Annotated in this window: 48 protein-coding genes, 1 tRNA gene and 1 pseudogene (1 of these 50 cut by a window edge); 24 read left to right on the top strand and 26 right to left on the bottom strand. The window is 70.7% G+C overall.

The features are described 5' to 3' along the window. The coding region (locus BLU79_RS28515; RefSeq protein ID WP_093908779.1) for a hypothetical protein at positions 1 to 380 on the bottom strand (380 nt) is incomplete at its 3' end. Between the two features lie 343 nt (positions 381 to 723). Between BLU79_RS28515 and BLU79_RS28510 the strand changes: the two genes are divergently transcribed. Continuing rightward, positions 724 to 1,401, top strand: coding sequence for a response regulator (locus BLU79_RS28510; protein WP_177001219.1), 678 nt, complete (start codon positions 724 to 726; stop codon positions 1,399 to 1,401). After that, the gene (locus BLU79_RS28505) at positions 1,401 to 2,543 is read left to right on the top strand and encodes a sensor histidine kinase (RefSeq protein WP_093908777.1); all 1,143 of its coding nucleotides are present in this window, start codon (positions 1,401 to 1,403) and stop codon (positions 2,541 to 2,543) included. The genes BLU79_RS28510 and BLU79_RS28505 overlap by 1 nt, the downstream gene beginning before the upstream one ends. 466 nt (positions 2,544 to 3,009) lie before the next feature. Here the strand turns inward: BLU79_RS28505 and BLU79_RS28500 are convergent, their stop codons facing one another. Together BLU79_RS28500 and BLU79_RS28495 are read right to left on the bottom strand one after the other, a co-directional pair. Continuing rightward, positions 3,010 to 3,894, bottom strand: coding sequence for a pirin family protein (locus tag BLU79_RS28500; protein WP_093908776.1), 885 nt, complete (start codon positions 3,892 to 3,894; stop codon positions 3,010 to 3,012). Positions 3,895 to 3,922: 28 nt separating this feature from the next. Continuing rightward, positions 3,923 to 4,855: an NADP-dependent oxidoreductase gene (locus BLU79_RS28495; RefSeq protein ID WP_177001214.1), complete on the bottom strand. Its 933-nt coding sequence runs from the start codon at positions 4,853 to 4,855 to the stop codon at positions 3,923 to 3,925. Between the two features lie 94 nt (positions 4,856 to 4,949). Between BLU79_RS28495 and BLU79_RS28490 the strand changes: the two genes are divergently transcribed. Next, a complete protein-coding gene (locus BLU79_RS28490) occupies positions 4,950 to 5,435 on the top strand; it encodes a MarR family winged helix-turn-helix transcriptional regulator (protein WP_093908774.1) in 486 nt (161 codons plus the stop codon). 179 nt (positions 5,436 to 5,614) lie between these two features. Here the strand turns inward: BLU79_RS28490 and BLU79_RS28485 are convergent, their stop codons facing one another. The 5 genes from BLU79_RS28485 to BLU79_RS28465 all read right to left on the bottom strand — a co-directional run bounded on the left by BLU79_RS28485 (position 5,615) and on the right by BLU79_RS28465 (position 9,422). Then, the gene (locus tag BLU79_RS28485) at positions 5,615 to 5,923 is read right to left on the bottom strand and encodes an SbtR family transcriptional regulator (RefSeq protein WP_371131955.1); all 309 of its coding nucleotides are present in this window, start codon (positions 5,921 to 5,923) and stop codon (positions 5,615 to 5,617) included. A gap of 239 nt (positions 5,924 to 6,162) precedes the next feature. Continuing rightward, positions 6,163 to 6,714 (bottom strand): OsmC family protein, encoded by a 552-nt coding sequence (locus tag BLU79_RS28480; RefSeq protein ID WP_093908773.1) that lies wholly within the window; start codon positions 6,712 to 6,714, stop codon positions 6,163 to 6,165. A 267-nt stretch (positions 6,715 to 6,981) separates the two neighbouring features. Further along, entirely contained in the window at positions 6,982 to 7,764 is a 783-nt protein-coding gene (locus BLU79_RS28475; protein WP_093908772.1) for an SDR family NAD(P)-dependent oxidoreductase, read from the bottom strand. Positions 7,765 to 8,062: 298 nt separating this feature from the next. Beyond that, positions 8,063 to 8,344: a hypothetical protein gene (locus BLU79_RS28470; protein ID WP_093908771.1), complete on the bottom strand. Its 282-nt coding sequence runs from the start codon at positions 8,342 to 8,344 to the stop codon at positions 8,063 to 8,065. A gap of 127 nt (positions 8,345 to 8,471) precedes the next feature. Beyond that, positions 8,472 to 9,422 carry a LysR family transcriptional regulator gene (locus BLU79_RS28465; RefSeq protein WP_093908770.1) on the bottom strand — a complete coding sequence of 317 codons (951 nt, stop codon included), beginning with the start codon at positions 9,420 to 9,422 and terminating at the stop codon, positions 8,472 to 8,474. Between the two features lie 199 nt (positions 9,423 to 9,621). On the opposite strand from BLU79_RS28465, the gene BLU79_RS28460 reads away from it, so the two are divergent. The 4 genes from BLU79_RS28460 to BLU79_RS28445 are packed head-to-tail and all read left to right on the top strand — an operon-like array spanning position 9,622 to position 13,557. Next, complete coding sequence (locus tag BLU79_RS28460; RefSeq protein WP_218137796.1) at positions 9,622 to 10,656, top strand: alcohol dehydrogenase catalytic domain-containing protein; 1,035 nt, start codon at positions 9,622 to 9,624, stop codon at positions 10,654 to 10,656. A gap of 32 nt (positions 10,657 to 10,688) precedes the next feature. Next, positions 10,689 to 11,783 carry a flavin monoamine oxidase family protein gene (locus BLU79_RS28455; protein ID WP_093908768.1) on the top strand — a complete coding sequence of 365 codons (1,095 nt, stop codon included), beginning with the start codon at positions 10,689 to 10,691 and terminating at the stop codon, positions 11,781 to 11,783. Beyond that, complete coding sequence (locus BLU79_RS28450) at positions 11,771 to 12,301, top strand: DinB family protein (protein WP_093908767.1); 531 nt, start codon at positions 11,771 to 11,773, stop codon at positions 12,299 to 12,301. Before BLU79_RS28455 ends, BLU79_RS28450 begins: the two co-directional genes overlap by 13 nt. A gap of 20 nt (positions 12,302 to 12,321) precedes the next feature. After that, a complete protein-coding gene (locus BLU79_RS28445) occupies positions 12,322 to 13,557 on the top strand; it encodes an MFS transporter (protein ID WP_093908766.1) in 1,236 nt (411 codons plus the stop codon). Between the two features lie 168 nt (positions 13,558 to 13,725). Here the strand turns inward: BLU79_RS28445 and BLU79_RS49275 are convergent. Both BLU79_RS49275 and BLU79_RS28435 read right to left on the bottom strand, forming a co-directional pair. After that, positions 13,726 to 14,014, bottom strand: a pseudogene (locus BLU79_RS49275) (mobilization protein); the annotation flags it as partial. Between the two features lie 84 nt (positions 14,015 to 14,098). Beyond that, positions 14,099 to 14,172 (bottom strand) — tRNA-Gly (locus tag BLU79_RS28435). A gap of 567 nt (positions 14,173 to 14,739) precedes the next feature. Between BLU79_RS28435 and dcd the strand changes: the two genes are divergently transcribed. Both dcd and BLU79_RS28425 read left to right on the top strand, forming a co-directional pair. Then, positions 14,740 to 15,315, top strand: coding sequence for a dCTP deaminase (gene dcd, locus BLU79_RS28430; protein WP_093908765.1), 576 nt, complete (start codon positions 14,740 to 14,742; stop codon positions 15,313 to 15,315). Between the two features lie 44 nt (positions 15,316 to 15,359). Next, positions 15,360 to 15,863 (top strand): phosphoribosyltransferase, encoded by a 504-nt coding sequence (locus tag BLU79_RS28425; protein WP_093908764.1) that lies wholly within the window; start codon positions 15,360 to 15,362, stop codon positions 15,861 to 15,863. 101 nt (positions 15,864 to 15,964) lie between these two features. Here BLU79_RS28425 and BLU79_RS28420 read toward each other — a convergent pair whose 3' ends face one another. The 9 genes from BLU79_RS28420 to BLU79_RS28380 all read right to left on the bottom strand — a co-directional run bounded on the left by BLU79_RS28420 (position 15,965) and on the right by BLU79_RS28380 (position 28,683). After that, positions 15,965 to 16,993 carry a Yip1 family protein gene (locus BLU79_RS28420; RefSeq protein WP_093908763.1) on the bottom strand — a complete coding sequence of 343 codons (1,029 nt, stop codon included), beginning with the start codon at positions 16,991 to 16,993 and terminating at the stop codon, positions 15,965 to 15,967. Positions 16,994 to 17,078: 85 nt separating this feature from the next. Further along, on the bottom strand, positions 17,079 to 18,512 hold the full coding sequence (locus BLU79_RS28415) for an FG-GAP and VCBS repeat-containing protein (RefSeq protein WP_093908762.1): 1,434 nt from the start codon (positions 18,510 to 18,512) through the stop codon (positions 17,079 to 17,081). Positions 18,513 to 18,548: 36 nt separating this feature from the next. Continuing rightward, positions 18,549 to 19,979 carry an integrin alpha gene (locus BLU79_RS28410; protein ID WP_093908761.1) on the bottom strand — a complete coding sequence of 477 codons (1,431 nt, stop codon included), beginning with the start codon at positions 19,977 to 19,979 and terminating at the stop codon, positions 18,549 to 18,551. A gap of 35 nt (positions 19,980 to 20,014) precedes the next feature. After that, complete coding sequence (locus BLU79_RS28405; RefSeq protein ID WP_093908760.1) at positions 20,015 to 21,427, bottom strand: FG-GAP-like repeat-containing protein; 1,413 nt, start codon at positions 21,425 to 21,427, stop codon at positions 20,015 to 20,017. Positions 21,428 to 21,511: 84 nt separating this feature from the next. After that, a complete protein-coding gene (locus tag BLU79_RS28400) occupies positions 21,512 to 22,996 on the bottom strand; it encodes an FG-GAP-like repeat-containing protein (RefSeq protein WP_093908759.1) in 1,485 nt (494 codons plus the stop codon). Between the two features lie 266 nt (positions 22,997 to 23,262). Further along, the gene (locus BLU79_RS28395) at positions 23,263 to 24,612 is read right to left on the bottom strand and encodes an FG-GAP and VCBS repeat-containing protein (protein ID WP_093908758.1); all 1,350 of its coding nucleotides are present in this window, start codon (positions 24,610 to 24,612) and stop codon (positions 23,263 to 23,265) included. A gap of 22 nt (positions 24,613 to 24,634) precedes the next feature. Further along, positions 24,635 to 26,023, bottom strand: coding sequence for an FG-GAP-like repeat-containing protein (locus tag BLU79_RS28390; protein ID WP_093908757.1), 1,389 nt, complete (start codon positions 26,021 to 26,023; stop codon positions 24,635 to 24,637). A gap of 198 nt (positions 26,024 to 26,221) precedes the next feature. After that, complete coding sequence (locus BLU79_RS48380; protein ID WP_177001212.1) at positions 26,222 to 27,283, bottom strand: hypothetical protein; 1,062 nt, start codon at positions 27,281 to 27,283, stop codon at positions 26,222 to 26,224. Between the two features lie 131 nt (positions 27,284 to 27,414). After that, complete coding sequence (locus BLU79_RS28380) at positions 27,415 to 28,683, bottom strand: FG-GAP repeat domain-containing protein (RefSeq protein WP_256333501.1); 1,269 nt, start codon at positions 28,681 to 28,683, stop codon at positions 27,415 to 27,417. A 183-nt stretch (positions 28,684 to 28,866) separates the two neighbouring features. Here BLU79_RS28380 and BLU79_RS28375 point away from each other — a divergent pair, with 183 nt between their 5' ends. Next, positions 28,867 to 29,661, top strand: coding sequence for an SAM-dependent methyltransferase (locus BLU79_RS28375; protein ID WP_093908754.1), 795 nt, complete (start codon positions 28,867 to 28,869; stop codon positions 29,659 to 29,661). Between the two features lie 15 nt (positions 29,662 to 29,676). On the opposite strand, the gene BLU79_RS28370 is transcribed toward BLU79_RS28375, so the two are convergent. Continuing rightward, positions 29,677 to 30,144 carry a GNAT family N-acetyltransferase gene (locus BLU79_RS28370; protein WP_093908806.1) on the bottom strand — a complete coding sequence of 156 codons (468 nt, stop codon included), beginning with the start codon at positions 30,142 to 30,144 and terminating at the stop codon, positions 29,677 to 29,679. A gap of 47 nt (positions 30,145 to 30,191) precedes the next feature. Between BLU79_RS28370 and BLU79_RS28365 the strand changes: the two genes are divergently transcribed. The 3 genes from BLU79_RS28365 to BLU79_RS28355 all read left to right on the top strand — a co-directional run bounded on the left by BLU79_RS28365 (position 30,192) and on the right by BLU79_RS28355 (position 33,125). Continuing rightward, the gene (locus BLU79_RS28365; protein WP_093908753.1) at positions 30,192 to 30,743 is read left to right on the top strand and encodes a YciI family protein; all 552 of its coding nucleotides are present in this window, start codon (positions 30,192 to 30,194) and stop codon (positions 30,741 to 30,743) included. Between the two features lie 93 nt (positions 30,744 to 30,836). Then, the gene (locus BLU79_RS28360) at positions 30,837 to 32,030 is read left to right on the top strand and encodes an MFS transporter (RefSeq protein ID WP_177001211.1); all 1,194 of its coding nucleotides are present in this window, start codon (positions 30,837 to 30,839) and stop codon (positions 32,028 to 32,030) included. Between the two features lie 330 nt (positions 32,031 to 32,360). Beyond that, the gene (locus BLU79_RS28355; protein ID WP_093908752.1) at positions 32,361 to 33,125 is read left to right on the top strand and encodes a DUF2637 domain-containing protein; all 765 of its coding nucleotides are present in this window, start codon (positions 32,361 to 32,363) and stop codon (positions 33,123 to 33,125) included. A 9-nt stretch (positions 33,126 to 33,134) separates the two neighbouring features. Here BLU79_RS28355 and BLU79_RS28350 read toward each other — a convergent pair whose 3' ends face one another. After that, positions 33,135 to 33,428 (bottom strand): zinc-ribbon domain-containing protein, encoded by a 294-nt coding sequence (locus BLU79_RS28350; RefSeq protein ID WP_093908751.1) that lies wholly within the window; start codon positions 33,426 to 33,428, stop codon positions 33,135 to 33,137. 88 nt (positions 33,429 to 33,516) lie between these two features. Continuing rightward, the gene (locus BLU79_RS28345) at positions 33,517 to 35,799 is read right to left on the bottom strand and encodes a (Fe-S)-binding protein (RefSeq protein ID WP_093908750.1); all 2,283 of its coding nucleotides are present in this window, start codon (positions 35,797 to 35,799) and stop codon (positions 33,517 to 33,519) included. 189 nt (positions 35,800 to 35,988) lie between these two features. Between BLU79_RS28345 and BLU79_RS28340 the strand changes: the two genes are divergently transcribed. From BLU79_RS28340 to BLU79_RS28320, 5 genes are all read left to right on the top strand, one after another. Continuing rightward, positions 35,989 to 37,053 carry an MraY family glycosyltransferase gene (locus BLU79_RS28340; protein ID WP_093908749.1) on the top strand — a complete coding sequence of 355 codons (1,065 nt, stop codon included), beginning with the start codon at positions 35,989 to 35,991 and terminating at the stop codon, positions 37,051 to 37,053. 94 nt (positions 37,054 to 37,147) lie between these two features. Further along, a complete protein-coding gene (gene dnaK, locus BLU79_RS28335) occupies positions 37,148 to 38,995 on the top strand; it encodes a molecular chaperone DnaK (RefSeq protein WP_093908748.1) in 1,848 nt (615 codons plus the stop codon). After that, positions 38,995 to 39,654 carry a nucleotide exchange factor GrpE gene (gene grpE, locus BLU79_RS28330; RefSeq protein WP_093908747.1) on the top strand — a complete coding sequence of 220 codons (660 nt, stop codon included), beginning with the start codon at positions 38,995 to 38,997 and terminating at the stop codon, positions 39,652 to 39,654. Before dnaK ends, grpE begins: the two co-directional genes overlap by 1 nt. Positions 39,655 to 39,699: 45 nt before the next feature. After that, positions 39,700 to 40,881 carry a molecular chaperone DnaJ gene (gene dnaJ, locus BLU79_RS28325; RefSeq protein WP_093908746.1) on the top strand — a complete coding sequence of 394 codons (1,182 nt, stop codon included), beginning with the start codon at positions 39,700 to 39,702 and terminating at the stop codon, positions 40,879 to 40,881. Between the two features lie 5 nt (positions 40,882 to 40,886). Continuing rightward, on the top strand, positions 40,887 to 41,339 hold the full coding sequence (locus tag BLU79_RS28320; RefSeq protein ID WP_093908745.1) for a heat shock protein transcriptional repressor HspR: 453 nt from the start codon (positions 40,887 to 40,889) through the stop codon (positions 41,337 to 41,339). 97 nt (positions 41,340 to 41,436) lie between these two features. Here BLU79_RS28320 and BLU79_RS28315 read toward each other — a convergent pair whose 3' ends face one another. Next, positions 41,437 to 43,191, bottom strand: coding sequence for a PA14 domain-containing protein (locus BLU79_RS28315; RefSeq protein WP_093908744.1), 1,755 nt, complete (start codon positions 43,189 to 43,191; stop codon positions 41,437 to 41,439). 254 nt (positions 43,192 to 43,445) lie between these two features. Between BLU79_RS28315 and BLU79_RS48375 the strand changes: the two genes are divergently transcribed. Continuing rightward, positions 43,446 to 43,589 carry a hypothetical protein gene (locus BLU79_RS48375; protein WP_177001210.1) on the top strand — a complete coding sequence of 48 codons (144 nt, stop codon included), beginning with the start codon at positions 43,446 to 43,448 and terminating at the stop codon, positions 43,587 to 43,589. 419 nt (positions 43,590 to 44,008) lie between these two features. Here the strand turns inward: BLU79_RS48375 and BLU79_RS28300 are convergent, their stop codons facing one another. Next, on the bottom strand, positions 44,009 to 45,025 hold the full coding sequence (locus BLU79_RS28300) for a helix-turn-helix transcriptional regulator (RefSeq protein ID WP_093908741.1): 1,017 nt from the start codon (positions 45,023 to 45,025) through the stop codon (positions 44,009 to 44,011). Positions 45,026 to 45,307: 282 nt separating this feature from the next. Between BLU79_RS28300 and BLU79_RS28295 the strand changes: the two genes are divergently transcribed. Beyond that, positions 45,308 to 45,571 (top strand): helix-turn-helix domain-containing protein, encoded by a 264-nt coding sequence (locus BLU79_RS28295; protein WP_093908740.1) that lies wholly within the window; start codon positions 45,308 to 45,310, stop codon positions 45,569 to 45,571. 95 nt (positions 45,572 to 45,666) lie between these two features. Here BLU79_RS28295 and BLU79_RS28290 read toward each other — a convergent pair whose 3' ends face one another. Together BLU79_RS28290 and BLU79_RS28285 are read right to left on the bottom strand one after the other, a co-directional pair. Beyond that, a complete protein-coding gene (locus BLU79_RS28290; RefSeq protein ID WP_371131952.1) occupies positions 45,667 to 46,305 on the bottom strand; it encodes a hypothetical protein in 639 nt (212 codons plus the stop codon). A 92-nt stretch (positions 46,306 to 46,397) separates the two neighbouring features. Beyond that, positions 46,398 to 48,281, bottom strand: a complete 1,884-nt coding sequence (locus tag BLU79_RS28285; RefSeq protein WP_256333500.1) for an ABC transporter ATP-binding protein — start codon at positions 48,279 to 48,281, stop codon at positions 46,398 to 46,400. Positions 48,282 to 48,442: 161 nt separating this feature from the next. On the opposite strand from BLU79_RS28285, the gene lxmA reads away from it, so the two are divergent. The 4 genes from lxmA to lxmK form a co-directional block, all read left to right on the top strand. Beyond that, positions 48,443 to 48,661 carry a lexapeptide family class V lantibiotic gene (gene lxmA / locus BLU79_RS28280; RefSeq protein ID WP_093908739.1) on the top strand — a complete coding sequence of 73 codons (219 nt, stop codon included), beginning with the start codon at positions 48,443 to 48,445 and terminating at the stop codon, positions 48,659 to 48,661. A gap of 100 nt (positions 48,662 to 48,761) precedes the next feature. Then, complete coding sequence (gene lxmD / locus BLU79_RS28275) at positions 48,762 to 49,370, top strand: peptide terminal cysteine decarboxylase LxmD (protein WP_093908738.1); 609 nt, start codon at positions 48,762 to 48,764, stop codon at positions 49,368 to 49,370. After that, positions 49,367 to 50,281, top strand: coding sequence for a hypothetical protein (locus BLU79_RS28270; protein WP_093908737.1), 915 nt, complete (start codon positions 49,367 to 49,369; stop codon positions 50,279 to 50,281). Before lxmD ends, BLU79_RS28270 begins: the two co-directional genes overlap by 4 nt. Next, positions 50,278 to 50,497, top strand: the 5' portion of a protein-coding gene (gene lxmK / locus BLU79_RS28265; RefSeq protein ID WP_177001209.1) for a class V lanthionine synthetase subunit LxmK. It continues 1,022 nt past the right edge of the window; only the first 220 of its 1,242 coding nucleotides appear in the window; its start codon is at positions 50,278 to 50,280; the stop codon falls past the right edge of the window. The genes BLU79_RS28270 and lxmK overlap by 4 nt, the downstream gene beginning before the upstream one ends.

Raw genomic sequence — 50,497 nt, 5'->3', positions numbered from 1 at the left:
GCCACGTACTCGATGCCCGCCGAGGGCCACCACCCCCAGCCCGCGCCGAGCAGCAGGACCACCGTCGGCACCGTCGCCACCACCAACGGCCACTCGGACAGCAACAGCCGCACCACGGCGCGCACACCGTGATGGGTCCGGTCGCCGCGCAGGGCGATCAGATGTGCGTAACCGTGCGCCAAGGCCGATGCGGCGGCCGTGATCAGGAGCCACTGGGCGCTGCTGAACCGGTCGGCGGGCGCCGTCTCACCCTGCTCCGTCAGGGCGGCCACCATGGAGCTGGCCAGTACCGCCCCGTACACGCCCCCGAACAGCACATGGGGCTGCGCCGCACAGCGGCGCAGAGCACGGACAGGCTGACGAAGGTACAACTCGGGCATGGCTGGGTGATCCTCGAACGGTTCGGAAATCGACTGCGGCCGGCAGACCCGGTCGGGCCCACGGACCGATCCCACCGGACGAGAACCGCCGACACCATCCGCCGGACCTCGCCCACCCGCCCGCCGACGGGCCGGAGCGCTCCCCCCCCCCCGACCGGCTGGAACCAGCCTGCCGGGTGGCGGGAGTCTCCAGCGGCCGCACCGTCGCGCACCTGGCCGGACGTACTGTCGACAGCGAGCGATCACCGTACGGGAACGTGGACGCCCCGATGGGGGGTGTACTGGTCGCCGAGAAGCTGGACAGAGCAGACGAGTGTGAGGCGGAACGCCGGTGATCCGGGTAGTGGTGGTGGACGACGAGGCGCTGGTGCGGTCCGGGTTCGAGCTGATCCTGAACGCCTCCGACGGCATCCAGGTCGTGGCGACCGCGGAAGGAGCGCAGGCCGCCGACGCGATCCGGCGCGAGCATCCGGACGTCGTGCTCCTCGACATCCGCATGCCGGACGTGGACGGCCTGACCGTCCTGAGGGAGATACAGACGCTGCCCGAGCCGCCGACGGTGGCCATGCTGACCACCTTCGACACCGACGAGTACATCCTGACCGCGCTGCGTTCGGGAGCCGCGGGCTTCCTGCTCAAGGACACCGAGCCCGAACAACTCGCCCACCTCGTACGCACCCTGGCCGCGGGCGGGGTGGTGATGTCCCCGAAAGCCTCGCGTGCTCTGCTGCGCGGCCATCCTGGGGCGGACGCGCCCCAGGTCGCGGAGGACGTGGCGCGCGTGAACCTGCTCACCGACCGCGAACGTGACGTCCTCGTCCTGATCGCGGAAGGACTGTCCAACGCCGACATCGGCACCCGCATCCACCTGAGCGCGGGCACCGTCAAGGACCACGTCAGCTCGATCCTGACCAAGCTCCGGGTCTCCAGCCGCGTCCAGGCGGCACTGCTCGCCGAGCGGGCCGGACTGCTCGGCGACAACGGCGACGTCGGCGCCGGCACGGCACGGGGCAACGAGTGATGAGCACGGGGCAGGCACAGGCACTGTTGCGGCGGGTGCCGCCCTGGGCCGTCGACGCGGGCCTCGTCGTGCTCGCCGCCCTCGACGCCTGGATCAACCTCTACGACGAGGCGACACCGTTCATGTGGGCCTGCGCCGCCCTCGGCTGCGCCGGACTGCTCCTGCGCAGGCGCTTTCCACTGACCGTCTTCCTGCTGACACTGCCCATGACCCTGTTCATGGACGTGGCAGTCGCCCCGTTCTCCGCCCTGTACACACTGGCCACGCGCACCCGCAACCGCCCGCTGCTGGCCGGCTGCGCCCTGCTGAACGCGGCGGCGACCACCCTCGCCTGGCCCCTGTCCGACACGTTTTCCGGCGACCCGTTTTCCGGCGACCGGACCTGGACGCTCATCGAGTTCGTCTACACGCTGGCCATGGCCTTCGCTCCGATCCTGTGCGGCCAGCTCGTGCAGGCCAGACGCGACGTGGCCCGCCAGCTTGTCGAGGTCCAAGTGGCCCGCGAACACGAACGCGCCCTTTACGCCCAGACCGTCCTCGCCCGCGAACGCGCCCAACTGGCCCGCGAGATGCACGACGTCGTCTCCCACCAGGTCAGCCTCATCGCCGTACAGGCCGGAGCCCTGCAGGTCGCCGCCAAGGATCCCGATGCCCGCGACGCCGCCCGCACCATCCGCACCCTGAGCGTGAACACCCTCGACGAACTCCGCCACATGGTCACCCTGCTGCGCGCCTCCGGCGGCAAGGAAACCGAACTCACCCCCCAGCCCACCCTCGCCGACCTCCAGCAGCTGATCGCCAACAGCGGCATCGAGACCACCCTGACCGGGGAGCTCCCGCCCGGCATCAGCACCACCGCCCAACGCACCGTCTACCGCACGGTCCAAGAAGCCCTCACGAACGTCCGCAAGCACGCCCCGGGCGCCCGCGCAGAGGTGCGCCTGTGGCATGACGCGCAGCACTTCGGCCTCACCGTCACCAACACCGCCCCCACCCGCCCGTCCGTCGCCCTGCCCAGCGCCCGGCACGGCCTGATCGGCCTGAGAGAACGCGCCGAACTGCTCAACGGCACCCTCACCGCGGAACCCACCCCACAGGGCGGATACGAGATCGAACTACGGGCCTCCACCCGGCCAGCCTGAGCACAACCCGCCCGACGCGGATCGGCGTGCCCAGACACGACAAACCTCAGGCCGCTGACCTGGGGTTTCGTATGGAGCGGATGACGAGAATCGAACTCGCGCTCTCGGCTTGGGAAGCGACGGCGCCTTGGTGGGCCTTACGGCTCTGACCTGCGTGGATGACTGCCTGCTGGGGTGTTCGTGCCGGTCGGATCGCACCGCTGTCGACCGCTGTTGTCCGTTCTTATGGGCACGCGGTGGGCACGGCGCCGTGATGCCGGGGCCGACGGTGGCTGGGGAAGCGCCTTCGAGGCGCGGGATGACTCGGCTCGCAGACCGACTGACGGTGTCATCGCGACTGCGCGCACAGAGCGAGGCAGCCTTCGCACCGGGTAGGCGAACTCTCGCAGCCGGCGCTGTCACGACCTCGATCAGGTCGTGGCGTGCGGTGCACCGCTCTCCCTTCGGACGGCCGAGGGTCACGGGTTCATCGGTCGTAGGCGAGACGGGCCAGGCGCGGCACCGGTCCGAAGGCTCCGGCGTGGAAGTCGGTGAACGCCTTGGTGATCTCGGCCTTGGTGTTCATCACGAACGGACCGCCCAGGGTCACCGGTTCACGCAACGGCGTGCCGCTGTAGACCATCACGCGGGCCTGCTGCTCGGGCTCGACGGCCGCCAGGTGCAGCGTCGTGGGTGCCGCACCGGTGACGGGGTCGGACCAGCCGGTCTGGCCGGCGTGCAGTTCCCGGCCGCCGATCAGCAGGCGTCCGCTCATGACGTGTGCGAAAAGGCGGTGTTCGGCGGGGACCTGGAGGTCGTAGGAGGAGCCGGGGTCGAGCGTGACGACCAGGCCCTGGACCGGGTGGTGGGTCCGGGCCGCACCCGTGACGCCGCCGACGGTGCCGGCGTGGACGTCGATGCTGATGCCCGGCGTGTGCACGCGGGGCATCGTCGCGTTCGTGAGGTCCTGGTAGCGCGACGGCGTCAGCTTCTTTTCCTTGGGCAGGTTGAGCCACATCTGAAGGGTGTGGGCGCGTTCGTCGCGGTAGGCGAGTTCACGGTGGACGATGCCGTGCCCGGCGGTCATCCACTGCACCTCGCCGGCCTCCAGGCTGCCGGCGTTGCCGAGGTTGTCGCCGTGTTCGAGGACGCCGTCGATGACGGTGGTGACGGTCTCCAGGCCGCGGTGGGGGTGCCACTCGAATCCCGGGGTGGAGAACCAGTCCTCGACCAGGGCGAGGAACGGGTCGGTCAGCGCCGGGTCGGTCGGCACGAAGACCAGGGCCTTGTCGTCGACCTGGGCGTCGGGGCCCAGTTGCTGCTTGGTGGTGATGCGGGTCAGCGTCCGCCGGCCCGTCAACTGTGAGGTCACAACTGCTCCTTGAAGGGTGGCGGTGGGGTCAGGCGACGCGTACGGCGATCTTGCCGCGCGTGTGGTGGGCGGTCAGGGCCTGGAGGGCCTTGGCCGCGTCCCCCAGGTCGTAGCTGCCCTGGAGGGCAATCGTGAACGTGCCGTCGGCGAGGTGGCGCGCCACGCGGTCGAGGATCTCGGTGCACGGGCCGTGCGTGATGTTGGTGCAACCGGGGCCGTAGCCGGCGGCGTCGGTCGGCGAGGCGATCCGGCCTCCGTCCCGGACGACGTCCGCGAACGGGGTGATCTCGTACGCGGTCACCGCGTCGAGCAACGCGTCCACCCCGCCCGGGTGGGGCTTGCGTACGGCGGCGATGACTTCGGCCGCGTCTCCCCGCGGAAGGACCTCGCTCACGCCGAGGCCGCGCAGATACTCCTCGTCCTCGGGCAGTCCTGGCGCGAGGACGATCGCACCGGCCGCGCGGGCCAGTTGCACCGCGACACCGCCGACGCCGCCGGTCGCGCCGATCACCAGGACGGTTTCGCCGGGTGCCAGGTTCAGCGCGTCGACGCTCATGACCGCGACAGTGCCGGCCAGAGCGGCGACCCCGGCGGTCGCGGTGTCGACGGCGGCGGGCTTGCGGGTGAGCGTGCACTCGCCGGTCGCGACGAGCTCGGCCCAGGCCCCCTCACGGACCGGCCCTGCCACCGAGATCGTCCCGAAGACCTCGTCGCCGACCTCGACGGTACGGACGCCCGCGCCCACCGCCGCCACGGTCCCGGCGAAGTCGTGCCCCAGAGTGATCGGCGGCTCGTGCGGTGCCGTCTGCGGGAACATCCCGTGGGCGATGTCCGCGTCGACCCAGTTCACCGACGACGCCTGCACGCGGACAATCACCTGCCCGGGCCCCGCGAGCGGCTCGGGAACGTCGTGGCACAGCACGGGCGAAGCGCCGAACTCGCTCATGGTGACGGCTCTCATGGCTGCTCCTCGCGCTCCTCGGGCCGAGCGACGCCGTTGCATGACACATCATGGAACTTACATGATGTGTCATGCATTCCGCTAGGCTGCCCTCATGGCGAGATGGCTGACGACCGAGGAACAACAGGCATGGCGCGGGCTGATCAACCTGACGGCCCAGCTCCAGTCAGTACTGGGCCGTCAACTCCAGGACGAGCACGGCATCTCGCTGGCCGACTACGAAGTGCTCGGCCGTCTCCATGACGCCCCCGGCAACCGGCTGCGCGTCCGCGATCTCGGCGCCTCCCTCGCCTGGGAACAGAGCCGCCTGTCCCACCAGCTCGCCCGGATGCAGCGACGAGGGCTGGTCGAGCGGGAGGAGTGCGAGACCGACCGGCGCGGCTCTACGTTCCGCCTCACTCCCGCCGGCCGAACGGCCATCGTGAAGGCCGCACCCAGCCACGTCGAAGCAGTCCGCAGACTCGTCTTCGACGCTCTCTCGGCCGAGCAGGTCACCCAGCTCGCCGCTGTGACCGACGGCCTCCTCACCCACCTGCACGACACCTTCCAGGCGGCCGAAGAGAGCGTCACAGCCGACTGAGCGCGATTTCTGAACCGTGAGCGACCGTGAGGTTCTCGTAGCCATCCGGACGTTCGTGGAGCGGGCAGCGAAGTCGGCGTGGGTCTGTTGGGCGGCGGGGCAGCGCGGCGCGGGGGTGAGCGGGAACGGCTCGATGCACCCCGGCGCCGCATGTGACGCTCCGGCGATTGCGGGCCGGTTCAGCCTTCCACGGTACGGGCGCGGGTGGTCAGGCCGGGCAGGACCAGGGGGAGCCAGCGGGCGCGGGCAGCGGGTGGCTGGTCGGCGGGGGCCGTGGCGTACAGCAGGTAGATGTCCTGGACGGTGACGTCGGGGTGTAGATCTCCGCTGGCCTGCCCGGCCTGCCCGGCCTGGATGACAGCGGTGAAGGCGGTACTGGCGCGGTCTTCCTCGGTCTTGTCGGCCGAGTCGGTTCCGAGGGCGTGGGCGGCGGCCTTCACCGCGTGATCGCCGGCGAGCGCCTCGACGACCCGGCCGAGGAACGCGATGACCTCCTCCAGAGCGCGGCCTCCGCGTCGTCCGCCAGGCGTGACATGGCCCCGCTCGTCATCGTGCTGTGCCTTTCTCGGACTGTGTCGTAGATCCTGATCTCCGGATCTGCGCGCAGCAAGGGCGACGGGCTGCCGGGCCGTCGCGGTCCGGCAACCGCTTCCTCGTTCTCCTGCGTGGCGGACCGCGTCGGCCGTACCTGCGTGGCAGCCGGCGTGATCACAGCCAGCCGGTTCGATCAGGCAAGCGTGGTGACGACGCCGACCGGGTTGACGAGGGTGTCGCGGATGGGCGAACGGTTCTCGACGAGGGCGATGAGTTCCTCCAACTGCTCACGGGTGGCGCCGGGTGCCTCGGCGTGAACGCGAACGCGCACCTGGCCCAGGCCCGGGCGGATCGCAGGGGCGATGCCGAGGAATCCGCGCAGGTCGACGTCGCCTTCGAGTTCCAGGCGCACGCTCCCCAGCTCGATGCCCTGCGAGGCCGCCAGGGTGGCGATCGTGACGGTGTAGCAGCCGGCGAGCGCCTGCAGCAGATACTCGGCGGGCGAGACGGCGGTGTCCGTGCCGAGCAACGCGGCCGGTTCGTCACTGCTCATCGTGTACTTCGCGACGCGCTTCTCGTCCTGCTCGCCTCCCTGCGTCAGGGTGCCGGTCCGCGCGTCGAGCCTGCAGCCGCCCTGCCAGGAACCGTCGACCGCGAAGGTGACTTGGCCGAGTGCGGGGGTGGCCTGGACGGCGTCGATGGTGTTGTGCAGAGCGTTGACGTCGATCTCATTGACTACGGGCATGGTGCGGATTCCTTTGCAGGGCAGGGGTGTTGAACGAAAGGCGAAGACTCCCGGGCACGCTGGGCGCGGACCTGTAGGGTCGAGGCCGCCTCTGGCGATGCGTTGCACATCGACCGGCGTGGGTCTTTCGGGATCGGGGCGCGTGCTGGAGGGGTGCGAGGTTCGGTTGAAGGGCCGCCACCCCTGGGCCGGTGGCCGTGGCCCGCCGCCCGGCACCGAGGTGACGCGTGCTGGGCGGCGATGCCTTGAAAAGCTGTGCAGAGCTGGTCAGTTGCGTCCGGCCATGACGCCGCCGTCGACGTCCCAGACCGCGCCGGTGACCCAGTCCGTCTGGTCCGACAGAAGGAAGGCGACGGTGGCGGCGACGTCGTCGGGGGTTCCGGTACGGCCGAGGGGGTGGAAGCCGTTGAACCCGTCCAGGGCGGAGTCGACGTCCGCCTTGGGGATGAACTCCTCGTAAATGGGCGTGCGGACGACGGCGGGAGCGACCGCGTTGACCCGGATGCCCTGCGGAGCGAGTTCCATGGCCAGGTGCTGGGTGAGGGAGTGCAGGGCCGCCTTGGCCATCGAGTACGCCGACGACGGCGTCGCGGCGATGGCCTGGTGGGCCCACATGGACCCGACGTTGACGATGGAGCCCTTGGTGCCGCGGGCGATCATGTTGCCGACGACGGTCTGGGTGAGGAAGAAGAAGGCCCGGTTGAGAGCCTGGTAGCGGTCGTAGTCGTCGTATGTGTGGTCCACGAAGGGCTTCGGGGCGAACACACCGGCCGCGTTGACGAGGAGGGCGGCGTCGGCGTGGTCCTTGGCCAGGTCGGCGCGCAGTCGCTCGACGGCGTCGGCGTCGCCCAGGTCGGCGGCCAGCGCGGCGACGTTGCCGGAGTCCGCCAGAGCGGCGGCGGCTTCCTCCGCGCTGGCGGGGGTCCGGCCGGTGACGACGACGCTGCCGCCGGCGTCGAGGACGTGCCGGGCGATGGCCAGACCCATACCGCTGGTGCCGCCGATGACGATGGCCTTCTTGCCGGTGAGGTCGAGGGTGGTGCGGGACATGCTGTGCTCCTGGTGAGAGGGCGTTCAGGGAAAATGCGGCGCCACGTCCGGCCGGTACGTTCAGCGGACGACCTACGGCCGGCGGCGCCCTGTGAGACGGCATCCGCAGGACGAACCCGGGATACGGGAAGCGGAGGCGAAAGGGGCGGGTACGGCTCCGCCGTGGGGAACCGTACGGCGCTGTGGAAGAACCACGTGGGGAGCTGCTTCGCCGCAGGCAGCGCACGGAGGTACCGGGGAAGGATTCCGCCGGGACGAGGGTTCTGGCGGGTCGGACGGTGACGAGGGTTCCGGCAGGTCAGACGGTCTCGTAGAGCCGGACCTCGGGGTCGGCGGACAGCAGCGGTGACAGGCCGCCGACGACGTGCTTGGTGAACAGGTCGCTGTCGAGGTAGGCGCGGGCCTGGTCGACGGTGGAGAAGCCGTGCAGCACCTGGACGTCCTCGTCGCGCACGAGCAGTTCCTTGGAGACGGCGCAGGGGACCGTGTCGAGGAACGGCTGCTTGTACCGCTGGTAGACACCGGCCGCCTCGACGCGCCGCGCCCTTTCCACGGTGAGGGTGATTTCCAGATAAGCCATGGTGCATCCTTTGCCGTCTCGTCGCCTGCGCGAGAAATCCGCAGGCGCTTGGTGCACGCCCCACCGTAGGTTTCCCGGAATCCCTCCGGTAGAGGCTCATCTGTAATGTGGCTATAGCCGAAGCTAATTACTCGCTTTCGCTCTCACTCTCGCCGGTGGGCGCGGAAGCACTCTCGTGGGCGTCCGCGCCGACCTGCTCCAGGGGTGCGGCGGCCTCGGCGAGGGCGTCCACGAACTCCTCGAGGTCGGCGGCCAGGGGGTTCTCGCGCGCCCAGACCGCCTCGTAGGAGATCTCGACCGGGGCGCCGGAGCGCACCAATGGTCGGCAGTTGGCGTGCTGGTGGGTCACCTTGGAGCGGGGCAGGAGCGCGGCGCCCACTCCCATGCCGGCCCACTCGTCCAGCACGCGGTAGCTGGCCGCCTCGCCGGGATAGGTGCGCAGGGCCAGGTCGTTGCTGTGGAAGAGCTGGGTGGTGAACGTGGTCAGTCCGCAGGTGTCGGGGACGAGGATGTAGGCGGCTCCGGCGGCGGCTCCGAGCTCCACCGGACCTTCGGCGGGGTCCGCGGCCGGATCGATCACGACCACGGGCTCGCTGAGGATGACCCGGTGGCGGTAGGCCGGCATGGCCTCCACCGCGGGCACTAGCAGGACATCCAGCTCGCCTGCCTTCAGCGAGGCGCGCTGTAGGTCCAGATCGGCCTCCCGCAGCACCAGGTCACGCGGCTGGGACAGGCTGCGGGCGGCGTCGAAGGCGCAGGCCACCAGGTCGGCCCCGATCAGGGGCGAGACGCCCATGCGGATCGCGCCGGTCGCCGGGCGGGCCAGTCGCCGCGCTTCGGCGGTGATGGAGTCCAGTGCCCCGAGGGCCTGGTCGATCATGGGGAGGATGCGGGCGCCGTGGGCAGTGGGCTTGACGCCGCGTGGGGAGCGGTCGAAGAGTTTGACGCCGAGTTCCTCCTCCAGCCGTGCCACGCCGTTGGAGAGGGCGGGCTGGGTGACGCCGTAGTCGCGCGCCGCGGCGCTGAAGGACTTCGTCTGGGACACGGCCTGCGCGTACCGCAGCCCTTCGATGTTCATCCTGAACTCCTCTCAGTCATAACGCCAGGCTATACCGATATTCACCAGTGTCCTCTACCGCCCGGCATTTGGTCGCTCTATGGTGGGGAACCCTGCTCCGCTGAATCCGCGAGGCAGTCGGCGTATTCCCGTCCGGCATTTCGGAACGCCGGGAAATTCCGTGTCGTATCCGAACCCGTCTCGTCAGGAGTGATGTGCCGTGTCCCAGGACGGTCGTCGAGTCCACCGTGCCGCGCAGGTGGCCGAGCCCGGCGGGCCCGTGCTCTTGGGGCCGGTGGAAGCACGTCGGCCCGGGCCTGGCGAGGTGCGTCTGGACGTCATGGCGTCGGGGATCTGCGGGGCCGACGCCGGCACGGTCGCCGATCCCTCCCCGGCCAACGGATTTCCCGTCACCCCGGGCCACGAGGTGGCCGGAGTGGTCGCGGATCTGGGCCCGGGCGTGCGTGACTGGGAGATCGGCGACCGGGTCGCCGTCGGCTGGTTCGGCGGCAGCTGCGGGCACTGCTCCGCCTGCCGTGTCGGCGATGTCGTGCACTGTCCGGAACGGAAGGTCCCGGGCCTGTCGTATCCCGGCGGGTGGTCGAGCACCCTCACGGTTCCCGCCCCCACTCTCGCCCGGATCCCCGAGGAACTGTCCGCGGCGGAGGCCGCCCCCTTCGGCTGCGCCGGCGTCACCACGTTCAACGCCCTGCGGCACTCCGGCGCAGGGCCCGGCGACCGGGTCGCCGTCCTCGGCATCGGCGGCCTGGGGCATCTGGCGGTGCAGTTCGCCGCGGCCATGGGGTTCGACACGGTGGCGATCGGCCGGGGTGAACACAAGCGCCGGCTCGCCGGGGAACTGGGCGCGCGGCACTACATCGACACCGAGCGGCAGGAACCCGGAGGGGCGCTGCGGGAGCTGGGCGGGGCGCGGCTGATCCTGTCCACGGCCTCCAGCAGCAAGCCGCTCGCGGAGCTGGTGGACGGGCTCGCCCCGCACGGGAGGCTCACCGTCGTCGGCCTCGACGGAACTCCACTCCAACTGCCCCTGGCCAAAGTCGTCATGGGGGCGCGCAGCATCACCGGTCATCTGACCGGCAGCCCCGCCGACACCGAACAGGCCATGCGCTTCGCGGTCGCCACCGGTGTCCGCCCCCGGGTGCGAACGGTCCCGCTGGAGGAAGCACAGCAGGCGCTCGACACTCAGCGAGAGGGCAAGGCCCGGTTCCGGATGGTCCTCATTCCCGGCGCCTGACCGCCGCTGACGAAGGTGAAAGGGAGCCGTACATGCTCCAGCGTGACAGTCACGACGTCGTCGTGGTCGGTGCCGGGATCGCCGGCCTAGCCGCGACCGACGCCCTGGTCGCCGCCGGACGCGACACCGTGTGCCTGGAGGCCCGCGAGCGCGTCGGCGGACGCCTGCTCGGCACGGCCGCCCCGCCCGGGGCCCTCGACCTGGGGGCCACCTGGTTCTGGGACGGAGAGAGAAGGGTCGCGGATCTTGCCGCGCGGCTCGGCGTCGACACCTTCGAGCAGCATCTCGCGGGGGACACGCTCGTGCAGGACGCCACCGGCGTACGTCGGCTGCCCGGCAACCTGCTCGACGCCCCCGCCCGCCGCTTCGCGCTCGGGGCCGACACCCTCGCCCGCGGTCTCGCGGCCGAACTGCCCGCGGACGCCGTACGACTGGACACTCCCGTCACCACGATCCACCGCCGCGCCACCGGCCGCCTCGAAGTCCGTACCCCGGACTCGGTGCTGCACGCCAAGCACGTCGTCGTCGCCGTACCTCCCGCGCTCGCCCTCGCGCACATCGACTTCGGCTCGGAACTGTCGCCGGAACTGGTCCGCCACGCCAGGTCGACCCCCGTGTGGATGGGGGCGGTCGCCAAGGTCGTCGCACGCTACCCCTCCGCCTTCTGGCGCGACGAAGGGCTCGCCGGGACGGCGGTCAGCAGAACCGGCCCGCTGCAGGAGCTGCACGACATGTCCGGCCCCGACGGGCGGCCCGCCGCGCTGTTCGGCTTCGCCGCGGCCCAGGCCATCGGACCCGATGCCGAGCAAGCGGTGCTCGCCCAGCTGACACAGCTCTTCGGCCCCGCCGCCGCCGAGCCCGAGGTACTTCACATCCAGGACTGGAGCGGGGAGCGGTGGACCGCTCCGCCCGCCGTGCACCGCCTGGCCGACTACTCCCTGTTCGGCCACCCCCTCTACCAGCAACCCGCACTGGACGGCAGGCTGCACTGGGCCTCGACCGAGACGGCCGCCCAGTACGCCGGGCACATCGAGGGCGCCCTCGCCGCCGCCGAGCGAGCGGTGACGGCAACCCTGACCACCCGGACCACCCCGACCGCAGAAGAGGCGAACTCATGCTCCCGATAGACGCGTTGCTGCGCGAGTACGACCGCGCCCGCGCCTACACCGACGACCTGTGGCGCGACCTCACCCCGGACGAGGTGACCTGGCGCCCGCACGAGAACTCCAGCGCCATCGGCTGGCACCTGGGCCATCAGGCCCATGTCGCCCACTTCATGATCCGCAACCTCACCGCGGCCGAGCCCAGCCCGGACCCGGAACTGGACGGGCTCATGGACTCGGCCAATCCGGAGAAGTTCCGCGGCACGCTGCCCACGGTGAAACGGCTCACCGAGTTCCGCACGACCGTCGCGGAACGCGTCCACGCCCGCATCGGTGACATCGCCGCCGGCCGGGTCGGCGCCCCCACCCAACTCACGGTCGTGGCCACCCACCTGCTCACCGCGCTCATCAACCACGAGTACCAGCACGACCAGTGGATCAGCGAGGTCCGCGCGGGCGACCTCGGGCACGTGCTCCCACCCGACCCCGACAGCGAGCACGTACGCCGCATCGACGGCTATCTCGTCGTAGACGTCCTGTAGCGGGAGGGAGGAAACCGTCCGTGACCGACACCGCCTCAGCCGACACCGCCGCTATATCGCTCGGGCCGGAGGCGCAGCGCCGCGTCCTCACCGTCCTGGTCGGCAGCCAGATCCTGAGCGGGGCGGGGCTCGCGGCCGGCATCACTGTCGGAGCCCTGCTCGCGCAGGACATGCTCGGCTCCACCGACCTCGCGGGTCTGCCCAGCGCCCTGTTCACCGCAGGCTCGGCGCTGGCCGCCGTCACCATCGGCCGCATCTCCCAGGCCCGCGGCCGCCGGCCCGGCCTGGCCGTGGGGTACCTGACCGGCGCCGTCGGCAGCGCGGGCGTCATCGCCGCCGCCGTCGCCGACAACCCTGTACTGCTCTTCATCGCCCTGTTCGTCTACGGCGCCGGCACGGCGACGAACCTCCAGGCCCGGTACGCCGGAGCCGACCTCGCCGCCCCCGCCCACCGCGCCCGCGCCGTGTCCACCGTCCTGGTCGCCACCACCCTCGGCGGTGTGGTCGGCCCCAACCTCGCCGCACCCACCGGCCGTTTCGCCGACAGCCTGGGCATCCCCACCCTGGCCGGGCCGTTCCTGCTCTCCGGTACTGCCTACGCGCTGGCTGCCCTCGTCCTCGCAGCCTGGCTGCGCCCGGACCCGCTGCTGCTCGCCCGCAGCCTCGACCTTCGGCAGGGGACGGGCGCCACCGAGGTGAAGACCCGAGGGCCGGGGCTGATACCGGGCGCGCTGACGATGATCCTCACCCAGCTCGTCATGGTCGCGATCATGACGATGACCCCCGTGCACATGCACGACCACGGGCACGGCACGGCGGCCTCCGGCCTGGTCATCGCCATCCACGTCGGCGCCATGTACCTGCCCTCCCCACTGACCGGCTGGCTCGTCGACCGCCATGGCCGTACGGCGACCGCCGCCGCCTCCGGCCTCACCCTCCTGGCCGCCGGAATCACCGCCGCCGCGGCGCCCGCGGACTCCATCGCCCCGCTCGCCCTGGCCCTCGCCCTCCTGGGGCTGGGCTGGAACCTCGGTCTCGTCTCAGGCACCGCGATGATCACCGACGCCGTCCCGCTGGCCACCCGCGCCAAGACCCAGGGCGTGGTCGACGTCTCCATCGCCATCGCCGGCGCCACCGGCGGCCTCTCGTCCGGCCTCGTCGTCTCCGCCGCCGGCTACCCCGTCCTCGCCCTCACCGGTGGCATCCTTGCCCTCGCCGTACTCCCTGTCATCGCCGCCACCGCGAGCAGCCGGTGACCCGGCCTGCCCCGCCGGTGGAAGCGGACACCACCAGCGCCTACGTGCTGGTGACGACCGCGGCACTGGAGTGGCTCCCGCTGGTTGGACGGGAGCAGCCGGGCGTTGTGTGACCCTACGAGCCCTGGCTGCCTCGGCTCGTGGGCCGGGTGCGTGGCGTTCGCCGAGGCGGCGGACCCGCAGGCGCAGGACATCGTGGGAGGTGGCGTCTTGGCCCAGGCGCTTGGCCTTGAAGTGTTCCTCGCTGGTGGGGCGTTTGGCGGCGGTGCCGTCGCCCGGCTTCAACCGCCTCAGCCCGTAGTCGACTTCGATCTGGCGGGCTTCGCGCTGGACGGCGCGCTGGGGGCGACGGCCGTCCTGGCGTACGAGGGTGGCGTCGATATGGATGTGGTCGTCGGCGTGGCGGACGGCGGCCCAAGCGGCAGGCTTCCTCGTCGCCTTCGGGTGCGATGCCGGCGACTTAGCGCACACGGAGGGCGCGGAACCCGGAAATGGTCTAGACAACAAACAAACCCCAGGCCGCTGACCTGGGGTTTCAATATGGAGCGGGTGACGAGAATCGAACTCGCGCTCTCAGCTTGGGAAGCTGATGTTCTACCATTAAACTACACCCGCGTAAGACGCCCGCCGCGATGAAGATCCGGAGGCGGTGTCCGATCGCCTCGTCACCATACCTCATCTCCGGCCCCGGGCGCTGAAGCCCTGGGGTCGGAGTGCGTTTCGGGGAGTGGGATCCGGGTGCGGGGGACCGGAGTTGGGGCGTACGGTGGAGGGGTCGGAGAGGGTCCGGGTGGGGTCGGAGTGCCGCCTGGAGGGCCGTCCCTTTGATCCCGTAATGTGGCCTCTCGTCGTCAGGCAGGCAGCAGCCAGACGCGGCTCTTGGGGAAGGGACTCTAGGACTTGATGGAGCGCACCGTCGTCCGTTGTGCCGATGGGCACGTGTTCAGCACCGCTTCGTTCCCGATGCAGCAGGCCGAGCGCCTCGGTCCCGGCCGGCTCGTTCGATGTCCTCGCTGTGCCCGGCTCCGCAGTGTGGTGCCGGTGCAGTTGGAGAAGCGGTAGCAGCAGTAGCAGCAGTAGCAGCGGCAAGCAGCAGTAGCCGTAGAGAAGGATCCCAGGTAGCGCCAGGCGCGCGGACGGCACGATTGTGGTCGTTCCGCGCGCCTTGCGTATCCTCGGGGCGTGCTTCTCTCTGACAAAGACATCCGGGCCGAGATCGACGCCGGGCGGGTACGGATCGATCCCTATGACGAATCCATGGTGCAGCCGTCGAGCGTCGATGTGCGGCTGGACCGGTATTTCCGGGTGTTCGAGAACCACCGGTACCCGCACATCGACCCTTCCGTCGAGCAGGCGGATCTGACGCGGCTCGTCGAGCCCGAGGGTGATGAGCCGTTCATCCTGCACCCCGGGGAGTTCGTGCTCGCCTCGACGTACGAGGTCATCTCCCTGCCCGACGATCTTGCTTCCCGGCTTGAGGGGAAGTCCTCCCTCGGGCGGCTCGGGCTCGTCACCCACTCCACCGCCGGGTTCATCGACCCCGGCTTCAGCGGGCACGTCACCCTTGAGCTGTCCAACCTCGCCACGCTCCCCATCAAGCTCTGGCCCGGCATGAAGATCGGCCAGCTGTGCATGTTCCGGCTCAGCTCGCCCGCCGAGTTCCCGTACGGGAGCGAGCGGTACGGATCCCGGTATCAGGGGCAGCGCGGGCCCACGGCCTCCCGGTCCTTCCAGAACTTCCATCGGACTCAGGTGTGAGTGGAGGGGTGAGCAGCGGGATGAGTGACGGGACGAGCGGTGCCATGAGTGATCAGCCTGTGCGGGAGAACCTCACCTACGAGCTGTTCGGCACCGCCGTCCGCGAGCTCGCGCAGACCATCGCCGACGACGGGTACGAGCCGGACATCGTGCTCAGCATCGCCCGCGGCGGGGTCTTCGTCGCGGGTGGGCTGGCCTACGCCCTCGACTGCAAGAACCTGCATCTGGTGAACGTCGAGTTCTATACGGGTGTGGGGACCACGCTTGAGATGCCCGTCATGCTCGCCCCCGTCCCCAACGCGATCGACTTCACCGACAAGAAGGTGCTGATCGCCGACGACGTCGCCGACACCGGCAAGACGCTGAAGCTCGTGCACGACTTCTGCCTCGATCATGTCGCCGAGGTGCGGTCCGCCGTCATCTATGAGAAGTCCCACTCCCTCGTGAAGTGCGAGTACGTGTGGAAGCGCACCGATGACTGGATCAACTTCCCGTGGAGTGTCGAGCCCCCCGTCGTCCGGCGGGACGGGCAGGTGCTCGACGCCTGAGTCGAGCAGTCGAGCAGGTAAGGGAAAGGGCCCCCGGCCGTGTGCCGGGGGCCCTTTCCTACGTCATCCCGCATCCCGCATCCCGCATCCCGCAGAGGCTGCTAGAACGTGCCCAGCTTCACGATCGACAGCAACGCGACCAGCTGGATCGCGCTCGCGCCCAGCGCCTTCGGCCACGGCAGGTCGTGGGACTTGTGCACCATCAGGGTCAGGAGGGCGCCCGCTGCCACCCACGTCGCCCAGCCGAGGGCCTGGACGAACGTCGCGTCGCCGCCGGCGAACATCGCGAAGATCAGGCGGGGGGCGTCCGTGAGGGACATGATCAGCATGGAGAGGCCGACCGTGGGCTGCCAGGCGCCGTCGCCGCCGAGCTGGCGGGCCAGGGTGTGGGTGACCACGCCCAGGACGAAGGACGACAGGACCATGGCGACCGCGGTCGTCAGGACGATGGGGACCGCGTTGGAGAGGGTCGCGTTGATCGCGTCCTCGCGTGCGGTGTCGAAGCCGAAGACGGCCAGGAGGCCGTAGAGGAAGGTCACGACGAGGGCGGGGCCCCACATCGTGTAGTCCCGCATCTGGAGGAAGGTCTGCGTGGGGGAGAGGACGATGCCGCGGAGCAGCTGCTTCCAGTGCAGGCGGGGGCCGATCGGGCCGGCCGGGGCCGCGCCCGCCTGGTAGGTCTCGCCCTGGTTGTAGGGGTCGTCGCCGACCGAGAAGGCCTGGGTGTGGCCCGGGTTGTTCGCCGCGTACGGGTCCGGGGCGCCGCCCGGGCCCTGCGGGTAGCCGCCGTCGCCGAAGTACTCCGGCTCGCCGTGACTGCCGCCGTGCCCACCGTGACCGCCTGCGCCGTAACCGCCGTGGCCGCCACCGCCGTTGGCCTGCGGCCAGCCGCCACCGCCGCCGCCCGAGCCGCCGTACGGCTGCTGCGACGGCGGAGGATAGCCGTACGACGGTCCCTGGGGCGCCTGCTGCCCGTACGGAGGTTGTTGGGGGCGCGTCTGCGGGGTGCCGTTGTTCCGGCTGCCCCGTCCGATCCTGAATCCAGCCACGTCTTCGAACGTACCTGGTCCTGGAGATCCGCGTGCCGGGCCCTGCGGTTCGGGCCCGGCTTTGCGGCCGAGCTGTGACATCCCCTAGGGGAGGGACGGTGCTGTTCTCCGTGGTCGTTCAGGGTTTGGACGTACGGGAGACGCTCACCGCGGCAGGACGTGCGGGTCAGCCCGCCAGTACGTCGCCGAAGTAGGTGAGGCCCGACGGCCCGCCCACCGTCGTGCTGCCGAAGGACTTCGCGCCGGTGGTCGTGATGCCGGAGGCGCTGCCGCGCAGGGTCCAGGCGGAGCCCGCGCCGTCGTTCTCGCCGCGGGCGCCGGTGACCAGCTCGGCGCGGCCGTCGTTGCCGGCGTCGGTGAGCAGGACGGAGTGGCCGAAGTAGTCGTACGACTCGGCGGTGCCCGGCACCCCGCTGGTGTCCTGCGAGAAGGCCTGGGAGCCGGTGCCGGTCAGGCCGGACGCGGCGCCGCGCAGGATCACGACCGAGCCGGCGTCCTTCTTCGCGCCCAGGTCCTCGTTGGCGACGCCGACCGCGATGTCGGTGTAGCCGTCGCCGTTGGTGTCACCGGCGTCGAGGCTCCAGCCGAAGGCGTCGTTCTTCTCGGACGCGCCGGGCACGCCCGCGGTGTCCTGGGTGATCCGGACCGGGGTGCGGGTGCTCAGGCCGCCCGCGGCGCCGTAGGTGACGGTGACCGCGCCGCCCAGGCCGCCGTTGGGCTCGTCGGTCGACTTCTCCATGAAGTTGCCGGTGACGATGTCGCCGAAGCCGTCCTTGTTCACGTCCGCGATGACCGCCGCGTAGCCGCCCGCGACCTTGCTGCCGGGGGTGAGGCCGGCCGCCGATCCCTTGTAGAGGACGCTGCGGGTGCGGTAGCCGTCGGTGATCTCCTCCTGGCCCATGACCAGCAGGTCCGACGTGCCGTCGCCGGTGACGTCACCCGCGACGATCTGGTCGGTGTTGATGCCGGTCTGCTCGTAGGTGTCGATGCCGACGAGCTCCGTGGCCTGGCCGGTGCGGGAGATCGGGCCCTTGAAGACGTTCAGCTCCGGGTAGGCGATGTTCGCCGCCGCGAGGTCGGTGTCGCCGTCGCCGTCGAAGTCGCCGGTCGCCACGGACCAGCCCAGCTCGTTCCGGTTCTCGGGGAGCGGGGAGGAGATGTCGGTGCCGGACTTGATCCCGCTCGCGCCGCCCCACAGCACCGTCAGGACGCCGGAGTCGCCGGTCGAGCCGATCTGCTCGGCGTGCACGCCGACGACGATGTCGGTGTAGCCGTCGCCGTCCAGGTCGCCGGTGGTGACGCGGTCGCCGAAGTAGTCGCCGCTCTCCGGGACGCCGGGGATCCCGGCGGTGTCCTGGCTGATGATCTGCCGCGTGCTGGTGTTCAGGCCGCTCGCGCTGCCGTAGACGACGGCGACGTAGCCGGCGTTGCTCTTGCCGGCGATCTTGGCGAGGGGCGCCGTGATGACGGCGTCGCGGTAGCCGTCGCCGTTGATGTCGCCGGCCAGGCCCGAGGGGGCGGCGGAGGCGCTGGTGGCGGGCAGGGCGGACAGCAGGCCCGTGGTGAGCGTGGCCGCCAGCAGCAGGGTGCGCTTGCGCATGGTGAAGTCCCTTTCAGGATAGGGGAGTTCAGGAGCTCAGGAGTTGAGGGCCGCGCCGTATGCCGGGCCGCCCGCGGTGGACACGCCCGTCGTTCCGGGGCCGAAGCTGATCGCGCCGCCGGTCGTCACCCCGGTCGTCGCGCCGCGCAGGGACCAGATCGCGCCGTCGCCGTTCTCGCCGGTCGCGGAGACGGTGAGTTCGGCGCGGCCGTCGCCGGAGTGGTCGGCGAGCAGGACGCGGGCGCCGAAGCGGTCGTTCGACTCGGAGGTGCCGGGGACGCCGGCGGTGTTCTGCGTGAGGGACTGGACGCCGGAGGTCTTGAGCCCCGATGCCGAGCCGTACAGGACGGTCACCGCGCCGGCCCCGGAGTTCTCGCCGGACGCGCCGACGGCCAGGTCGGCGTAGCCGTCGCCGTTGAGGTCCCCGAGCCAGACGCCGCTGCCGAAGCGGTCGCCGGACTCGGAGGCGCCGGGGACACCGGCGGTGTCCTGGGTGAGGACGAGCGGGGTGCGGGACGGGTCGACGCCGGCCGGACCGCCGTAGACCACCGTCACCTTGCCGCCCTTGGCGCCCGCCGGGTCGGCGGAGGTCTCGCGCTCGTTGCCGATCGCGATGTCCGCGTGCCCGTCCTTGTCGATGTCGCCGAGGGCGGAGACGTATCCGGAGGGCAGTTCCTGCCACCAGTCGGTGTAGTTGCCGATGGACGGGTCGGTCACCAGGTGGGTGACCGCGTCGTCGGTGCCCAGCTTGCGGCCGTGCACGACGAGGTTGGTCTCCCAGGAGGCCGAGACGTGCCCGAGGGACAGGGACGTGATGCCGTACGACGTGGAGTGGGTGTCGTAGAAGCCCGAGCCCGAACCGCCCTGGAAGGAACTGGTCCTGGTGAACGGGCCGTTGATGAAGGTCAGCCCGACCGGGCCGGTGGAGCCGATGACGATGTCCAGGTCGCCGTCGTACTCGACGTCGCCGACCGTCAGCGACTGGCCGTAGCGGTCGAGGTCCTCGTCGAGCGGGTTGGGCACCGAACGGGCCCCGGACAGCCCCGACTTGGAGCCCCAGATCGCGACGACCGTGCCGTCGTTGGTGTCCCCGTTGACGTCCTCGCCGGGCGCGCCGATCAGCAGATCCGCGTACCCGTCGGTGTTGAGGTCGGCGGAGGCGACGGCGGTTCCGAAGGCGTCGTCGGCCTCGGCGGTGCCCGGGACGCCGGCCGTGTTCTGGGTGATGAGGGTCCGCGTCGAGGTCTTCAGCCCGCTGGAGCCGCCGTAGACGACGGACACGGCGCCCGCCTTGGCCTTCCCGCCCACGGTGGCGCCCGGCGCGCCGATCGCGAGGTCGACGCGGCCGTCGCCGTTGAAGTCGTACGGCTTGGCGGCCGTGGCGGCGTGCGCGGCGGGGGCGGAGAGGGTGAACGCGAGCGGGGTCAGGGCCGCAGCGAGGAGGGCGACGGAGATGCGGTTCCGCATGGAAGTACGTGCCTCACCAGGAAGTTGACGGTACGTCACTGGGCGATCACCGAGCCGAAGCCGTTGCCGTACTTGAGGGAGATGTCGGCGGCGACCAGGCCCTTGGCGCCGGTCGTGGTCGGGCCGCCGGAGGCGCCGCGCAGGGTCCACACGCCCCCGGCGCCGTTCTCCCCGTCGACGCCGATGACGAGTTCCGCCTTGCCGTCCTTGGTGAGGTCGGTCAGGTCGACCGCGGAGCCGAAGCGGTCCCAGGCCTCGGCGGTGCCGGGCACGCCGGCGGTGTTCTGGGTGTACGACTTGGCGTCGCTGCTCTTCAGCCCGGAGGCCGAGCCGAACAGGACGGTCACCGACCCCGCCTCCTGAGCCGAGCCGATGTCCTCGCCGGGGGCCGCGACCGCCACGTCGGCGAACCCGTCGCCGTTGATGTCGCCGGTGCTCAGAGCCGCGCCGAAGGCGTCGTCGGCCTCGCCGGAGCCGGGCACGCCGGTGCTGTCCTGGTGGACGACGGTCGGCTGCTGCGCGGGGTCGGGGCCGTTCGGGCCGCCGTACCAGACGGTGATCTGGCCGCCCTTGTGACCGCCGGGCTTGTAGCTGTACGGGTCGGTGTGGTCGCCGAGGACGAGGTCGCCGTAGCCGTCGCCGTTGATGTCGGCGACGGAGCCCGGGAAGCCGTCGGCGTTCGGCAGTTCGGTCAGCTCGTAGCCCGAGGCGGTGTGGCGGTAGTAGAGGATCTGGCCGCCGGAGTCGCCGTCCACGCCGAACGGGTAGACGCGCTCGGCCGCGCCGTCGCCGGTCAGGTCGCCCGCGATCACCTCGTACGTGGAGCCGAGTTCGCCGACGCCGTAGTGGCTCGACGGGCCGCCGGTACGCGTGAACGGGCCCAGGTACAGGCGGGTGTGGCTCTGTCCGGTGAGCGTGACGTCCGTGTCGCCGTCGCCGTCGAAGTCCCCGGTCGCGACGCCGTGCGAGAAGCCGCCCCACTCCGAGAGCGAGGTCGGCTGCGGCAGCCCCTTGCCGCCGGACAGACCGGACTTGGAGCCCCACAGCACGGTGCCGGAGCCGACGCCGTCCCGGTCGCCGATGCTCTCGCCGGAGGAGCCGACGACGAGGTCGGAGTAGCCGTCGCGGTCCAGGTCGGCGGCGGCCAGACTGGCGCCGAACAGGTCGGTGTCCTCGGCGGTGCCGGGCACGCCGGCCGAGTTCTGGGTGATGATCGCCTTCTTCGAGGCCGAGACGCCGGAAGACGAGCCGTACAGCACGACGACGGCACCGGCGCAGGACGCCGAGCCGACGTCGGTGCACGAGGCGCCGATCGCGACATCCCGGTAGCCGTCGCCGTTGAAGTCACCGGCCTGACCGGAGGGCGCGGCGAAGGCGCCGGTGGCGGGCAGGGCGGTGAGCAGGCCGCCGGTGAGGGCGGCGGCCACGAGGAGGGTGCGCTTGCGCAAGGTGGGCTCCGTGGAGAGGGCCGGGCCCGCGGGGCGGGCCCGGCCGTTCAGGGGTTACGGCAGCTGCTCGTGTCCTACGGCCGCTCAGTCCGCGAAGTTGACGCCGAACTGCGGCGTACCGGCCGTCGACACGCCCGAGGTGCTGGGGGCGACGGAGCGCGAGCCGGACGTGGTGATCTTCGTGCCGTTGGAGGGCAGGTAGGTCAGGCCGCCGTTGCCGTCGTTCTCGTACGAGCCGATGACGAGGTCGGCCTTGCCGTCGCCGGTGACGTCGTCGAGCTTGACGTCGGCGCCGAAGAGGTCGTTCTTCTCGTCGTTGCCGGGGACGTCCGCGGTGCTCTGGGCGAGGCCCTGGATGCCGGAGGCGGTGTCGATGCCGCTCGCGGAGCCGTACAGGACGGTGACCTGGCCGGTGTTGGTGACACCGGCGATGTCCTCGGTCGGGGAGGAGACGACCAGGTCCTGGTAGCCGTCGCCGTTGATGTCGCCGAGGTCCAGGTCCCAGCCGAAGCCGTCGCCCTTCTCCGAGGTGCCGGGGACGTTGCCGGAGTTCTGGGTGATGCCCGCGGTGCCGGCGGGTCCGGAGGCGGAGCCGTAGGTGATGTTCACCTTGCCGCCGTTGGCGGCGTCCGGGACGGGGGTGCCGTCCTCGGTGGTGGCGTCCCAGCCGGCGCCGCTGACGATGTCGCCGTAGCCGTCCCCGTTGATGTCGCCGATGGCGGTGATGATGCCGGGCTTGAGGGCCTGGGCGGAGGCGACGCTCAGGCCGCTCGCGGTGCCGGGCACGTAGTAGTTGGTGTTCCAGCCGTAGTCGGACTGGGTCTCGTACCCGTCGACGATCAGGTCGGTCCGGTTGTCGCCGTTCACGTCACCGGCGGTGAGGCTGACCGGGCCGTACGGGTAGTCGTTGGAGCCGTTGATGATGGGCGGCTTGATGGTGTAGCGCCCGCCGGCGGTCCCCGTGGAGCTGAAGCCGCCCTTGAAGACGTGGATGGTGTTGGACGAGTTCCCGACGGCCAGGTCGGCCTTGCCGTCGCCGTCGAAGTCGCCGGCGGCCAGGTCCTTGCCCCAGAAGTCGTGCGAGGAGGGGGCCGGGTCCGCGACGGTGACGCCCTTGCCGGTGAGGCCGCTCGCCGAGCCCCACAGGACGGCGACGCCGCCGCCGTTGGTGTCGGTGCCGACCTTCTCCCGAGAGGAGGAGACGGCGAGGTCGTCGTACCCGTCGCCGTTGAAGTCGGCGTACGCGGTGTCGGCGCCGAAGATGTCGCCCGCCTCGGCGGTGCCGGGGGATCCGGCGGTGTCCTGGCTGATCGTGGTGCGCTTGGCGGACGACACTCCGGTGGCGGTGCCGTACAGCACGACGACCTGACCGGCGTCGGCGCGTCCGTTCACGTAGGCGAAGGGGGCCGAGGCGACGATGTCACCGATGCCGTCGCCGTTGAAGTCGGCGTACGGGACGTGGACCGAGTCGGCGGCGGTCGCGGTGGACGCGGTGAGCGTGAGCAGACCGCCCGTCAGCGCGGCCGCGGTGGCCGTTGCGAGGGCGAGGCGCAGCTGGTGCTTGTGCATGCGGGTTCTCCTGCTGCATGCGGGGATGCCTGGCGGGGCATCCGCAGTTGGTGGGGTGCGACCGCCGTGTTCTCCGGGAGTTGTCCTCGGGTTCACGGTGCGGTCGGCGAACAGGAGACCGGTGATGGGGCGGAAGGGTTGTACGTGAGTTCGGTAAATCTTTGAGCTTGCTGAGGAGGGCGCCCTCACTCCGCCGGGAAAGCGGCGAGCCCGGAGCACGATGATCACCACCAGCGCCCCCGGACCCGCCGCTCTCCTACGTCATCTCAGTCGCTGAACACCCCGCCCATCAGCGGCAGTTCCGTCAGCCCGCTCGCCGTCGGCCCACTGCTCGAACCGCGCAGCAGCACGCTGACGTTCGCCGCGCCGATGCCCAGGTCCGCCTTGCCGTCGCCGGTCACGTCGCGCACGCGCAGCGCGTAGCCGAAGCCCACGTCCGAGCCGGCCGGACCCTGCACCGTCTGCGCGATCCAGGAGGACCGGGAACCGCTCAGGCCGCCGGAGCCGCCCCGGAAGACGTGGACGCCGCCCTGGTCCGCCAGCCCGTTCACGTCCTCGTACGGCACGCCGACCGCCAGGTCCGCGTAGCCGTCGCCGTTGGTGTCGCCGGCCGAGACGGCGTAGCCGAAGTTGTCGTCCGCCTCGGGGCTGCCGGAGACGCCGGAGCTGGCCTGGTTGTACGTCATCGAGCCGCTCGGGCCCGAGGACGTGCCGCGCCAGACGCTGACGATGCCCTTGCCGCTGTTGTTGTCGGGCAGGCCGACGGCGATGTCGCCGTAGCCGTCCTTGTCGAAGTCGCCGATCGCCGCGGTCCACGGCTCGCTGCTGTACGTCTTGGAGGCGCCGGATGTCAGGCCGCCCGAGGCGCCCTTGAGGAACCAGATGCGGGGCGTCGGCTTGTTGTCGACGAACTGCTCGCCGAGCACCACCAGGTCGGTCTTGCCGTCGCCGTTGACCTTGCCGGAGGCGAGGCCGTTCGAGTACCAGCCCTGGCCTTCCTTGTCGATCTTGCTGACGCTGCCGGTCGTGCCGGACCTGGTGAACGGTCCGCGGTACAGACAGGCCTCCAGGCCGCCGATGACCGCGAGGTCGGGCGAGCCGTCGCCGTTGAAGTCGCCCGTGGCGAGGTCACGGCCGAAGTGGGAGTGCGAACCGGTCGCGGAGCCCCTGGGAGCGAGGTTGGTGCCGCCCTTGAGGCCGCTCGACGAGCCCCACAGGATCGTGACCGTGCCGCGGTACTGGGCGCTGCCCACGTGTTCGGTGGGGTTGCCGACGATCAGGTCCGCGTAACCGTCCTTGTTGAGGTCGGCACTGGCGATGCTCTCGCCGAAGTTGTCGTCCTCTTCGCCGGTGCCCGGGACGTCGGCGCTGTCCTGGTCGACGACCTGGGTGCGCGCGGTGTCGAGGCCGCCGGACTTGCCGTAGACGACGGTGACGGCGCCGCCGTCGTGGCCGTCCCGGTTGTAGCCGCGGTACGCCACGTCCCGGTAACCGTCACCGTTGAAGTCGTCGTAGTGCTTGGCGACCGCGGCGGACGCCGGGGCGCTCAGGGCGAGCGGGGCCAGGCCCGCGGTGAGGAGGGTGGCGGCCAGGGCCGCCGAGGTGTGTCTGCGCATGAGGGCTCTTGGGCTCCTTGGGTCAGCCGGCCATGATCATGCCGAGTCGGGGGTCGTCGCCGGTGGAGATGCCGAAGCCGCTCGGGCCGAACGTCTTCGCGCCGGACGTCGTGATGCCCGAGGCCGAGCCCTTCAGGACGGTGACGAGGCCGTCGAAGTCGTTCTCGCCGTTCGCGGCGGTCAGCAGATCGGCCTTGCCGTCCTTGTTCAGGTCGGTGAGCAGGGTGCTCTCGCCGAAGAAGTCGTTCGTCTCGGCGGAGCCGGGCACACCGGCGGAGTTCTGGGTGAGGGTCACGGCGTCCGTGGTGAGGCCCGCGGCGGCGCCGTAGTGCAGGTGGACGGCTCCGGCGACCCCGGCCTCGGTGGAGTCGTCGGGGTCGCCGAGCGCCAGGTCCTTGTGACCGTCGCCGTTGATGTCGCCGACGGAGGGGATGCCGGGCCACGGCAGCTGGAGCGTGGAGGAGACGCCGGAGGAGGTGAGGTACGACACCGACGCCGGGCCGTTGCCCGCCATCGTGCCGCCGGTCGCGGTCTGGGTCCAGCCGGTGACGACGTCGCCGTAGCCGTCCTTGTTCAGGTCGGCGACGGTGAGCTGGGTGCCGTACGGAAGTTCGCGCTGCTTGGTCGGGGCCGAAGTCGTGCCGAAGTAGAGGTGGTTGCGGTCGAGGTAGTTCTCGGAGGAGAGCTTGCTGCGGCCGCCGATGAGGAGATCGGCCTTGGTGTCGGTGTTGACCTTGCCGGACACGAGCCGGCGTACGCCCGCGCTGCCGGTCCACGTCGTCGTGTAGGTGATCTTCGCGCCCGTCGTGCCGGACTTGCTGAAGCCGCCCTTGATGATCCACTGGGTGGTGCCGGTGGCGCCCACCGCGAGGTCGGGCCTTCCGTCACCGGTGAAGTCGCCGACGGCCAGGGCCTGTCCCCAGCCGTCGTGCTTGGTGGGCGCCGGGTCCTTGACGGTGGTCGCGCCCTTCAGACCGGTCGACGAGCCCCATACGATCACCACGGCACCGGCCCCCTCGTCGTTGCCGACCGTCTCGTTCGGTGCGCCGACCACGAGGTCGCTGTAGCCGTCCTTGTTGAGGTCGCCCACGGCCAGGGCCTCGCCGAAGGTGTCGTAGTCCTCGGCCGCGCCGGGCACTCCGGTGGTGTTCTGGCTGACGGACGCGGTGCGGCCGACGCCGCTCGACGAGCCGTACGCGATGCCCACGGCACCCGCCCACCACATTCCGCCGACCCGGGCCTGGGTGGCCGCGGCCACGGCGTCCTTGTAGCCGTCGCCGTTGAAGTCGGCCGCGTACTGGCCGGTCGCGGCCGTCGCCGGTGCGGCGGTCGTGAGGGTGAGCAGGCCGCCCGCCAGGGCGGCGGTGGTGGCCGTCGCGAGGGCGAGGCGCAGGGGGTGGTGCTTGTGCATGCGGGTCTCCTGCTGCATGCGGGGATGCCTGGCGGGGCATCCGCAGTCGGTGGGGTGCCTGTCTGCCCGTGTTCGCCGGGAGTTGTCCTCGGCTTCACCGGGTGGACGGCGATCAGGAGACCCTTGGAGGGGCGCAAGGGTTGTACGTGAGTTCGGGAAATTCTTGAGGCGGCTCAGGCAGGCTGCCTTCGGCCGTTCTCAGTCGCCTCCTCCTCCACCACCACCGTCTCCGCCCCCGCCCCCGCTGTCGCCCCCGCCGCCTCCACCGCTGTCGCCGCCGCCCCAGCCGTCGCTGCCGCCTGGTTCGTTGTCGGCGCTGCTGTTCCCGAGGTTGCTGAACCAGGGGCGGTCCCACCAGTCGTCGGTGGCGATCGGCTCGCCCCCGTTCAGCGGGCGCCGCTGCGACCGGAACCGTGCCCAGCCCGTCGTGTCCCCGAGCCCGAAGGCGACGGCGAAGACCTGCGCCATGACGGCGTCCAGCGGGTCAGGGCTCTCGTACCGCACAGGGGACAGCGGCAGCAGTACCGCGCCCGGCTCCAGTACCCGTCGGCGCGGGGGCCGCCCCAGCAGAGCGACGGGGCGTTCGTTGCGCAGCAGCCACGAGCTCACCGCGTTCTCCCGCCGCAGCACCCAGTGCTGCCCTGGGAGCCGTACCTCCACGGACGCCTTGGACTTGCGCAGCCTCCTGTTGAGTTCGAGCTCCGCCGTGGCGTCGCCGATCGTCAGCCACAGGCCCTTGGAGGGTTCGGGGGCGTCGCGGCGGAAGCCGTACGGCGCTCGGATCCGTACGACGGGAGCGTGCGGCCCCCAGACATCCACGCGCACCAGGCGCCGGTCCACCGCGACGGCGATCGGCCCGGCGGGCCCCGGCGCGATCCGCCGGGCGATCCACAGCGGTACGCCCTCGGCCCGGGCCAGGGCTGCCAGGGCCGCCACCTGGTCAGGCCCACCACACCGCCACACCGCCAGCTCGCCCAGCCTGTGTGCGAACTCGGCCGCGTGCCGCACCCGCACCAGGGTGGTGGTGCCGGTGACGCGGGTCACGGGAACGACCCCGGTCCCGGGCGCCAGCCACTGCAGCGGGCGCTCCGTCCCGCCGCCCCCGAGCCAGCAGCCGCGCTGGAACGCCTCGGCCATGGCGCCGAGGTTCAGCTCACTCAACGGCGTGGTCCTGCTGCCGTTCCGCAACCGGTCCTCGGACAACTCCACGGTCCGTGCCAGCGGATTCCATGGCCGCTCGCTGTAAAGAACCCGGCTCACAGCACCCCCCATATTTGTGGGCCTACACCACGCAGAGCGCGCTTGTCGCCTTCGTGGTTCCACATGACGGGTGCCAACTTCCAGCAGGGCGTGCTGACGTCGCGGGTTCCTCGGCGACCGACGCAGGCCTCCTACGGTGCCAGGAACTCCGCGCTGGAGAACGTCACCGACGGCTCCGCCTCCACCAACCCCTCCTTCACCCCCGCATACACGGCCACCGTGTCCTTGGTCTCGCCGACGTACGCCCGCACCACCAGCTCCGCCCGCCCGTCCCCGTCGAAATCGCCGACGGTGACGACGCGCGTGGTGCCCTGGGCGGGCGGCTCGACGGTCACCATGCCCGCCGTCTTGAGACCTGCCTTACGGCCCGGGAAGACGCGCAGCCGGGAGCCGCTGGAGATGAGGTCGCCGAGGCCGTCGCCGTCGAAGTCGGCGGTGTCGAGCATGGAGCCGGGGACGTCGAGGGTGCCGCGGGCGGCGGTGGCCGGGAGGTCGTAGCGCAGGGACGTTCCGTCGAGGGTGCCGATCGCCGCGTCCAGGGCGGCCCTGCCCCTGCCGAAGGCGCCGAGGGCGACGTCGATGCCGGAAGGGAGGGTGACGCCTGTGCGGGTGGGGCCGGTGGGGCCGCCGAGGACGAGGGCCGAGGGGCCGGCGCCTTGCGTCGTACGGACCACCAGGTCGTCGTATCCGTCGTCGTTGACGTCGGCGGACGGGCCCGTGGGGACGTTGCCGGGGGCCGGGACGGGGGCGCCCGCGGCGCGCGGGGTGCCCTTGCGGCTGAACGGGCCCCGCAGGAAGCTCAGTCGGCCGCCGGACGCGTGGACGACCAGGTCCTCGGCGTCGTCGCCGTCGAAGTCGCCGCACACCGGCTGGTCGGGCCAGTCGTTGCCGACGCGGGCGGCGCCGGGGATGGTGAGCTTGACCGCCTTGCCGGTCAGGCCCTTCGGGGAGCCGAAGAGGAGTTGGAGCGGGACCGGCGGCCGGCCCTGGCCGTCGTAGGGCGGGTCGGTGGAGACGACCAGGTCCGTGAAGCCGTCGCCGTCCAGGTCGCAGGTCTCCTCCGCGTCGAAGACGGCCGGGAGCTGTCCCTTCGTCGGCGCCGCGTGCCGCCGCGGGCTGAGCAACTGCCGTGCGCCGGGCTGCAGTCCGCGGTCGCTGCCGTAGACGATGCCGATGCCCGCGTCGTCGGCGTGGGCCTGGGCCTTGACCAGGTCGTTGAGGACGAGATCGCGGTGGCCGTCGCCGTTGAAGTCGTCGTCGGGGGTCTTGCTGCCCTTGCCCCGGGGGATGGGGAGCTGGGCGGGGGCGTCGGCGACGTGGACCGGGGTGTGCCGGGCCGCATCGGCGTCGTCGTGCGGGGTGGGACCGCAGGCCGCTGCCAGCAGAAGGGCCGCGCTCATGGTCGCCGTACACATCCCGGCTCTTCGCGTGCGCACCGATCACCTCGTCAGCACCAGGGACAACAACTGGGTAATGATGCACGCGTTCGAGGAGAGGCGACAGCCCTGTGCGGGGAAGCGGGAAGTCGTTCGGCCGGCGGGGCTAGGTTATGGGGTGACATCCGGCCAACTCGGGGAGCTCCCATGGCAATTGAACGCCCGCTGATCAACAGCAGCGTGCCGCATTCCGCCCGGATCTGGAACTACTGGCTCGGCGGCAAGGACTGCTACGAGATAGACCGGGCCGTCGGCGACCAGATCGCGGGCGGCAATCCGGCGATCCTCGACATCGCCCTGGCCCAGCGGGCGTTCCTCGTCCGGACGGTGGAGTACCTCGTCCGCGAGGCCGGCATCCGGCAGTTCCTGGACGTCGGCACCGGGCTGCCGACCGCGAACAACACCCACGAGGTCGCCCAGCGGCTCGTCCCCGAGACCCGGATCGTCTACGTCGACCACGACCCGGTCGTCCTGGCCCACGCCGAGGCCCTGCTCACCAGCACGCCCGAAGGCGCCACCGACTACATCGACGCCGACCTGCGCGAACCCGAGGCCATCCTCGAACAGGCCGCCAAGACCCTGGACTTCAGCCAGCCGGTCGCGCTCATCCTGCTGGGGATCACCGCCCACATCACCGACGACACCGTCTACGGCATCGTCGGCCGCCTCGTGGACGCGCTGCCCTCCGGCAGCCACCTCGTGCTCTGCGACGACACCGAGGTGCTCAACCCGCAGGCGATGCGGGAGATGATCGAGCAGTGGAACGAGGCGAGCGACAACCCCCGGGTCAACCGCAGCCCGGAGGAACTCGCCCGGTTCTTCGACGGTCTGGAGCTGCTGGAGCCGGGTGTCGTGTCCGTGTCCCGGTGGCGCCCGAGCGCGTCGGGTGACCAGGCGCCGGACGAGGTCGACGACTTCGGCGGGGTGGCGCGCAAGCCGTAGCGCCGTCGGGAGTCCTCAGCGGCCCTCAGCAGCTCGGCCGCGAGGGCCACGCACCATGAACACGTCCACCCGGTCCTCGGTCTCGACGGTGAACCCGTGCCGCTCGTACAGCCGTCGGGCCGGGCTGCCCCGCAGCACGTTCAACCGGACGACGAGGCCGTCACCGTCGCGGTCGCACCGCTCCAGCAGCTCGCGCAGCACACCCGAACCGATACCGCCGCCCTGCAGCCGCGGGGCCAGATAGAAGTGCTCCAGCCAGTGGGCGTCCTCGGCCGGCCGCAGCGCCACACACCCCGCGAACGCGCCGCCCACCTCGATCACCCAGGTGTGGTCCGGCTCGAACCCGTCCCGCAACCGCTGCCGCACACGCCCCTCGTCGTACCGCCCGAGCCGCTCCAGATCCGCCCGCAGCACGACCGCGCGCAACTCGGCCACCGCCTCGACGTCCGACGCCGAGGCGGGCCGTATCTCCCAGTCCGCCATGATCGGCACGCTAGCGCGGTCGGGGTCCGCCCGGCTTCACTGGGCGCATGGAGTTCTTCTGCTACCACCGCGATCGGCCCGGCTCGCTCCCCTTGCGCGAGGAACTGCTTGAAGCGCACTGGTCCTACATGGACGGGTATGCGAAGGAGCTGATCGCCCGCGGCCCGACCTTCGCCGCCGACGGCGAGACGCCCACCGGCAGCGTGCACATCGTCGACCTGCCCGACCCCGCCGCCGCCCGCGCGTTCGCCTTCGACGAGCCCAACTACCAGGCGGGCGCGTACCGGGACGTGCTGCTGCGCCGGTGGCGCAATCTGCTCGGGCGCACCATGTGGGACTTCCCCGGCGGCCGGACCGACGGCAACCGCTACCTGGTGCTCGGCCTCGGCGTCGCGGGGCAGGCCGCCGACCTCGCCGTACCGCCCGACCGCGACGAACTGATCGCGTACGGGCCGCTCCTCTCCGACGACGGCGCCACCTGGGTGGGCACGGCGGTGCTGCTCAGGGCGCCGGACCCGGAGGCGGCGCGTGCCGTGCTGACGGTGGACCGGTATGCCGACGTCGAGGTCCATGACTGGGAGTTCGGCGGGCGGCGATAGGTGCCTGGGCGACAAGGGCCTGATCGACGCGCCCTTCCTGCCGGACGCGACAGCTGATACGGACGTGCATGTGACTGACGAGGAAGGCACCGCATGACCGCGACGTCGGCACGGCACGCCGCCCCCGCCGCCCAGATGTGGCCCCTCTACGCCGCCGGCTTCACCACCGCCTTCGGCGCCCACGGCATTGCCGCCAACCTCGGCGGGCACTCCGACGACGCCGTGACCTCGCTGCTCGTCCTGGGCGGTCTGCTGGCCCTGTACGACGGTGCCGAGGTGCTGCTCAAGCCGCTGTTCGGGGCGCTCGCCGATCGGATCGGTGCCCGGCCGGTGCTGCTCGGCGGGCTTGTCGCGTTCGCGGTGGCGTCCGGCGCGTACGTCGTCGCGGACAGCCCCGGCTGGCTGTGGGCGGCCCGCCTCGGTCAGGGCGCCGCGGCCTCCGCGTTCTCGCCGTCCGCGTCCGCGCTGGTGGCCCGGCTGAACCCGGCGGCCAAGCACGGGCGGGCGTTCGGCAGTTACGGCTTCTACAAGTCCATCGGGTACACCCTCGGCCCGCTGCTCGGCGGCGTCCTGGTGTGGGCCGGCGGTCTGCGGCTGCTGTTCGTCGTGCTGGCGGTGCTCGGCGCGGCGGTCGCGCTCTGGGCCGCCGTCGCCGTCCCGCACGTACCGCCACTGCCCAGGCAGCGGCAGACCGTCGTGGACCTCGCCCGGCGCCTGGCCGACCCCGCCTTCCTGCGGCCCACCGCAGCCCTGGCCGGCGCGACCGCCGCCCTCTCCGTCGGCGTCGGCTTCCTGCCGGTCTCCGGCGCCGCCGCCGGACTCGGCACGGTGGCGACCGGCGCCGCGGTGTCGGTGCTGGCGGCCTGCGCGGCCGTCGTACAGCCGAAGGCCGGGCGAGCACTGGACGAGGGCCGCCTGACGGCCCGCGGCGGCCTCACCGCCGGGCTGCTGATCACGGCTGCCGGTCTGGCCTGTGCGATGCTCCCCGGACTGACCGGCGTCCTGGCCGCCGCGGCCCTGATCGGCATGGGCACCGGCCTGATCACCCCGCTCGGCTTCGCCGCGCTGGCCGCCTCCACCCCCGCGGAACGGCTCGGCCAGACCATGGGCTCCGCCGAGCTCGGCCGTGAACTCGGCGACGCGGGCGGCCCGCTGCTGGTGGCCGCGGTCGCCTCCCTGGCCACCCTCACCTACGGCTACGCGGCCCTCGCCCTCCTCCTCGCCGTCGGCCCCGCCCTGGCCCTCTCCCTCGCGGCCCGGCGACGCACCGCACCCGACAAGATTTAGTCATACATCCTCGGCGCCATCGATATCTTCGACATTTTCAGAATTTCACCGGACGGGCCCTGTCATTGGATCTTCCCGATAATCACCGTTGACGGATATTCCCCCGAATGCCAGATGTCCTGGGCCGTCCGGCACTCGTTAGGTGGGCGTGACTTGGCAGGAAAGACATGCAGGTGAGGGTGGTCCGTTCCGCTCGCGGCAGGCAGCTGATCAGACCACCGGGGAAAGCGTCACGCACTGTTCGGATCTGCTTGAGGACTTTCTGAGAACCATCGGTCGGATGGAGAGTGAATATCTCCGGGCGTCGATGGAAGGGGAAGGGTTCTAGAAATGAGGACCGATTATGACGCGCTAGGCGATCACCCTCATTACACGCAGCAGGTCGACACGCAGCATCTCTGGCAGGTCCCCGGCCCGACGACGATCTCGTCGGAGGCGTGGGACCCGGATGCCGAGCTGGCGCAGATGCTGAACACGACGCACGGCATGGATCTCGATCCGCCCGCTCCCCTGCTCGACAGCGGCACACGTCTGCTGGACCGGGACGCTCGTCTGCTGGACCGGGACACCCGCCCGCTGGACAGGGACAGGGACACCCGCCCGCGCCGCCCGGTCAATCGCCGGCGGCCCCAGGCAGGCGCTCGCATCCTCGGCGGAAACCCGCGGATCATCACCGTCGCTGTCCTCGTCGCGGCCATCACGGTGTGTGCGGTGACGATGCTGACCTGGTCCATCTCGTACTCGTACGATCAGCTCCGCACCATCGCGCTGCTCGTCGTGTCGCCGAAACTGGGCGAATGGTGGCCGTTGACGGTGTACGGGCCGTGGCTGTTAGCGGGACTGTCCATCCTGCGCGCATCCGTTCAGCGCAGAACGGCCCGCCGTTCCTGGGCGGTCATGCTGGTCTCCTCCGGCGTGGCGGTGGCGCTGTGCATCGGCCAGTCACCGCATTCCCTGCTCGCGATGGTGGTCGTCGGCATCCCGCCGATCACCGCCCTGGTCTGCTTCCGTGAACTCGTCGGCCAGTTCTCCTCCCGGCCCGGCCCGAAGCACGCCGCCGACCCGGTGAACGGCACCAAGCAGACGAAGTCCTGACCGGCCGTATCAGGACTGGTACGGCTGCTGCGGCTGCCCGTAGGCCTGCTGTCCGCCGTGCCCGCCGGACGCGGCCTGCGCCTGCAACTGCTCCGCCTGCTCCGCGGTGACCTTCTGCTCGGCGCCGCAGAAGGTGCACTGCGTCGCGTACTTGGTCGAGAACGGGAACAACGGCACGAAGAACAGCGTGAACTTCGTGACGCGCTTCCTGAGCGTGTGTGCGGCCGGGTTGCCGCACTGGCCGCACACCAGGGTGAGTATCGCGAGCTGGTAGAGGTAGCCCTTGGTGCCGAAGATGATCACGCCGCGGATCCTTTCCGATCGCTTCCTGCCGTGTACGACGACGCCCCCTGCCCGATGAGGACAGGGGGGCGTCGGACTGCTATAGAAGCTACTTCACCGGCTCCGGCTCCGGCTCGCTCTCCGTCTCGGCCGTGTCCTGCGGGTCCACCGGCGTCTTGACCGACTCCAGCAGGAGCTGGGCGACGTCGACGACCGTGATGGACTCCTTGGCCTTGCCGTCGTTCTTCTTGCCGTTGACCGAGTCGGTCAGCATGACGAGGCAGAACGGGCAGGCCGTCGAGATGATGTCGGGGTTGGTGGAGAGAGCCTCGTCGACGCGCTCGTTGTTGATGCGCTTGCCGATCCGCTCCTCCATCCACATCCGGGCACCACCGGCGCCGCAGCAGAAGCCGCGCTCCTTGTGGCGGTGCATCTCCTCGTTGCGCAGGCCCGGGACGTTGGCGATGATCTCGCGCGGGGGCGTGTAGATCTTGTTGTGGCGGCCCAGGTAGCAGGGGTCGTGGTAGGTGATGATGCCCTCGACCGGGGTCACCGGGACCAGCTTGCCCTCGTCCACCAGGTGCTGGAGCAGCTGGGTGTGGTGGATGACCTCGTAGTCGCCGCCGATCTGCGGGTACTCGTTGCCGATCGTGTTGAGGCAGTGCGGGCAGGTGGCGACGATCTTCTTCGCCGACTTCGGCTTGGCGGACTCGGGCGTCACCTTGCCGTCGTCGTCCATCTCCTCGCCGAACGCCATGTTCAGGGCCATGACGTTCTCCATGCCGAGCTCCTGGAAGAGGGGCTCGTTGCCGAGGCGGCGGGCGGAGTCGCCGGTGCACTTCTCGTCGCCGCCCATGATCGCGAACTTGACGCCCGCGATGTGGAGGAGTTCGGCGAAGGCCTTCGTGGTCTTCTTGGCGCGGTCCTCCAGGGCGCCGGCGCAGCCGACCCAGTACAGGTACTCGACCTCGGTGAGGTCCTCGATGTCCTGGCCGACGACCGGGACCTCGAACTCGACCTCCTTGAGCCACTCCAGGCGCTGCTTCTTGGCCAGGCCCCAGGGGTTGCCCTTCTTCTCCAGGTTCTTGAGCATCGTGCCCGCCTCGGACGGGAACGCGGACTCGATCATCACCTGGTAGCGGCGCATGTCGACGATGTGGTCGATGTGCTCGATGTCGACCGGGCACTGCTCGACACAGGCGCCGCAGGTGGTGCAGGACCACAGGACGTCCGGGTCGATGACGCCGTTCTCCTCGACGGTGCCGATGAGGGGGCGCTCGGCCTCCGCGAGGGCGGCTGCGGGGACGTCCTTCAGCTGCTCCTCGGACGCCTTCTCCTCGCCCTCCATCGACTTGCCGCCACCGGCCAGCAGGTAGGGCGCCTTGGCGTGCGCGTGGTCGCGCAGCGACATGATCAGCAGCTTCGGGGAGAGGGGCTTGCCGGTGTTCCAGGCGGGGCACTGCGACTGGCAGCGGCCGCACTCGGTGCAGGTGGAGAAGTCCAGCAGGCCCTTCCAGGAGAACTGCTCGACCTGGGAGACGCCGAAGACGTCGTCGTCACCGGGGTCGGTGAAGTCGATCGGCTTGCCGCCGGAGGTCATGGGCTGGAGGGCGCCGAGGGCCGTCTCGCCCGTCGCGTTGCGCTTGAACCAGATGTTCGGGAAGCCCAGGAAGCGGTGCCAGGCAACGCCCATGTTGGTGTTCAGCGAGACCACGATCATCCAGATGAACGAGGTGCTGATCTTCACCATCGCGGTGAAGTAGATCAGCGTCTGGAGCGTGGGGACGCTCAGGCCCTTGAAGGCCAGGACCAGCGGGTACGAGGCGAAGTACGCGGCCTCGTAGTGCTCCACGTGGTGGATCGCGCCCTCCAGGCCGCGCAGCACGTAGATCGCGAGGCCGATGGTGAGGATGACGTACTCGACGAAGTACGCCTGACCTGACTTCGAGCCCGCGAAGCGGGACTTGCGGCCGGCTCGGGAGGGCAGGCTCAGCAGGCGGATCACGATGAGCACCGCGATGCCCAGGATCGTCATGACGCCGATGAACTCGATGTACAGCTCGAACGGCAGGAACCCGCCGATGACGGGCAGCGTCCAGTCGGCCTGGAAGAGCTGGCCGAACGCCTGCGCCAGGGTCGGGGGCAGGGTCAGGAAGCCGACCGCCACGAACCAGTGCGCGAAGCCGACGATGCCCCAGCGGTTCATCCGGGTGTGGCCCAGGAACTCGCGTATCAGCGTCACACTGCGCGCGTAGGGGTTGTCGGTCCGGCTGCCGGCCGGGACCGGCTGGCCGAGCTTGAAGTACCGGACGAACTGGCCGATGGCGCGTGCTAGCAGCGCAACGCCGACCACGGTCAGTACCAGCGACACGATGATCGCGGCGAGTTGCATTTCGGGGCTCCTCGGGCCTGCGAGGGGTTAGATATTACTAAGCGGTAACTTATGCAGTCCGTCTGAGACTACCCCCATCCTCCGTCGCACTGTAGCCAGGTGCGGGGTGATCTGGGTCGCTGAGGGTTGCCTTAAGATCCGAACGTGTTATTCATCTCAAAAGTGGATATACGGCACTAACCTAGCTCCGTGCTGTACGGGATCGCCGCCGCCACCACCGCCCTCCTCCTCGCCGCCTTCCTCTCGGCGCTCTTCCGGCTGCCCGCGCTGCGCCTCGGCGTCATCGACCGTCGGCGGCAGCGGCCCCTGCCGTTGTTCGGCGGTCTGGCCGTCGTCCTCGCCACCTGCCTGGTCGTGGCCGGCTGGGAGTGGGCGGGGGTCGCCCCGCTCGGCCCCGAGATCAGGCGGCTGCTGATCGCCGGGGGTGCCGTCGCCCTGCTCGGGCTGGTCGCCGACGTGCGGCGGGTGAAGGCGCGGTTCCTGGTCGGCGGTACGGCCGTGGCGGCGGCCTGCGTGGTGCCGTACGGCGACACGGGCTTCCTGCTGGGGGTGCCGGCCGTCGGCCTGATCGTCCTCGTCACCGTCGGTTTCAAGGCGCTCGACCACGCGGACGGGCTGGCCGGCACCGTCGGGGTCGTCACCGCCTTCGGTGTCGGTGTGCTCGCGGCGGCCGAGGTGATGGACGAACTCGCCGTGCTGCTCAGTGTGCTGGCCGCCGCGCTGACCGGGTTCCTCATGCACAACTGGCCGCCCGCGCGCATCGGGTTCGGGTCGTGCGGGTCCCTGTTCGTCGGGTTCATGGTGGCGGCGTCGGCCGTGATGACCCGGGCCGGACGCGATCCGGTGTCGAGCGTGGGCATCCTCTACTCGCTCACCGCCCTCGCCACCGCCGACGTACTCCTCGTGACGCTGTCCCGGCGACTGGCCGGGCGGCCCCTGCTGCGCGGCGCACCCGATCACCTCGCCCACCGTATGCGCCGCCTCGGCCTCACCCCGCAGGGCGCGACCGTCCTGCTGGGGGTCGCCGCCTTCGCCGGGGTGCTGGTCGGGGTTCTCGTGCACATGGGATGGCTCGCGGTGTCCGGGTTGTACTGGGTGGCGGCGGTCGCCCTCATCGCCGTACTCGGACTGCTGCGGATCAAGGTCTACGGGCCTCGGCGTCAACCCTATTTCCCCGTGGGGGATACCACGCGGACGTCCACTCACGTCACATCTACGCAGGTCAGAGCCCAGTTGCGTGTAAGGAACGGATAAGAGTTGAGTGGGGTCGACTCAGCTCTGTTGACCGGGCGGGAGGCGTCATGCACACTTGAGTCCGTTCCACTCAAGTCAGCTGGAGGAATCAACCATGGCACGTGCGGTCGGCATCGACCTGGGCACGACTAACTCCGTCGTCAGCGTTCTCGAAGGCGGCGAGCCCACCGTCATCACCAACGCCGAGGGTGCCAGGACCACGCCGTCCGTCGTCGCCTTCGCCAAGAACGGCGAGGTGCTCGTCGGCGAGGTGGCCAAGCGCCAGGCGGTCACCAACGTGGACCGGACCATCCGCTCCGTGAAGCGCCACATGGGCACCGACTGGAAGATGGAGCTCGACGGGAAGCCCTTCAACCCGCAGCAGATCTCCGCCTTCATCCTCCAGAAGCTGAAGCGGGACGCCGAGTCCTACCTGGGCGAGAAGGTGACCGACGCGGTCATCACCGTCCCGGCGTACTTCAACGACTCCGAGCGCCAGGCGACGAAGGAGGCCGGCGAGATCGCCGGTCTGAACGTCCTGCGCATCGTCAACGAGCCCACCGCGGCCGCGCTCGCGTACGGCCTCGACAAGGACGACCAGACGATCCTCGTCTTCGACCTCGGCGGCGGCACCTTCGACGTGTCCCTGCTGGAGATCGGCGACGGCGTCGTCGAGGTGAAGGCCACCAACGGTGACAACCACCTCGGTGGTGACGACTGGGACCAGCGCGTCGTCGACTACCTGGTGAAGCAGTTCGCCAGCGGCCACGGCGTGGACCTCGGCAAGGACAAGATGGCCCTCCAGCGCCTCCGCGAGGCCGCCGAGAAGGCCAAGATCGAGCTGTCCTCCTCCACCGAGACCTCGATCAACCTGCCGTACATCACCGCCTCCGCCGAGGGCCCGCTGCACCTGGACGAGAAGCTCACCCGGGCTCAGTTCCAGCAGCTGACGGCCGACCTGCTGGAGCGCTGCAAGACCCCGTTCTTCAACGTCATGAAGGACGCCAACGTCTCCATCAACGAGATCGACCACGTCGTCCTCGTCGGTGGCTCCACCCGCATGCCCGCCGTCGCCGAGCTCGTCCGCGAGCTGACCGGCGGCAAGGACGCCAACAAGGGCGTCAACCCGGACGAGGTCGTCGCCATCGGCGCCGCCCTGCAGGCCGGTGTCCTCAAGGGTGAGGTCAAGGACGTCCTGCTCCTCGACGTGACCCCGCTGTCCCTCGGTATCGAGACCAAGGGCGGCATCATGACCAAGCTCATCGAGCGCAACACCACGATCCCGACCAAGCGGTCCGAGATCTTCACGACGGCCGAGGACAACCAGCCGTCCGTGCAGATCCAGGTCTACCAGGGCGAGCGCGAGATCGCGGCGTACAACAAGAAGCTCGGGATGTTCGAGCTGACCGGTCTGCCGCCGGCCCCGCGCGGTGTCCCGCAGATCGAGGTCGCCTTCGACATCGACGCCAACGGCATCATGCACGTGACCGCGAAGGACCTCGGCACGGGCAAGGAGCAGAAGATGACCGTCACCGGTGGCTCCTCGCTGCCGAAGGACGAGGTCAACCGGATGCGCGAAGAGGCCGAGAAGTACGCGGAGGAGGACCACGCCCGCCGCGAGGCCGCCGAGACCCGCAACCAGGGCGAGCAGCTCGTCTACCAGACGGAGAAGTTCCTCAAGGACAACGAGGACAAGGTCCCCGGCGAGGTCAAGACCGAGGTCGAGGCCGCCGTCGAGGAGCTGAAGACCGCGCTCAAGGGCGAGGACACCGCCGAGATCCGCACGGCCACCGAGAAGGTCGCCGCGGTCTCCCAGAAGGTGGGCCAGGCCATGTACGCCGACGCCCAGGCCGCGCAGGCCGCGGGCGGCCCCGAGGGCGCCGCTCCGGGTGGCAAGGCCGCTGACGACGACGTCGTCGACGCCGAGATCGTGGACGACGAGCGCAAGGACGGTGCCGCGTAATGACGGAGGAGACCCCGGGCTTCGAGGAGAGGCCCGACGTCCCCTCCGGCGCGACCCCTGACGACGCCGAGTCGAAGGCCGCAACCTCGTCGAACAGCGAGGGGGCGGCCCCGGCCGGGGACGGAGCAGCAGACGCGGGCCTGGTGGCCCAGCTGGACCAGGTGCGTACGGCGCTCGGTGAGCGCACGGCGGACCTCCAGCGGCTCCAGGCCGAGTACCAGAACTACCGCCGCCGTGTGGAGCGGGACCGGATCACGGTCAAGGAGATCGCCATCGCGAACCTCCTGACCGAGCTCCTGCCCGTGATCGACGACATCGGCCGTGCGCGGGAACACGGCGAGCTCGTCGGCGGATTCAAGTCCGTCGCGGAGTCGCTGGAGACCGTCGCGGCGAAGATGGGCCTGCAGGCGTTCGGCAAGGAGGGCGAGCCCTTCGACCCGACGATCCACGAGGCCCTGATGCACTCCTACGCTCCGGACGTCACCGAGACGACCTGCGTGGCGATCCTGCAGCCCGGGTATCGCATCGGCGAGCGCACCATCCGCCCCGCGCGGGTGGCCGTCGCCGAGCCCCAGCCGGGCGCGCAGACCGTCAAGGCCGAGGAGGCGACCGAGGCAGCGGGCGACGACAAGGAGAACGGTGGCCCGGACGAGGGCTGACGTTGAACTGACGGGAAACCCGATCAGGGAGGAGGGACGTCGGGGATGAGCACCAAGGACTTCATCGAGAAGGACTTCTACAAGGTCCTCGGCGTCCCCAAGGACGCCACCGAAGCCGAGATCAAGAAGGCGTACCGCAAGCTCGCCCGCGAGAACCACCCGGACGCCAACAAGGGCAACGCCAAGGCGGAGGAGCGCTTCAAGGAGATCTCCGAGGCGAACGACGTCCTCGGCGACCCCAAGAAGCGCAAGGAGTACGACGAGGCACGCGCCCTCTTCGGCAACGGCGGCTTCCGTCCGGGGCCGGGCGGCGCCGGCGGCTCCTTCAACTTCGACCTGGGCGACCTCTTCGGAGGCGGCGCCCAGGGCCAAGGGGGTTCCGGCGGCTTCGGCGGCGGAATCGGTGACGTATTCGGCGGCCTGTTCAACCGCGGCGGCACGGGCGCGGGCACCCGCACCCAGCCCCGCCGCGGCCAGGACATCGACACCGAGGTCACCCTCAGCTTCACCGAGGCGATCGAGGGAGCGACGGTCCCGCTGCGGATGTCCTCGCAGTCCCCGTGCAAGGCCTGCGCGGGCACCGGCGACAAGAACGGCACGCCCAGGGTGTGCCCGACCTGTGTCGGCACCGGCCAGGTGGCCCGGGGTTCGGGCGGCGGCTTCTCGCTGACCGACCCCTGCCCGGACTGCAAGGGGCGCGGCCTGATCGCCGAGCACCCGTGCCTGGAGTGCAAGGGCAGCGGCCGGGCCAAGTCGTCCCGGACGATGCAGGTCCGCATCCCGGCCGGGGTGTCGGACGGCCAGCGCATCCGGCTGCGCGGCAAGGGCGCACCCGGCGAGCGCGGCGGCCCGGCGGGCGATCTGTACGTCACCGTGCACGTCGACGCGCACCCGGTGTTCGGCCGCAAGGACGACAACCTCACGGTCACCGTCCCCGTGACGTTCACGGAGGCGGCGCTCGGCGGCGAGGTCAGGGTCCCCACCCTGGGCGGACCGCCGGTCACCCTGAAACTGCCGCCCGGCACGCCCAACGGCCGTACGATGCGGGCGCGGGGCAAGGGCGCGGTCCGTAAGGACGGCACCCGCGGCGACCTCCTGGTCACCGTCGAGGTGAGTGTTCCGAAGGACCTGACGGGGAAGGCTCGTGACGCGCTTGAGGCGTATCGCGAGGCGACCGCGGACGAGGACCCGCGGGCTGAGCTGTTCCAGGCCGCGAAGGGAGCTTGATCGAGATGGACGGCCGTCGACGCAATCCGTATGAACTGACCGAGGAGACCCCGGTCTACGTCATCTCGGTGGCGGCCCAGCTCTCCGGCCTGCACCCGCAGACGCTGCGCCAGTACGACCGCCTGGGCCTGGTGTCTCCGGACCGCACCGCCGGCCGGGGCCGCCGCTACTCGGCCCGCGACATCGAACTGCTGCGTACCGTCCAGCAGTTGTCGCAGGACGAGGGCATCAACCTGGCCGGCATCAAGCGCATCATCGAACTGGAGAACCAGGTCGCCGCGCTCCAGTCCCGGGTCGCCGAACTCCAGTCGGCCCTGGACGGCGCGGCGGCGACGATGCAGCAGCGCGAGGCGGCGGTGCACGCGTCGTACCGCCGGGATCTGGTGCCGTATCAGGAGGTGCAGCAGACCAGCGCGTTGGTGGTCTGGCGGCCGAAGCGGCAGCAGTCGTCGGACTGACGGCGCGCGCACGCGGACGCGCACGCGGACAGCGGACAGGGAAGGGGCCCGGAGAGTGAACTCTCCGGGCCCCTTCCCTGTGCCCCGTGTACCTGGGTCAGGCGGCGGGGGCGGTGACCGTCCAGTCGCCCGCCGGGACGGACTCGGTGCCGTCGGCCTGCACACCGGTCACCCAGTAGAAGGACGTGGTGCCGCGCCGCGCGCCCGTGTCGAAGTACGTGAAGGCGCCGGCCGGGAGTTCGGCGATCTTCTCGTACGTGGCGGAGGCGGGGTTCCACCGGTAGACGCGGAAGCTCTCCGCCGGGTCGGCGGACTCCTCCTCGCCCGCGCCGAGCCCGGACCACGTGAGCTGGTTGCCCTCGTCGCCCTCCGCGCCCGTCGCCGTCAGGTGCAGCGGGGAGCCCTCGGGCGTCGCCACGCTCGGCGTCATGTCGAGCTCGGTCGCGGTCACGGCCTGGACGCCGTCGTCGCTCCACTTGATGGCGGAGTTCCCGTCGTCGTCCACGGCGTCGAGGAAGAAGCAGACCTCGTCGCCGTCCGGGAGCGTGGTGTACGCGAAGGACGTCTCGTCGGGGGAGACGTAGTCCGACACGGTGCCATAGCAGACCTGTTCGTCGCCCTCGTCGCCCAGGAGCTCGCCCCAGTAGACCCGGTAGTGCTGCAGATCCTCGGCCGGGCTCTTGTCCCAGTCCAGCTGGAAGCCGTACTCGGTCGGGGTGACGCTCAGCCCGGAGACGAGCGGCGGCGGGTCGTTGTCCCAGATCTTGCCCCGCTGGGGCTCGGACCGCGCGGACTCGTTGCCCGCCGCGTCGACGGCCGACACCCGGTAGTAGTAGACGGTGTTCTCGGCGGCCGAGGTGTCCAGGTAGGTGAGCTGGTCCGTGCTCCCGACCTTGGCGTACGTGCCGTTCTCGCTCGCCGCGCGGTAGACGCGGTACGACGCCGCGTCCGCGACCGCGTCCCAGCCGACCTGGAGCCCGCCCGTGCCGCCGGTCGGGGTCACCTCGCCCGTCGCGCGCGTGATGGTGGGTACGCCGGGGGCGACCCGGTCGGCGGTGGTGACGGCTTGGTCCGCCGTGCCCGTCGACTCGTTGCCGGCCTTGTCGTAGGCGCGGACCTCGTAGTAGTAGGTCGCGCCGGTCACCGGGAGGGTGGCGTCCGAGTACGTCGAGGAAGCGGTCGTCGCGAGCGGCGTGCCGCCGAACGGTGCGCCCTTCAGGCGCCGGTAGACGCGGTAGCCGGCGAGGTCCATTTCCTTGTTCTTCGCCCAGGTCAGCTTCGCCTTGCCGGTCGAAGCGTCGTACGACGCCGAAGTCGCCGTCGGAGCAAGGGGCTTCACCTTGTCGACGTCCGCGGACGTGCGGGGCGCGTAGGCGAACTTGACGTTCGCCGTCCCGGTCCAGTTGACGAAGTCGACGCGCAGGCTGTGCTTGTCGGCCGGGATCGTGACGTTGACGGTCTTCCTGACCGTCGTGGACACGTTCTTCCAGAGGTCGATCTTGAGCTTGCCGTCCAGATAGACGCGGATGCCGTCCTGGGCGGAGGCGGTGAGGGAGAAGGGGCCGCCGGAGCCGAAGTCGCGGGTCAGGCTCCAGCGGACGGAGAACTTGTCCTTCGGGAGGCCGGATGCCGGGGCGCCGGTGCCCCAGTTCTGGTCGACGGCGGTGTCGCAGTCGGTCTTCTTCGGTGTACCGGAGAAGGCCGTGTTCGCGAAGAACTGTCGCTTGAAGACCGGTGACGTGCAGGTCACGGCGGCGGAGGCGGGTGCGGTGGTGATGGTGAGCAGTCCGCCTGCGATAGCGAGCACGACGCCGGCTGCGGCCCCGGCGGTCGTGCGTCTGGCTGGGTTCATCGGGTCCCTCGGTCGTGTTCGGCGACGGTGATGATCAACCGTCGCCGAACAGGACTCGCGGGGTCCGGAATTGGTTGTACGGAGGGGCTAGGGGTGAGGCCTGGGGTCAGGGGTGTGGGGCCAAGGGTCTGACAGGAAGTGGTTCTTGGCGTGCAGGATCCTGACAGTGATCGCTCTGGAAGCGGTTCGTGTGCGCTGGCAGAGTCGTGGACATGGAAAACAGGGGGAACACGGGGATTGCGGGGAACACGGGGATGACGACGACCAAGGCCGTCATGAGAAGAGGGCTTCCGGTGCTCGCGCTGGCTCTGATGGTCGCGTTGCCCGTGAGTGCGGCGGTGACGATGGAGGTCGGGGGCGGGCCCTCGGTCCAGGTGGCCGTCAACGGGTGGCAGTGAACGGAGTGGATGAGGCTGTGGAGTTCCAGGACGTGGTGCTGGTCCGTAGGACAGCCGGTGATGCGCCTGCGGCGACCGCAGTGATCAGGGTGATCGGTACGTTGCCCGAGGGTTGGGGGCACGACTGGCGACTCGACGAGGACGGGGGCCGGATCCATCTGCGGATCCGGCCCCCGTCGGGGTCGTCGGGGACTGCGGGTGCTGCGGTGCGGGCGTGGTTGGCCGGTGTTCTTGAGGATCCGGCGCTGCGTGCGTGGCGTGCGGAGGGGGCGGAAGGGGGCGGCTGACGGGAGTTCTCGCCCCCGCCGCCCCTACCCGTCCCATCCTCCAGGGGCTCCGCCCCTTCGACCCCGCTGGGGCCCTGAAGGGGCCTCGTCCTCAAACGCCGGACGGGCTGAAAGACACAGGCCGGGAAGTTGTCAGATCCAACCCCGTTCGCGGGCCAGCAGCGCTGCGTGGGGGCGGTTGCTGGCGTTCAGGGTGCGGAGGATGTCGGCTACGTGGCGGCGGTAGGTGCGTAGGGAGATGCCCAGTTCGCGGGCGCCGATCTCGTCCTTTGTCACTCGGCACATGGATTTGAGGACCTCCAGCTCCATGGGGGAGAGGGGGATGGATGCCGAGGGCGGGGTGTCGCGTAGGTGGGACAGGTCCGTGGCCTGGTCCCAGATTCTTTCGAAGAGGGACAGGACGCTGGCCACCAGGCCCGGTTCCTGGGCCACCAGGGCGCCGCGTGAGGTGTCCGCGGGGTTCGCCGGGACCAGGGCGGTGTGGCGGTCGTAGACGAGGATGCGTTCGGCGATGTCGGGGGCGGTTCTGATGCTGGCGCCCTGGGCGGACAGTTCGTGCAGGTAGGCCGCGGTCGGTGGGTCGTCCAGGGCTTCCTTCAGTACGACGTTGCGGATACGGACGCCCCGGCGCAGACAGCGGCTGTCGAGCGGGCGCGCGTGCTCGATGTTCTCCGGGGTGAGCGCCTGGTAGGGCTCGACGGAGATGATCTCCTCGCGGGCGAAGAACGCGAGGTCGTCGATGCGGTTGCGGATCTGCGTGAGGTTCGTCATCCGCTCCACACCACCGCCTGTCGGCAGGTGCGCGCTCTGCTCCGCACGGAGTTCCGCGACCAGGTTGCGCCCCCTGGTCACCTGCTGCAGCTCATGGTGCAGCTCGCTCAGTCTTCGGTCGGTGAGCAGCCCGACCGCGATCTCCGGGTCCGCCGCCGTCAGGCCGCCTTCCGGAGCGTCCTCGTTCTCGTCGTCCGCGCGGCGGAGCAGGCCCAGCTCCGTCAGTCGCTCCAGCGCGGCGCGGACGTCGCCCCGTCGTGCGTGGAGGAGCAGATGGATGTCCTCCGTCGGCGTACCCGGATGTCTCAGGAAGTGCCGGTAGACGCGTTCCTCCAGTGCGGAGAGCCCCAGCAGGTCCATGGTGCCCGCATTGTTCATCCTTCCCCCTGCGCTTCTTACGGCTGGTCAGGCCGTGGCGATGTGGAATCCACCGAATTGATTCGGACACAGGGTAATGCGCTGGTCAAGAGCTTGGGCGGCGCGACGTGCGGAGTGCGGTCGGCAGGATGGTGTCGACCGCGTGCAGCAAGTTGCTGTGTACGGGTCCCGCTCCGCGCCCCGACCCTTGGCAGGCTGGAATCCGTCGGCCAAGAACCGACGGAAACGCCGGCCACGAGCCGACGGACCGCGACACGACCGCACACGATCTGGGGGAAACACATGACTGTTGTCGTACGGGAGGACGCGCTCGACTTCGCCGCGCTGACCGACCGCGAGCGCGAGGTCCTGCTCCTGCTCGCCACGGGGGAGCAGAACCGGTGGCTCGCCCGCCGGCTGGGCATCGCGGAGCGCACGGTACGGGCCCACACCGCCAGCATCGTGCGCAAGCTCGACCTCAAGTCACGGTTCGAGGCGGCGATCGTCTCGCACCTCTACGCGGACGACATCAGGGGGCACGACACGGATGGCCGCGCCGCCGCGTAGTGGCGGTGGCGGTGTGGTGACAGGGAAGGGCCCCTCCGGTACGGCGCCGGAGGGGCCCTTCCCTGTCGTTCCGCCTTGTCCCGGCGGGGCTGCGGTCAGCCCGGGGTCATGTCGCCGACCATCTCGATCGCGATCATCCACCAGGGCTGGGCGCCCGTACCGAAGGCCACGGCGAGCGCGTAGCCGAGGGCCGCGTCCAGGGGCTCCGGCTCGGCGTCCTCGCGCCACTCGGCGATCACGCTTCCGTCGCCGTCCGAGGAGAAGTCGCCGATGTGCTGCTCGTCCCGCAGCAGACGGCTGCCCGGGATGGAGTCCGGCACCAGACGCCAGGCGTGGTCCGCGTGACGGACGTCGACGCGGTACGAGCGACGGCTCAGCCGTCCCTTGGCGGGGTCGAGGACGGCCTCCTCGCCGTCCACGGTCAGTGTGAGCAGGCTCCCTTTCCGGGTGCCGACCGGGATGTGGTCCTCGGCCTCGGTCCCTTCCGCACGGAACAGTTCGATCCGCGGCACCGACTCGCCCTCGACGGTGACCTCGCCCAGCTCGGTGTCGAGCCGGACCGTTATCGCGCCGAACCGGTCGTCCTCGACGAGGGTCTCGACGACGGGGTTCTTCTCGTACTCGTCGTCGTCCTCGTACTCGTCCTCGAACTCGTACTTGTCGTCGTACTCGTCGTGGTCGTCCGACCGGTCCGTGGTCGCGGGTGCGGGTGCGGGTGCCGGGTTCTTCGGCATCTGGTCTTCCTTCGCTGTGTTGCTTCTGACGGGTGGTCAGTGGTGCGTGTCGGACGCCGTACGGGGTCGCGTACGGACGTCGTGGGGTGCTCTCACGCTCCCGTTGCCGTCAGCTGGGTGGCGGCGAGGTCTCGGTACAGCCCGTCCCTGCCCAGCAGTTCCCCGTGCCGACCATGGTCGCGCACGCGGCCGCCCGCCAGCAGCACCATGTGGTCGGCGGAGGTCACCGTGGAGAGCCGGTGGGCGATCAGGACGACGGTGCAGTGCTCGGCGGCGCGCTCCACGGTCTGCCGCAGCGCGGTCTCGCTCAGTCCGTCGAGGTGGGCCGTCGCCTCGTCGAGCAGCAGCACCTGCGGGCGGCGCAGCAGGGCGCGGGCGATGGCCAGGCGCTGGCGTTCGCCGCCGGACAGGGCGAGACCGCGGGTGCCGACGTGGGTGTCGAGGCCCTCGGGGAGGCGGGCGACGAGCGAGTCGAGCAGGGTGTCCCGCAGGACCCGGTCGACCTCCGCCTCGCCGGCGTCGGGGGCGGCGTACAGCAGGTTCTCGCGGAGGGTGCCCGCCAGCATGGGGGTGTCCTGCTCGACGTACGCGATCCGGCGGCGCACCTCGGCGCGGCTGAGGGTGGCGATGTCGGTGTCGTCGAGCAGGATGCGGCCGGAGTCCAGGTCGTAGAAGCGCTGGAGGAGTGAGAAGACGGTCGTCTTGCCGCTGCCGGACGGGCCGACGAGCGCGGTGACGCCGCCCGCCGGAGCGGTGAGGCTGACGTCGTCGAGGGTGCCGGTGCGGCCCGGGTAGGCGAAGGTGGCGTTCTCCAGCGTGACGCGGGGCGGCGGGCCGACGGGGCGGGCCGGGGTCTCGTCCACGTCCGTCTCGGTCTCCATGTGCCGCACCTCCTCGATCCGGGTGAGCGCGCCGAGGCCCTGCTGGAGGGAGGTCGTGCCGCCGACCAGGGCGAGCACCGGGCCGCCGAGGTTGAACAGGTAGAGCAGGAAGGCGATCAGCGCGGCCAGGTCCAGGGTGCCGGTCGCGACCAGGGCGCCGCCGAAGCCGATCACCGCCAGGAACGAGGCCTGGACGACCAGGGAGGAGAGCACCGCGATCGTGGCGTGGTAGCGGGCGCCGGCCAGGCCCGCCCGGTAGGCGTCCTCGGCGGCGGCCACGGCCCGCGCGGTCTCCGTCGCCTCGCCGCCGTTGGCCTTCACGGTGCGGGCGGCGCCGAGCGAGCGGTCGAGGGCGGCGCCGATCTCGCCGACCGACGTCTGCGCGACCGTGGTGACCTGCCGGATCCGCGGCATCACCACGCCCATGGCGACACCGACCACCAGCAGGACGCCGGAGGTGATGCCGAGCAGCGGCAGACTGGTCATGCCCATCAAGACGATGGTGGCCAGCAGATGGATGCCTCCGTCGAGCAGCTGGATGACCCCGCTGGTCGCCGCGTGCTGCACGAGCGTGCTGTCCGAGGTCACCCGGGTCGTCAGGCCGCCGGGCTCGGTCTTGTCCAACTCGCCGGTACGCAGCCGGATCAGACGGTGGATCAGGCCCTTGCGCACCTGCAGGACGACCTTCTCCGCCGTGCGCTCGCTGAGCAGGGCCTGGGCCCAGGTGAGGACGATCGAACCCGCCAGCAGGGCCAGCATCAGCAGGATCTCGTCGCGCAGGCCCTGGCCGGTCATGAGCGCCGTGAGCGCCGATTCCACGACCATCGGCTGGGCAAGCCCGGCCGCGCTGCCCGCGAGGGTCAGCACCAGGACCAGCAGGAGGACGCGCCGGTGCGGGCGCGCGTGGGCGAGGAGGGCCCGAAGCGGCGGCCGGGGCGCGGGCCGCGGGGCCTGGGTGGTTGCGGATTCAGGTGTGTTCACCCTGATCTTTTTACGCGGGCGGGCGGGGGCGGCGGTATTGGCGGTTGCGGCAGTGCCGTTCTCGGTCATGCCGTTCTCGGTCATGCCGATTCCGGTTATGCCGACTGCGGTCATGCCGTAACTGACAATAGCGGGCGGCTTTTCGGCTGAGCCATATTTCTCATGTCCACAGCGGACAGCAGCGGCGGGCCGCAGCCGAAAGGCGAACGGCCGTAATACGCCTCTGAATTCATTCCGCGAGCTTCCAAGGGCTCGCGACACCAAGGGAGAGACTCATGCAGTCGACGCAGAACGAGAAGGACCTGTTCGAGGGCTACACCGCCTACACCTCCGCCGAGGAGCTGGGCCTGTACGACGGCAAGGACGCCGCGCCCGCGTTCAGCCCGACCATCCCGTGGGCGATCCGCGCGACCATCATCACGGCCCGCTCCTCGCAGCAGTGCGCCGCGGCCATCGGTTCGCTGACCGCCAAGACCATCGAGAACAAGTGCTGACGGGACACCCCGAGCAGTGACCCGCGGGGAGGGGCCGGTGCCGGCCAGGCCGCCGGCCCCTCCCCGGGCAAACCGAACCACATACCCCAGGAGGACGGTCATGGAGATCCCGGACCCCACCGGTGTCGCGGATCCCGGATTCCGGCGAGTGCTCCTTGTGGGCACCGGAGCGCTCAGCGTGGCATTTCTTCCCTTCTGGACCAACTGGCTGAACAACACCTTTCCGGAGATGGAGAAAAGGGTCGTGCTGACCCGCGCCGCCCGTCGATTCGTTTCGGCGGAGGCGATATCCGTGCTCAGTGGAAGGGAAGTCTTCACCGACGACTGGAACGAGGCGGATCCCGGCACCGCCCCCCATGTGGAACTGGCCGGCTGGCCCGATCTCGTCCTCGTCCACCCGGCGACGATGCACTTCCTGAGCCGGTACGCGCTCGGTCTCACCGACACCCCGCTGCTCTGTGCCCTCCAGTCCACGACCGCCCTGGTCGGCGTGGCCCCCTCGCTGCCGCCCGGCGCCCAGCTGAGCCCTGTACTGCGGGGCCACCTGGACACGCTGCGGGCCCGCCCCGGCGTCGTCGTCGCACCGACCGTGCCCGCGGTCAGCGCGAGCACCGGCGAACGGGAGGACGGTGGCGCGGCCCCGCTCTCGGAGTTGATGGGGCTGTGCGTGGGCGCGTACGCGAGGGCGCGGCGGGGGGAGGAGGAGTGACGGCGGCCACCGCACAGCCGGTCGCGGAGTTCGGCACCGGGCTCCAGGTCACCCGCGTCACGCCCACGGCCGACGGGCGTTACGAGTGGTGGCAGGGGCCGGGAGCGCGGCGGTCGGACCCGCCGGCGGTGCCCTTCGTGTCGTACGTTCCCCACCACACCTTTGGCGCTCGACTGGTCGTCCCCCGCCCCTCGGGCCACGGGCTCGCGTACCTCGCCGACGGGCCGTACTCGGCCGCCGCCTGGCTGCGTGATCCACGGCCGCAGGCACGGCGGCTGGTCGCGCACACGCTGGCCGCGACGGGTGCGGCGCTGCGGGAGCTGCACACGACTCCCGCGCCCACGGCGGACGTTCCGCCCGCGCTCGTACGACTGCGGTCGTTCGTCGACGGCTGCGACGCGGCCCCTCCTGCCGTACGACGCCTGCGTGAGCACGCGGTACGTGTCTGGGGGCCCGCGCGTCTCGACCTGCTCCGTGCCTGGTACGCCGAGCTGACGGCCCCCGGCGACCCGGGCCCGGCCCTCGTCCACGGCTTCGCCTCCCTCGGCGCGCTGATCCCGCCCCTGCACCGGGGTCCGGTGGCGCTGCTCACCGGGGAGGACCTGGGGGCCGGCCGGCCCGAGCTGGACCTGGGCTGGCTGCTGGGCGACCTGGCCGAACTCGCCTGGGCCGTCCCGGTGTTCGGGGACGACCCGGGGCCGGATCTGCCGGGCGTGCTGCTCGACGCGTACGGGGCGGGCGCGGACCGGGAGTGGGCGGCCCGGGCCGCCGTGCTGCGGATCGTCGCGCACATGCGGGACTTCGCCGCGTACTGCGACTGGAGCGACGAACTCACCGACTACACCGCCTTCATCGCTGACCTGATCGACGAGGAGGGCCGCCGCGCGGTCCCCGGGGGAGCCACACCATGACCACCCTGACCACCGTGTCCACCACCACGACCGAACAGCCGCGTACGCGGCAGCGCTACCGGCCCACCGAGCTGGCGACCGTGCCCGCCGTGAACGCACTGCTGGAGCGGATCGGGCTGGGCCCTCTCGACGCGGAGGCGGTCACCGCGTTCGGCGGGCGCAACGACAACTGGGCGGGGCCGACCACCACCGGCGAGCAGGTCTTCGTCAAGACGG

The sequence above is a fragment of the Streptomyces sp. cf386 genome, assembly GCF_900103585.1.
Taxonomy (GTDB): Bacteria; Actinomycetota; Actinomycetes; order Streptomycetales; family Streptomycetaceae; genus Streptomyces.
Note: the sequence above shows the minus strand (reverse complement) of the source record. Positions and strands in the feature narration are given on the sequence as shown.

Coding starts and splice junctions, on each gene's coding strand:
- BLU79_RS28505 (WP_093908777.1), top strand. CDS start 1,401: ATGAGCACGGGGCAGGCACAGGCACTGTTGCGGCGGGTGCCGCCCTGG.
- BLU79_RS28495 (WP_177001214.1), bottom strand. CDS start 4,855: ATGAGAGCCGTCACCATGAGCGAGTTCGGCGCTTCGCCCGTGCTGTGC.
- BLU79_RS28490 (WP_093908774.1), top strand. CDS start 4,950: ATGGCGAGATGGCTGACGACCGAGGAACAACAGGCATGGCGCGGGCTG.
- BLU79_RS28480 (WP_093908773.1), bottom strand. CDS start 6,714: ATGCCCGTAGTCAATGAGATCGACGTCAACGCTCTGCACAACACCATC.
- BLU79_RS28475 (WP_093908772.1), bottom strand. CDS start 7,764: ATGTCCCGCACCACCCTCGACCTCACCGGCAAGAAGGCCATCGTCATC.
- BLU79_RS28470 (WP_093908771.1), bottom strand. CDS start 8,344: ATGGCTTATCTGGAAATCACCCTCACCGTGGAAAGGGCGCGGCGCGTC.
- BLU79_RS28465 (WP_093908770.1), bottom strand. CDS start 9,422: ATGAACATCGAAGGGCTGCGGTACGCGCAGGCCGTGTCCCAGACGAAG.
- BLU79_RS28455 (WP_093908768.1), top strand. CDS start 10,689: ATGCTCCAGCGTGACAGTCACGACGTCGTCGTGGTCGGTGCCGGGATC.
- BLU79_RS28450 (WP_093908767.1), top strand. CDS start 11,771: ATGCTCCCGATAGACGCGTTGCTGCGCGAGTACGACCGCGCCCGCGCC.
- BLU79_RS28425 (WP_093908764.1), top strand. CDS start 15,360: ATGAGTGATCAGCCTGTGCGGGAGAACCTCACCTACGAGCTGTTCGGC.
- BLU79_RS28420 (WP_093908763.1), bottom strand. CDS start 16,993: ATGTCACAGCTCGGCCGCAAAGCCGGGCCCGAACCGCAGGGCCCGGCA.
- BLU79_RS28415 (WP_093908762.1), bottom strand. CDS start 18,512: ATGCGCAAGCGCACCCTGCTGCTGGCGGCCACGCTCACCACGGGCCTG.
- BLU79_RS28410 (WP_093908761.1), bottom strand. CDS start 19,979: ATGCGGAACCGCATCTCCGTCGCCCTCCTCGCTGCGGCCCTGACCCCG.
- BLU79_RS28400 (WP_093908759.1), bottom strand. CDS start 22,996: ATGCACAAGCACCAGCTGCGCCTCGCCCTCGCAACGGCCACCGCGGCC.
- BLU79_RS28395 (WP_093908758.1), bottom strand. CDS start 24,612: ATGCGCAGACACACCTCGGCGGCCCTGGCCGCCACCCTCCTCACCGCG.
- BLU79_RS28390 (WP_093908757.1), bottom strand. CDS start 26,023: ATGCACAAGCACCACCCCCTGCGCCTCGCCCTCGCGACGGCCACCACC.
- BLU79_RS28380 (WP_256333501.1), bottom strand. CDS start 28,683: ATGAGCGCGGCCCTTCTGCTGGCAGCGGCCTGCGGTCCCACCCCGCAC.
- BLU79_RS28375 (WP_093908754.1), top strand. CDS start 28,867: ATGGCAATTGAACGCCCGCTGATCAACAGCAGCGTGCCGCATTCCGCC.
- BLU79_RS28370 (WP_093908806.1), bottom strand. CDS start 30,144: ATGGCGGACTGGGAGATACGGCCCGCCTCGGCGTCGGACGTCGAGGCG.
- BLU79_RS28365 (WP_093908753.1), top strand. CDS start 30,192: ATGGAGTTCTTCTGCTACCACCGCGATCGGCCCGGCTCGCTCCCCTTG.
- BLU79_RS28360 (WP_177001211.1), top strand. CDS start 30,837: ATGACCGCGACGTCGGCACGGCACGCCGCCCCCGCCGCCCAGATGTGG.
- BLU79_RS28355 (WP_093908752.1), top strand. CDS start 32,361: ATGAGGACCGATTATGACGCGCTAGGCGATCACCCTCATTACACGCAG.
- BLU79_RS28345 (WP_093908750.1), bottom strand. CDS start 35,799: ATGCAACTCGCCGCGATCATCGTGTCGCTGGTACTGACCGTGGTCGGC.
- dnaK (WP_093908748.1), top strand. CDS start 37,148: ATGGCACGTGCGGTCGGCATCGACCTGGGCACGACTAACTCCGTCGTC.
- grpE (WP_093908747.1), top strand. CDS start 38,995: ATGACGGAGGAGACCCCGGGCTTCGAGGAGAGGCCCGACGTCCCCTCC.
- dnaJ (WP_093908746.1), top strand. CDS start 39,700: ATGAGCACCAAGGACTTCATCGAGAAGGACTTCTACAAGGTCCTCGGC.
- BLU79_RS28320 (WP_093908745.1), top strand. CDS start 40,887: ATGGACGGCCGTCGACGCAATCCGTATGAACTGACCGAGGAGACCCCG.
- BLU79_RS28315 (WP_093908744.1), bottom strand. CDS start 43,191: ATGAACCCAGCCAGACGCACGACCGCCGGGGCCGCAGCCGGCGTCGTG.
- BLU79_RS48375 (WP_177001210.1), top strand. CDS start 43,446: ATGACGACGACCAAGGCCGTCATGAGAAGAGGGCTTCCGGTGCTCGCG.
- BLU79_RS28300 (WP_093908741.1), bottom strand. CDS start 45,025: ATGAACAATGCGGGCACCATGGACCTGCTGGGGCTCTCCGCACTGGAG.
- BLU79_RS28295 (WP_093908740.1), top strand. CDS start 45,308: ATGACTGTTGTCGTACGGGAGGACGCGCTCGACTTCGCCGCGCTGACC.
- BLU79_RS28290 (WP_371131952.1), bottom strand. CDS start 46,305: ATGCCGAAGAACCCGGCACCCGCACCCGCACCCGCGACCACGGACCGG.
- BLU79_RS28285 (WP_256333500.1), bottom strand. CDS start 48,281: ATGACCGCAGTCGGCATAACCGGAATCGGCATGACCGAGAACGGCATG.
- lxmA (WP_093908739.1), top strand. CDS start 48,443: ATGCAGTCGACGCAGAACGAGAAGGACCTGTTCGAGGGCTACACCGCC.
- lxmD (WP_093908738.1), top strand. CDS start 48,762: ATGGAGATCCCGGACCCCACCGGTGTCGCGGATCCCGGATTCCGGCGA.